This window comes from Pseudomonas sp. TUM25319, assembly GCF_056388475.1.
Genome location: NZ_CM150751.1, coordinates 6,844,863 through 6,899,404, shown reverse-complemented (window position 1 = coordinate 6,899,404; position 54,542 = coordinate 6,844,863). Strand labels below are relative to the sequence as shown.

At 63.9% G+C, this 54,542-nt stretch carries 55 protein-coding genes and 2 pseudogenes (1 of these 57 only partly in view); 33 read left to right on the top strand and 24 right to left on the bottom strand.

What is annotated here, in order from left to right; genetic code table 11:
- Together AC05QJ_RS31320 and AC05QJ_RS31315 are read right to left on the bottom strand one after the other, a co-directional pair.
- Positions 1–94, bottom strand: partial view of a helix-turn-helix domain-containing protein gene (locus AC05QJ_RS31320; protein WP_476745025.1) — the 5' end (the start) only. The gene continues 317 nt to the left of window position 1, outside the view; the window shows 94 of its 411 coding nt (coding positions 1–94); it begins with the start codon at positions 92–94; its stop codon lies beyond the left edge, outside the window.
- Positions 91–1,587, bottom strand: coding sequence for a YifB family Mg chelatase-like AAA ATPase (locus AC05QJ_RS31315; RefSeq protein WP_476745024.1), 1,497 nt, complete (start codon positions 1,585–1,587; stop codon positions 91–93). The genes AC05QJ_RS31320 and AC05QJ_RS31315 overlap by 4 nt, the downstream gene beginning before the upstream one ends.
- Before the next feature lie 184 nt (positions 1,588–1,771).
- On the opposite strand from AC05QJ_RS31315, the gene AC05QJ_RS31310 reads away from it, so the two are divergent.
- From AC05QJ_RS31310 to AC05QJ_RS31300, 3 genes are all read left to right on the top strand, one after another.
- Positions 1,772–2,281: a sigma-70 family RNA polymerase sigma factor gene (locus AC05QJ_RS31310; protein WP_476745023.1), complete on the top strand. Its 510-nt coding sequence runs from the start codon at positions 1,772–1,774 to the stop codon at positions 2,279–2,281.
- Positions 2,278–3,258 (top strand): DUF4880 domain-containing protein, encoded by a 981-nt coding sequence (locus tag AC05QJ_RS31305; RefSeq protein WP_476745022.1) that lies wholly within the window; start codon positions 2,278–2,280, stop codon positions 3,256–3,258. The genes AC05QJ_RS31310 and AC05QJ_RS31305 overlap by 4 nt, the downstream gene beginning before the upstream one ends.
- Positions 3,259–3,367: 109 nt before the next feature.
- Complete coding sequence (locus AC05QJ_RS31300; RefSeq protein WP_476745021.1) at positions 3,368–5,899, top strand: TonB-dependent siderophore receptor; 2,532 nt, start codon at positions 3,368–3,370, stop codon at positions 5,897–5,899.
- Here the strand turns inward: AC05QJ_RS31300 and dmeF are convergent, their stop codons facing one another.
- The 3 genes from dmeF to AC05QJ_RS31285 form a co-directional block, all read right to left on the bottom strand.
- A complete protein-coding gene (gene dmeF, locus AC05QJ_RS31295; RefSeq protein WP_476745020.1) occupies positions 5,900–6,811 on the bottom strand; it encodes a CDF family Co(II)/Ni(II) efflux transporter DmeF in 912 nt (303 codons plus the stop codon).
- A 16-nt stretch (positions 6,812–6,827) separates the two neighbouring features.
- A complete protein-coding gene (locus tag AC05QJ_RS31290; RefSeq protein ID WP_476745019.1) occupies positions 6,828–7,103 on the bottom strand; it encodes a metal/formaldehyde-sensitive transcriptional repressor in 276 nt (91 codons plus the stop codon).
- Between the two features lie 166 nt (positions 7,104–7,269).
- Positions 7,270–7,533, bottom strand: a complete 264-nt coding sequence (locus AC05QJ_RS31285; RefSeq protein ID WP_476745018.1) for an accessory factor UbiK family protein — start codon at positions 7,531–7,533, stop codon at positions 7,270–7,272.
- 411 nt (positions 7,534–7,944) lie between these two features.
- Between AC05QJ_RS31285 and glnK the strand changes: the two genes are divergently transcribed.
- From glnK to sutA, 3 genes are all read left to right on the top strand, one after another.
- Positions 7,945–8,283, top strand: a complete 339-nt coding sequence (glnK, locus tag AC05QJ_RS31280; protein WP_002555808.1) for a P-II family nitrogen regulator — start codon at positions 7,945–7,947, stop codon at positions 8,281–8,283.
- A 37-nt stretch (positions 8,284–8,320) separates the two neighbouring features.
- The gene (locus tag AC05QJ_RS31275; RefSeq protein WP_476745017.1) at positions 8,321–9,655 is read left to right on the top strand and encodes an ammonium transporter; all 1,335 of its coding nucleotides are present in this window, start codon (positions 8,321–8,323) and stop codon (positions 9,653–9,655) included.
- Between the two features lie 476 nt (positions 9,656–10,131).
- Complete coding sequence (gene sutA, locus AC05QJ_RS31270; protein ID WP_476745016.1) at positions 10,132–10,455, top strand: transcriptional regulator SutA; 324 nt, start codon at positions 10,132–10,134, stop codon at positions 10,453–10,455.
- Positions 10,456–10,506: 51 nt separating this feature from the next.
- On the opposite strand, the gene AC05QJ_RS31265 is transcribed toward sutA, so the two are convergent.
- Genes AC05QJ_RS31265 through lptM form a run of 6 tightly spaced genes read right to left on the bottom strand, consistent with a single transcriptional unit; the run spans position 10,507 to position 15,075 of the window.
- Positions 10,507–11,202: an HAD family hydrolase gene (locus tag AC05QJ_RS31265; RefSeq protein WP_476745015.1), complete on the bottom strand. Its 696-nt coding sequence runs from the start codon at positions 11,200–11,202 to the stop codon at positions 10,507–10,509.
- A complete protein-coding gene (gene xerC, locus AC05QJ_RS31260; protein ID WP_476745014.1) occupies positions 11,199–12,095 on the bottom strand; it encodes a tyrosine recombinase XerC in 897 nt (298 codons plus the stop codon). The genes AC05QJ_RS31265 and xerC overlap by 4 nt, the downstream gene beginning before the upstream one ends.
- The gene (locus AC05QJ_RS31255) at positions 12,095–12,832 is read right to left on the bottom strand and encodes a DUF484 family protein (RefSeq protein ID WP_476745013.1); all 738 of its coding nucleotides are present in this window, start codon (positions 12,830–12,832) and stop codon (positions 12,095–12,097) included. Before AC05QJ_RS31255 ends, xerC begins: the two co-directional genes overlap by 1 nt.
- 13 nt (positions 12,833–12,845) lie before the next feature.
- Positions 12,846–13,676, bottom strand: coding sequence for a diaminopimelate epimerase (gene dapF, locus AC05QJ_RS31250; RefSeq protein ID WP_476745012.1), 831 nt, complete (start codon positions 13,674–13,676; stop codon positions 12,846–12,848).
- Between the two features lie 4 nt (positions 13,677–13,680).
- On the bottom strand, positions 13,681–14,928 hold the full coding sequence (gene lysA, locus AC05QJ_RS31245; protein WP_476745011.1) for a diaminopimelate decarboxylase: 1,248 nt from the start codon (positions 14,926–14,928) through the stop codon (positions 13,681–13,683).
- A 9-nt stretch (positions 14,929–14,937) separates the two neighbouring features.
- Positions 14,938–15,075 (bottom strand): LPS translocon maturation chaperone LptM, encoded by a 138-nt coding sequence (lptM, locus tag AC05QJ_RS31240; protein ID WP_476745010.1) that lies wholly within the window; start codon positions 15,073–15,075, stop codon positions 14,938–14,940.
- A 185-nt stretch (positions 15,076–15,260) separates the two neighbouring features.
- Between lptM and cyaY the strand changes: the two genes are divergently transcribed.
- The 3 genes from cyaY (at position 15,261) to rnk (ending at position 16,461) form a co-directional block, all read left to right on the top strand.
- Positions 15,261–15,593: an iron donor protein CyaY gene (cyaY, locus tag AC05QJ_RS31235; protein WP_476745009.1), complete on the top strand. Its 333-nt coding sequence runs from the start codon at positions 15,261–15,263 to the stop codon at positions 15,591–15,593.
- A gap of 1 nt (position 15,594) precedes the next feature.
- Positions 15,595–15,816: a DUF1289 domain-containing protein gene (locus AC05QJ_RS31230; RefSeq protein ID WP_411016774.1), complete on the top strand. Its 222-nt coding sequence runs from the start codon at positions 15,595–15,597 to the stop codon at positions 15,814–15,816.
- Between the two features lie 234 nt (positions 15,817–16,050).
- On the top strand, positions 16,051–16,461 hold the full coding sequence (gene rnk / locus AC05QJ_RS31225; protein WP_476745008.1) for a nucleoside diphosphate kinase regulator: 411 nt from the start codon (positions 16,051–16,053) through the stop codon (positions 16,459–16,461).
- Here rnk and AC05QJ_RS31220 read toward each other — a convergent pair whose 3' ends face one another.
- From AC05QJ_RS31220 to AC05QJ_RS31210, 3 genes are all read right to left on the bottom strand, one after another.
- Positions 16,462–19,317 carry a class I adenylate cyclase gene (locus AC05QJ_RS31220; RefSeq protein WP_476745007.1) on the bottom strand — a complete coding sequence of 952 codons (2,856 nt, stop codon included), beginning with the start codon at positions 19,315–19,317 and terminating at the stop codon, positions 16,462–16,464.
- 173 nt (positions 19,318–19,490) lie between these two features.
- Complete coding sequence (locus AC05QJ_RS31215; protein ID WP_476745006.1) at positions 19,491–19,736, bottom strand: TIGR02647 family protein; 246 nt, start codon at positions 19,734–19,736, stop codon at positions 19,491–19,493.
- An 84-nt stretch (positions 19,737–19,820) separates the two neighbouring features.
- Positions 19,821–20,105: a hypothetical protein gene (locus AC05QJ_RS31210; RefSeq protein ID WP_476745005.1), complete on the bottom strand. Its 285-nt coding sequence runs from the start codon at positions 20,103–20,105 to the stop codon at positions 19,821–19,823.
- A 149-nt stretch (positions 20,106–20,254) separates the two neighbouring features.
- Between AC05QJ_RS31210 and AC05QJ_RS31205 the strand changes: the two genes are divergently transcribed.
- Entirely contained in the window at positions 20,255–20,917 is a 663-nt protein-coding gene (locus AC05QJ_RS31205; protein ID WP_476745004.1) for a glutathione S-transferase family protein, read from the top strand.
- Between the two features lie 179 nt (positions 20,918–21,096).
- On the opposite strand, the gene argH is transcribed toward AC05QJ_RS31205, so the two are convergent.
- On the bottom strand, positions 21,097–22,491 hold the full coding sequence (argH, locus tag AC05QJ_RS31200) for an argininosuccinate lyase (RefSeq protein WP_476745003.1): 1,395 nt from the start codon (positions 22,489–22,491) through the stop codon (positions 21,097–21,099).
- A gap of 221 nt (positions 22,492–22,712) precedes the next feature.
- On the opposite strand from argH, the pseudogene AC05QJ_RS31195 reads away from it, so the two are divergent.
- From AC05QJ_RS31195 to rsd, 8 genes and pseudogenes are all read left to right on the top strand, one after another.
- Positions 22,713–22,820: pseudogene (locus AC05QJ_RS31195) on the top strand (sensor histidine kinase); the annotation flags it as partial.
- Positions 22,817–23,563, top strand: coding sequence for a LytR/AlgR family response regulator transcription factor (locus AC05QJ_RS31190; protein WP_476745002.1), 747 nt, complete (start codon positions 22,817–22,819; stop codon positions 23,561–23,563). The pseudogene AC05QJ_RS31195 and the gene AC05QJ_RS31190, both read left to right, overlap by 4 nt.
- Positions 23,564–23,681: 118 nt before the next feature.
- Positions 23,682–24,623, top strand: a complete 942-nt coding sequence (gene hemC / locus AC05QJ_RS31185; RefSeq protein ID WP_476745001.1) for a hydroxymethylbilane synthase — start codon at positions 23,682–23,684, stop codon at positions 24,621–24,623.
- Entirely contained in the window at positions 24,620–25,387 is a 768-nt protein-coding gene (locus AC05QJ_RS31180) for a uroporphyrinogen-III synthase (RefSeq protein WP_476745000.1), read from the top strand. Before hemC ends, AC05QJ_RS31180 begins: the two co-directional genes overlap by 4 nt.
- A 44-nt stretch (positions 25,388–25,431) precedes the next feature.
- Positions 25,432–26,562: a uroporphyrinogen-III C-methyltransferase gene (locus AC05QJ_RS31175; RefSeq protein ID WP_476744999.1), complete on the top strand. Its 1,131-nt coding sequence runs from the start codon at positions 25,432–25,434 to the stop codon at positions 26,560–26,562.
- A complete protein-coding gene (locus tag AC05QJ_RS31170; RefSeq protein WP_476744998.1) occupies positions 26,559–27,797 on the top strand; it encodes a heme biosynthesis HemY N-terminal domain-containing protein in 1,239 nt (412 codons plus the stop codon). The genes AC05QJ_RS31175 and AC05QJ_RS31170 overlap by 4 nt, the downstream gene beginning before the upstream one ends.
- Positions 27,798–27,992: 195 nt before the next feature.
- Positions 27,993–28,505, top strand: coding sequence for a disulfide bond formation protein B (locus AC05QJ_RS31165; RefSeq protein WP_476744997.1), 513 nt, complete (start codon positions 27,993–27,995; stop codon positions 28,503–28,505).
- Between the two features lie 228 nt (positions 28,506–28,733).
- Positions 28,734–29,204, top strand: a complete 471-nt coding sequence (gene rsd, locus AC05QJ_RS31160; protein WP_476744996.1) for a sigma D regulator — start codon at positions 28,734–28,736, stop codon at positions 29,202–29,204.
- A gap of 27 nt (positions 29,205–29,231) precedes the next feature.
- On the opposite strand, the gene AC05QJ_RS31155 is transcribed toward rsd, so the two are convergent.
- Positions 29,232–29,897, bottom strand: a complete 666-nt coding sequence (locus AC05QJ_RS31155) for an FKBP-type peptidyl-prolyl cis-trans isomerase (protein ID WP_476744995.1) — start codon at positions 29,895–29,897, stop codon at positions 29,232–29,234.
- 240 nt (positions 29,898–30,137) lie between these two features.
- Here AC05QJ_RS31155 and AC05QJ_RS31150 point away from each other — a divergent pair, with 240 nt between their 5' ends.
- Positions 30,138–31,289: an AlgP family protein gene (locus AC05QJ_RS31150; protein ID WP_476744994.1), complete on the top strand. Its 1,152-nt coding sequence runs from the start codon at positions 30,138–30,140 to the stop codon at positions 31,287–31,289.
- Here the strand turns inward: AC05QJ_RS31150 and AC05QJ_RS31145 are convergent.
- Entirely contained in the window at positions 31,265–31,747 is a 483-nt protein-coding gene (locus AC05QJ_RS31145) for a TIGR02444 family protein (RefSeq protein ID WP_476744993.1), read from the bottom strand. The genes AC05QJ_RS31150 and AC05QJ_RS31145 overlap by 25 nt on opposite strands.
- A 50-nt stretch (positions 31,748–31,797) precedes the next feature.
- Between AC05QJ_RS31145 and AC05QJ_RS31140 the strand changes: the two genes are divergently transcribed.
- From AC05QJ_RS31140 to AC05QJ_RS31125, 4 genes are all read left to right on the top strand, one after another.
- The gene (locus AC05QJ_RS31140) at positions 31,798–33,708 is read left to right on the top strand and encodes an ATP-binding cassette domain-containing protein (protein WP_476744992.1); all 1,911 of its coding nucleotides are present in this window, start codon (positions 31,798–31,800) and stop codon (positions 33,706–33,708) included.
- Positions 33,708–34,295 carry a mechanosensitive ion channel domain-containing protein gene (locus AC05QJ_RS31135; RefSeq protein WP_476744991.1) on the top strand — a complete coding sequence of 196 codons (588 nt, stop codon included), beginning with the start codon at positions 33,708–33,710 and terminating at the stop codon, positions 34,293–34,295. Before AC05QJ_RS31140 ends, AC05QJ_RS31135 begins: the two co-directional genes overlap by 1 nt.
- 85 nt (positions 34,296–34,380) lie before the next feature.
- Positions 34,381–35,013 carry a LysE family transporter gene (locus AC05QJ_RS31130; RefSeq protein WP_476744990.1) on the top strand — a complete coding sequence of 211 codons (633 nt, stop codon included), beginning with the start codon at positions 34,381–34,383 and terminating at the stop codon, positions 35,011–35,013.
- 69 nt (positions 35,014–35,082) lie between these two features.
- Positions 35,083–35,415: a DUF2834 domain-containing protein gene (locus AC05QJ_RS31125; protein WP_476744989.1), complete on the top strand. Its 333-nt coding sequence runs from the start codon at positions 35,083–35,085 to the stop codon at positions 35,413–35,415.
- Between the two features lie 58 nt (positions 35,416–35,473).
- Here AC05QJ_RS31125 and AC05QJ_RS31120 read toward each other — a convergent pair whose 3' ends face one another.
- Genes AC05QJ_RS31120 through AC05QJ_RS31105 form a run of 4 tightly spaced genes read right to left on the bottom strand, consistent with a single transcriptional unit; the run spans position 35,474 to position 38,688 of the window.
- Positions 35,474–36,217, bottom strand: a complete 744-nt coding sequence (locus AC05QJ_RS31120; RefSeq protein WP_476744988.1) for a penicillin-binding protein activator LpoB — start codon at positions 36,215–36,217, stop codon at positions 35,474–35,476.
- Between the two features lie 3 nt (positions 36,218–36,220).
- Positions 36,221–36,811 (bottom strand): penicillin-binding protein activator LpoB, encoded by a 591-nt coding sequence (gene lpoB, locus AC05QJ_RS31115; protein WP_476744987.1) that lies wholly within the window; start codon positions 36,809–36,811, stop codon positions 36,221–36,223.
- A gap of 21 nt (positions 36,812–36,832) precedes the next feature.
- The gene (locus AC05QJ_RS31110) at positions 36,833–37,204 is read right to left on the bottom strand and encodes a YcfL family putative periplasmic lipoprotein (RefSeq protein WP_476744986.1); all 372 of its coding nucleotides are present in this window, start codon (positions 37,202–37,204) and stop codon (positions 36,833–36,835) included.
- A 14-nt stretch (positions 37,205–37,218) separates the two neighbouring features.
- The gene (locus AC05QJ_RS31105; protein ID WP_476744985.1) at positions 37,219–38,688 is read right to left on the bottom strand and encodes a COG3014 family protein; all 1,470 of its coding nucleotides are present in this window, start codon (positions 38,686–38,688) and stop codon (positions 37,219–37,221) included.
- Between the two features lie 317 nt (positions 38,689–39,005).
- On the opposite strand from AC05QJ_RS31105, the gene AC05QJ_RS31100 reads away from it, so the two are divergent.
- Positions 39,006–40,898: an FTR1 family protein gene (locus tag AC05QJ_RS31100; protein ID WP_476744984.1), complete on the top strand. Its 1,893-nt coding sequence runs from the start codon at positions 39,006–39,008 to the stop codon at positions 40,896–40,898.
- Between the two features lie 66 nt (positions 40,899–40,964).
- The gene (locus AC05QJ_RS31095; protein ID WP_476744983.1) at positions 40,965–41,426 is read left to right on the top strand and encodes a YaiI/YqxD family protein; all 462 of its coding nucleotides are present in this window, start codon (positions 40,965–40,967) and stop codon (positions 41,424–41,426) included.
- A 6-nt stretch (positions 41,427–41,432) separates the two neighbouring features.
- Here AC05QJ_RS31095 and elbB read toward each other — a convergent pair whose 3' ends face one another.
- Positions 41,433–42,098, bottom strand: a complete 666-nt coding sequence (gene elbB / locus AC05QJ_RS31090; protein WP_476744982.1) for an isoprenoid biosynthesis glyoxalase ElbB — start codon at positions 42,096–42,098, stop codon at positions 41,433–41,435.
- 113 nt (positions 42,099–42,211) lie between these two features.
- Here elbB and AC05QJ_RS31085 point away from each other — a divergent pair.
- Positions 42,212–43,420, top strand: a pseudogene (locus AC05QJ_RS31085) (sterol desaturase family protein); the annotation flags it as partial.
- Here the strand turns inward: AC05QJ_RS31085 and AC05QJ_RS31080 are convergent.
- Positions 43,340–43,984, bottom strand: a complete 645-nt coding sequence (locus AC05QJ_RS31080) for a DedA family protein (RefSeq protein WP_476744981.1) — start codon at positions 43,982–43,984, stop codon at positions 43,340–43,342. The pseudogene AC05QJ_RS31085 and the gene AC05QJ_RS31080 overlap by 81 nt on opposite strands.
- A gap of 208 nt (positions 43,985–44,192) precedes the next feature.
- Here AC05QJ_RS31080 and hemB point away from each other — a divergent pair, with 208 nt between their 5' ends.
- Together hemB and ppk1 are read left to right on the top strand one after the other, a co-directional pair.
- Positions 44,193–45,203 carry a porphobilinogen synthase gene (gene hemB, locus AC05QJ_RS31075; RefSeq protein ID WP_476744980.1) on the top strand — a complete coding sequence of 337 codons (1,011 nt, stop codon included), beginning with the start codon at positions 44,193–44,195 and terminating at the stop codon, positions 45,201–45,203.
- Between the two features lie 19 nt (positions 45,204–45,222).
- Entirely contained in the window at positions 45,223–47,448 is a 2,226-nt protein-coding gene (ppk1, locus tag AC05QJ_RS31070; RefSeq protein WP_476744979.1) for a polyphosphate kinase 1, read from the top strand.
- Here ppk1 and ppx read toward each other — a convergent pair.
- Complete coding sequence (ppx, locus tag AC05QJ_RS31065) at positions 47,435–48,937, bottom strand: exopolyphosphatase (RefSeq protein WP_476744978.1); 1,503 nt, start codon at positions 48,935–48,937, stop codon at positions 47,435–47,437. The genes ppk1 and ppx overlap by 14 nt on opposite strands.
- Positions 48,938–49,175: 238 nt before the next feature.
- On the opposite strand from ppx, the gene trxA reads away from it, so the two are divergent.
- From trxA to AC05QJ_RS31040, 5 genes are all read left to right on the top strand, one after another.
- Positions 49,176–49,499 carry a thioredoxin TrxA gene (gene trxA / locus AC05QJ_RS31060; RefSeq protein WP_476744977.1) on the top strand — a complete coding sequence of 108 codons (324 nt, stop codon included), beginning with the start codon at positions 49,176–49,178 and terminating at the stop codon, positions 49,497–49,499.
- Positions 49,500–49,727: 228 nt separating this feature from the next.
- Positions 49,728–50,987, top strand: a complete 1,260-nt coding sequence (gene rho, locus AC05QJ_RS31055) for a transcription termination factor Rho (protein WP_075802844.1) — start codon at positions 49,728–49,730, stop codon at positions 50,985–50,987.
- A gap of 127 nt (positions 50,988–51,114) precedes the next feature.
- Positions 51,115–52,581 (top strand): 4-hydroxy-3-polyprenylbenzoate decarboxylase, encoded by a 1,467-nt coding sequence (gene ubiD / locus AC05QJ_RS31050; protein ID WP_476744976.1) that lies wholly within the window; start codon positions 51,115–51,117, stop codon positions 52,579–52,581.
- Positions 52,581–53,549, top strand: a complete 969-nt coding sequence (locus AC05QJ_RS31045; RefSeq protein ID WP_476744975.1) for a CDP-6-deoxy-delta-3,4-glucoseen reductase — start codon at positions 52,581–52,583, stop codon at positions 53,547–53,549. Before ubiD ends, AC05QJ_RS31045 begins: the two co-directional genes overlap by 1 nt.
- Positions 53,550–53,836: 287 nt before the next feature.
- A complete protein-coding gene (locus AC05QJ_RS31040) occupies positions 53,837–54,487 on the top strand; it encodes a gamma-glutamylcyclotransferase (RefSeq protein ID WP_476744974.1) in 651 nt (216 codons plus the stop codon).
- Positions 54,488–54,542: the final 55 nt, after the last annotated feature.

Here is a 54,542-nt window from a genome sequence, read left to right as displayed (position 1 = left end):
CTAAACCATGGTTTAGTTTTCTGAGCGGCAATTCATGTGAACTATAAAAACTAAGGAATAACTTAGATTTTGTGGGCTGGGAGAGACCGTTCATTCCTGCCCCGCCGGCCGATACTGCAACGCCTCCGCCAGATGCTCCCGGCGAATGTCTTCAACCTCCTCCAGATCCGCCAGCGTCCTCGCCACCTTGAGCAGCCGATGTGCCGCCCGCAGCGAGAGCATCAACCGTTCGCAGGCGTTCTCCAGCCATTTCTCGTCCGCTGTGGATAACCCACAGTGCTGGCGCAAGCCGGGAAGGTCGAGGAAGGCATTGGCGCAGCCCTGGCGTTGTTGCTGGCGCTCGCGGGTGAGGGCGACCTGGCGGGCGACGGTGGCGCTGTCGGGGCCGTGGTCAGCGGTGGGAGAAAGGGCGGTGGCTTCGCGTGCGACGGTGAGGTGCAGGTCGATGCGGTCGAGCAACGGGCCGGAAAGTTTGTTGCGGTAGCGCTGGATCAGTTCACTGCTGCAGCGGCAGCGACCCGTGGGGTCGCCGAGATATCCACAGGGGCAGGGGTTCATCGCCGCCACCAACTGGAACCGCGCCGGAAAGCGCACCCGGTCCCGCGCTCGCGCCACCACGATCTCGCCGGATTCCAGGGGCTCGCGAAGCACCTCCAGCACGCGGCGCTCGAACTCGGGCAACTCGTCGAGAAACAGCACGCCGTGATGGGCCAGGGTGATTTCGCCGGGTGTCGGGCGTGAGCCACCGCCTACCAGCGCAGGCCCGGACGCCGAGTGGTGCGGATGACGAAAAGGTCTTTGCGGCCAGCAATCCAGCGGCTTCGGGCTCGCCACCGACTGGATCGCAGCCACTTCCAGCGCTTCGCGTTCGTCCAGCGGCGGCAGTAGTCCCGGCAGGCGGCTGGCGAGCAGGGTCTTGCCGGTGCCGGGCGGGCCGCTGAACAACAGGTTGTGCGCCCCGGCCGCCGCCACCAGCAGCGCACGCTTGGCGGCAAGCTGGCCCTGGACTTCGCTCAGGTCCGGATAAGGCCGGGGCTGCATCAGCAAGCCGTTGGCCTTGTACGGCTCCAGCGGCTGCTGCCCGCTGAAATGCCCCACCAGTTCCAGCAGGTGCTCCGCCGCGTAAACCTCCAGCCCGGAAGCCATGCACGCTTCTTCGGCATTCTCCCGGGGCACCACCAGCGCCCGCCCGGCATCGCGGGCGGCGAGGGCGGCGGGCAACACACCCTGCACCGGCCGCAGGGCGCCGGACAGCGCCAGTTCTCCCAGGCACTCCACCTTGTCCAGCGCACCCTTGGGAAACTGCCCGTTGGCCGCCAGCAGTCCCAGGGCGATCGCCAGGTCGAAGCGTCCGCCGTCCTTGGGCAGGTCGGCCGGCGCGAGGTTGAGGGTGATGCGCCGCTGCGGGAATTCCAGCTTGGAGTTGACCAGCGCGCTGCGCACCCGGTCCTTGCTTTCCTTGACGGTGGCTTCGGGCAGGCCGACCAGGGTCAGGGTCGGCAGGCCGTTGGCCAGATGCGCTTCGATGAGAACGGGCGGGGCCAGCACGCCCACCTGGGCGCGGCTGTGGACAACGGCGAGGGACATGAACACTCCATGATCATTGCAGGGCCGCGTCGTGCGGCCTTGCAAGGATAGTGGCGGGTTCGCGGGGTGCCGGGGCGAGAGTGAATCCGGGTATTACCGGCGCTGATCAGAATGTGCTCGAAAATCATTAATAAGAAGCATTACCATAAACGACCTTCAACCCGGTCGGTATGGAATCACCCGCATGCTGCCTTCTACCTCGCCCCACCACGCCGTCGGCGAACTCTATGTGGCCCATCACGGCTGGATCGTGCAGTTGCTGCGGCGCAAGCTGGGCAATCACCAGCAGGCCCAGGACCTGGCGCAAGACACCTTCATCCGCCTGATGCGTCAGGAGGTGCTGCCTTCGTTCCGCGAACCCCGTGCTTACCTCGCCACTGTCGCCAGCCGCCTGTGCCTGGAGTTCTTCCGTCGCCGGGCGCTGGAGACCGCTTACCTGGAATTGCTGGCGGCCATGGATCCGGCACTGGCGCCGTCGCCGGAAACCCGTCTGCTGGTGCTGGAGACCCTTGATGCGGTCGGTCGGGTGCTCGATGGGCTGGGGGCCAGGACGCGGGAGATCTTTCTGCTGTCGCAGCTCGATGGCATGACGTATCCACAGATCGCCTTGCAGGTCGGGGTCAGCGTCAACGTGGTGCAGAAGGCCATGCTCAAGGCGTACCGGATCTGTTACGCGGCGGTGTACGAAGAATGAGCCTGTTCCAGCCGCAAGACCGCCAGCCGCTCGATGAGCAGGTGCTGGAACAGGCGCTGCACTGGATGGTGCTGCTGCAGTCCGGGGTCAGCAGCGATGGCGACCGGCTGGCCTGCGAGGCGTGGCGCTCGCAGAGCAGCGAGCACGAACGCGCCTGGCAGCGGCTGGTGGGCATCAATCATGACGTGCGCGGCACCACCCAGGCGGTGCCGGCAAGCCGTGCCCGCACCCTGTTGCGCAGCCGCGCCGGCAGCTCGCGGCGCCTGCTGCTCAAGGGCTTTGCCGGGTTTGCCGTGCTGGCGGCGGCGGGTGTCAGCGTGCGTGAGCGCACGTTGTTGCCGGAACTGTTCAGCGACTACCGCACCGGCACCGGCCAGCGTCAGCGCGTGCAACTGGCCGCTGGCGTGCAGTCGCAACTGGACACCCGCACCGCGATGGACGTGCAACGGGGCGTGGCGGGTGTCGATCTGGCGCTGAGTCTCGGGCGGGTGCTGCTCACAGTGGGTGAGGGGGCGACGGTGCGTGTCCGTACCGCTGAAGGCTGGATTCGGCCGTCGGTGTCCAGCCGTCTGGTGATTTCCCGCGAACTGCCGGGGATGACGGGGAGCCAGGTACAGGTATTTGCTGGCAGCGCGGCGGTGGAGTTTCGCCAGGGCGACAGCTACGTGGTCAACGCCGGCCAGCAAGTGACCTTCGGCAACGGTGGTCTGAGTGCCCAGGACAAGGCCGGCGCCGCCGCCCTGGCCTGGACCGACGGCCTGCTGGTGGCCGAACGCATGCCGTTGGGCCTGCTGCTGGCGCACCTCGACCGTTATCGTCGCGGCGTGCTGCGTTGCGCGCCGGAGGTGGCGGGGCTGCAGGTGTCCGGCTCGTATTCGCTGGACCATCCCGACGCCAGCCTCGACCTGCTGGCGCGAATGCTGCCGGTCCGCGTGGAGCGTGTGCTCGGGCTGTGGGCGACTGTGACGGCGGCGTGAAAAATAATTTCGGCGGGGCGCGGCAGTTTTTCCGGACTCGCGCATCAAGACAGGGAGAACGCTGAGAAAACAGCGCCGTTTCCCACCTTCCAACACTCGGATCGTCTTCATGCACACGCGCCTCACTCCTCTGGCCAGCGCCCTGCGCCTGGCGCTGCTGGGCCTGGCCCTGACCGCCACCAGCCAACCGCTGCTCGCCGCCACCGGCGATAGCGCCACCCAGCAGCAGACCCGCAGCTACCGCATTCCCGCCGGTAGCCTGGACAGCGTCCTCGGCGCCTTCGGTCAGCAGGCCGGCGTGATGATTGGTGTGGACTCGACCCTCACCGCCGGGCAACACAGTGAGGGCCTGAACGGCGACTATTCGGTGCAGGACGGCCTGCAGCGCATTCTCGGCAAGACCCGCCTGGACGCTGTCAGCGATGGCGCAGGCTTCCGCCTGGTACCGCGTGCCGAGGGCGGCGTGCTGGAGCTGAGCGCCACCTCGATCAGCGGCCAGGGCACCGGCGAGATGACCGAGAACTCCGGGTCCTACACCACCGGTCTGGTCAGCATCGGCTCCAAGACGCCGGTGAGCCTCAAGGACACCCCGCAAAGCGTATCGGTCATCACCCAGCGGATGGTCGAAGACAAAAAGATGTTCACCTTGCCTGACGCGATGAAGATGGCGCCGGGCATCACCGTGCGTAACGGCAATTACAACACCGAGTCGTTCTATTCCCGCGGTTTTTCCATCGACAACCTGCAGATCGACGGCGCCGCGCCCATGGACATCGGCAATGGCATCGGCACCTTCTACAGCAACCGCAAGTACGACATGACACCCTACGACCATGTCGAGGTGCTGCGCGGTGCCAGTGGCCTGCTGGGTGGCACCGGCGATCCGGGCGGCATCATCAACCTGGTGCGCAAGCGTCCGCTGGATCACTACCAGCTCAAGCTGGAGACCTCCGCCGGCTCCTGGGACAACTACCGCAGCCAGGTCGATCTGACCGGCCCGCTGGCCTTCGACGGCAAGCTGCGCGGCCGCGTGGTGGCCGCCTACACCGACCGCCAATACTTCATGGACAACCGCGCCAGCGAGCGGCCGTTCCTGTACGGCATCATCGAGGCCGACCTGAGCGACGACACCCTGCTCACCCTCGGCGGCAGCTACGACAAACTCAAGGAAACCGGCACAGGTGACGGCCTGCCACGCTACAGCACCGGCGGCGACGTGCATCTGCCGCGGCACACCTGGTACACCACCAACGGCGCCTGGAGCGATAGCTACACCCGCGAGTGGTTCGCCAAGGTCGACCACTACCTCAACGACAACTGGAAGCTCAACACCAGCTTCACCTATTCGTACAACGGCTCCGACACCGAAGGCGTGATTCCCTACGGCTCGGTGGACGAGACCACCAACACCGGCCCGTACTGGTGGGGCAGCTACGTGTCGAGCTGGAGCCAGCAGTCGGTGTTCGACGTCAACCTGTCCGGCGGTTTCGATGCCTTCGGCCGCCGTCATGAGGTGCTGATGGGCGCGGACTATCAGAAAGTCACCAGCCGCTGGCGCGGCGCCCAGGGCATGATCGACAAAGGCGGCATGATCGACCTGTGGGACCCACACTCCACGCCGCTGCCGAGCGAAGCGTCCAACCATGCGTACTGGCGTGACTACTCGCCCAACACCCGCGAGCAGTACGGCGTCTATTCGACCCTGCGCCTGCAACTGACCGACCCGCTGAAGCTGGTGGTGGGCGCTCGCGCCCAGCGCTTCAAGTTCGAGCAGGCCTACAGCATGAAGGCCAACCAGTCTGCCACGGGCCCCTGGATCCCGCAGGACAGCGTGTTCGACCGCGAGCCGACCACGCTGGTCCCCTATGGCGGCCTGATCTACGCGCTGGACGATCAGTGGTCCACCTACGTCAGCTATTCCGAAGTGTTCAAACCGCAGGCGCAGAAGTGGAAAGGCCCGCAGACGTCGCCCAGCTCCCTCGAACCCATGACCGGCAAAACCTACGAAACCGGTATCAAGGGCGAACTGTTCGGCGGCGCGTTGAACCTGAGTGCGGCGTTGTTCTACACCACGCGCGAAAACCAGGCGGCGACCGATCCGGCCTACCCGACGCCATTCTTCAGCTACAGCGGCTCGTGCTGCTTCCTGGCCCAGGACAAGGTGACCAGCAAGGGGCTCGATCTGGAAGTCACCGGTGAGATCGCACCGGGCTGGGAGGTGCTGGCGGGGTACACCTACAACCGGGTCGAGAACAACACCGAGGAAACCCTCTACAGCTCTGTCACGCCCAAGCATCTGTTCAAGCTGTGGAGCGCCTACACCTTGCCTGGCGCGCTGTCGGACCTGCGCGTCGGCGGTGGCGTGACCGCGCAGAGCGCAACCTATGTGAAAGGCGAAGCCTACCGCTTCGACTCGTCAGGGAATGTCATCGACTCGCGCGACTACAATTTCGTCCAGTCCGGTTATGCGGTCTACGACGCAATGGTGGAGTACAAGGTCGACGACCACTGGACCGTGGCGCTCAACGGCAACAACCTGTTCGACCGGCGCTACTACTCCAGCGTCGGCACCTCCGAGTACGGCAACTACTACGGTGAGCCGCGCAACTTCACCCTCACGCTGCGCGGCACCTTCGACTGATCAGCCCGGCTGCACCTCGATGGTCAGGTGCCGCACCTCGTGCACCGGCAGCAAACGCTGCCGGATGCTCGCCAGGTCCACGCTGGCCGCACCCACCACACTGACGATGGCAGCGTGGGCCTGCGGGCCGACGCGCCAGACATGCAGGTCGGTAATGCGCGCATCGCCCGGTTGCTCCACCAGCTCGCGGATTTCCTCGGCAACGTGCTCGTCGGTCTGGTCCAGCAACACGCCGGCGGTGACCTTCATCAGGCTCCACGACCAGCGCGCAATCACCAGTGCACCGACGATGCCCATCACCGGGTCCAGCCATACCCAGCCCAGGTAGCGGCCCGCCAGCAGCGCGGCGATGGCCAGCACCGAGGTCAGGGCGTCGGCGATCACGTGCAGGTAGGCCGAGCGCAGGTTGTTGTCCTGGCCATGGTGGTGGCCGTGGTCGTGTTCATGATGATGGTCATGGTCGTGGCTGTGACCATGGCCCAGCAGCAGGGCGCTGACGATGTTGACGATCAGGCCGGCCACGGCGATCAGGGTGGCATTGGCAAAATCCACTTCGCCGGGCTGGAACAGGCGGATGGTCGATTCGACGCCAACGCTCAGGGCGACGATGCCGAGAATCAGCGCCGAGGCGAAGCCGCCCAGGTCGCCGACCTTGCCGGTACCGAAGCTGTAGCGGCGGCTGCCGGCGTGGCGGCGGGCGTAGGCGTAGGCTGCGGCGGCGATGCCGAGGGCGCCGGCATGGGTCGCCATGTGGAAGCCGTCGGCGAGCAGGGCCATGGAGCCGGTGATGTAGCCGGCGGCAATTTCCGCCACCATCATCACCACGGTGAGCAGCACCACCCACAAGGTGCGGCGGGCGTTCTGGTCGTGGGCGGAGCCGAGGAACTGATGATCGTGCGCAAGCGGGCTCATGTCGGTGCTCCAGGGATCACTTGGAATAGCGGCGGATGGCTTCGAGCAGTTCCTCCACGCCCTTGGCGCGTTCTTCATCGCTCAGTTCCGGATTGGCCACGTGCTCGCGGGCGTGGTCTTCGATGATCTCTTCCAGCAGGCCGTTCATGGCGCCGCGGGTGGCAGCGACCAGGTGCAGCGTCTTGCCGCAGTCGGCGCCTTCTTCCAGCGCTTTCTCCACCGCCTGGAGCTGGCCAGCGATGCGCTTTACCCGTTTGAGCAGTGCGTCTTTCTTCACATGGGTGTGTGACACCGGTATACCCCCCCTGCCTACCTGAGGGTGTCGAGCATTGCATACCCCCTCCCCCTATGCAAGCGCCGGGCGAGCGACAACCGATCCAGGGCGGACCACCGTGACAAGGACGTGGGAAATGTGCAGCGGGACCAGCGCAGGCGCGCTGGTCAGCGGCGGGGAGGCCTCACTCGGAGGCGATGGGGTTCAGGCGGGCTTCGAGTTCTTCGACTTTGGCCTCCAACGCTTCGAGGCGGGCGCGGGTGCGGGCCAGAACCACCATCTGGCTGTCGAATTCTTCCCGGCTCACCAGGTCGAGCTTGCTGAAGCCGCTTTGCAGCAGCGCCTTGAACTGGCTTTCCAGTTCGCTGCGCGGTTGCGCGGTATCGCTGCTGAACAGGCGCGAGGCCTGGTCGCTCAGGGCATCGAGAAAGGCTTTTGGCGCGAGCATGGTCGGCTGTCCTGTCTGGCAAAAAGGGTCGGCAGTGTAGCACGGGGCGGCGAGTGGCCATCGCTGCACACTTTTTGAACATCGCCCGGAACGAGTGCGCACCAATGTTGTGCGTCATTTGCCTGCTGGCGACTGGCCAAGATGGCGCATTGCCGCCAACTCCTTGTATTCCGGGGGTTTATCAGACATGGCAAGGTTTCTGCTAAGACCATCGTGACCCATGCACTGATGCAGTCCCCAGGACGATGCAGTGCTCAGGCGGAGCGAAGACGCGAGTTTTGTCAGGAGCGGTTTCTGGAGTCGGACCGGGGAATATGAAGCCGACGAAGCGTTACAAAGCCAGGCACTGCGCTTAGACTTGAGTCGGGTTTGTTTTCCTGGGGCAAGTCCACCAATTCGGGAGAGAGTTTCATGAAGCTAGTCACTGCCATCATCAAGCCGTTCAAACTGGACGATGTGCGCGAGTCGCTGTCCGAAATCGGCGTGCAGGGCATCACTGTCACTGAAGTCAAAGGCTTCGGTCGCCAAAAGGGTCACACCGAGCTGTATCGCGGCGCGGAATACGTGGTCGATTTCCTGCCCAAGGTCAAGATCGATGTCGCCATCGACGACAAGGATCTGGACCGGGTCATCGAAGCCATCACCAAGGCAGCCAACACCGGCAAGATCGGTGACGGCAAGATCTTCGTGGTGAACCTGGAACAGGCCATCCGCATCCGTACCGGCGAAACCGATACCGACGCGATCTAAAAGCCGCCCCAAACCCAACGCCCCAGGAGAAAACAACATGACTCTGCGTCGATTCGCAGGGCTAGGAGCCCTTTTGTCCCTCGCAATGCCTGGCCTGGCACTTGCCGAGGAAACCGCGGCGGCAGCCACCCCTGTGCTCAACTCCGGCGACACCGCCTGGATGCTTACCGCCACTGCCCTCGTTCTGTTCATGACCATCCCTGGCCTGGCGCTGTTCTATGGCGGCATGGTGCGTTCCAAGAACGTCCTCTCGGTGATGATGCAGTGCTTCGCCATCACCGGCCTGATCAGCGTGCTGTGGGTCGTCTACGGTTACAGCCTGGCGTTCGATACCACCGGTATGGAGCAGGGCGTCACCAACTTCAATTCCTTCGTCGGCGGACTGTCCAAGGCATTCCTGGCCGGCGTGACTCCGGAAAGCCTCACCGCTGCCTTCCCTGAGGCGGTCTTCGTGGTCTTCCAGATGACCTTCGCCATCATCACCCCGGCCCTGATCGTCGGTGCCTTCGCCGAGCGCATGAAGTTCTCCGCGATGCTGATCTTCATGGCCATCTGGTTCACCCTGGTCTACGCACCGATCGCACACATGGTCTGGTCCGGCAACGGCGGCCTGATGTGGGACTGGGGCGTGCTGGACTTCGCGGGCGGCACCGTGGTGCACATCAACGCCGGTATCGCCGGTCTGGTTGCCTGCCTGGTACTCGGCAAGCGCAAAGGCTACCCGACCACCCCGATGGCCCCGCACAACCTGGGCTACACCCTGATCGGCGCGGCCATGCTGTGGATCGGCTGGTTCGGCTTCAACGCCGGCTCCGCTGCTGCCGCCAACGGCACCGCCGGCATGGCCATGCTGGTGACCCAGGTCGCCACCGCTGCCGCCGCCCTGGGCTGGATGTTCGCCGAGTGGATCACCCACGGTAAACCAAGCGCACTGGGCATCGCCTCGGGCGTGGTCGCCGGCCTCGTCGCCATCACCCCGGCCGCCGGCACCGTCGGCCCGATGGGCGCTCTGGTGATCGGCCTGGTTTCCGGCGTGGTCTGCTTCTTCTGCGCCACCAGCCTGAAACGCAAGCTGGGCTACGACGACTCCCTGGACGCCTTCGGTGTACACGGTATCGGCGGTATCGTCGGCGCGATCCTCACCGGCGTGTTCGCAGCCCCTGCTCTGGGCGGCTTCGGCACTGTGACCGACATCGGCGCTCAAGTCTGGATTCAGGCCAAGGGCGTTGGTTTCACCGTGATCTACACCGCGATCGTCACCTACGTGATCCTCAAAGTGCTGGATGTGGTGATGGGCCTGCGTGTCAACGAAGAAACAGAATCGGTGGGCCTGGACCTTGCCGAACACAACGAGCGTGGCTACAACCTGTAATCACCCTCGAAAAAATTTGCCCGGTTCGCCGGGCATTTTTTCGTCTGGATTTTGCTCCGAAGACCGACGCAAACGGTTTTTCGCGGCAGGTTCATCGCTGGTGGAATGGATCCTGTGGGTGGGTCCCGATTGTCAGCGGAAAACTTACAGTCTTCAGGGCGTTTTAGGCGCTTTGCTTTTTCATCCGGCACGCTAGAATGCGCGCCGTGGGGTGATGATGGCGCGTCCACACACTTCATGGCCCTTTGCTAGTCTTGTCGATGAGCAAGCCGGATGGCGGGGAACAAACCGGTGTTTTTGAACCGGCCGCTCTTTATTTGGTCAGGCTCTGAAGAGCCTGCACGGCGTTCGCCAGGCAGTACGGCGAGCGCTGCCGGCCTCGGGTCACCCGAGGTCCGTTTTTTCTCCAGCGGTCGTAAACCTCTACGGTGGCTGGTCTATAACTAATCTGCTTTTCGCAAGTCATGAGGTAGAACATGAGCGACGACGATCTGGAAAATGATGACCTCGAAGTAGGCGACGAAGACGAAGGCGATGAAGGCCTCGAAGCGGCGGCTGACGATGTAGCGGACGACGCGGGTGACGACAGCCCGGCGCCTGCTGCAAAAGGCAAATCCAAGGCGGCGGTCTCGGTTGACGAGATGCCGAGCATGGAAGCCAAACAGAAGGAGCGCGATGCGCTCGCCCGGGCCATGGAAGAATTCCTGGCGCGTGGCGGCAAGGTGCAGGAAGTCGAAGCCAACGTGGTTGCCGACCCGCCCAAGAAGCCCGACAACAAATACGGCAGCCGTCCTATCTGACGCCGCTGTAATGAAAAAGCCCGCTATCGCGGGCTTTTTTGCGTCCGGGGTTCAGCGCCAGCGGGCCAGGACTTCCGGCAGTTGCGACAGGCGCTGGATCTCCGCGTCCGGGCGGTTGTCGGCGGCCCAGGCCTTGCCCTGCGGATTGAACCAGACCGCGCGCAGACCGGCCTGCTGTGCGCCGGCGATGTCATCGCCAGGGTGGTCGCCGATATGCACTGCCGCTCCCGCCTCGACGCCGCCCTGGCGCAGGGCCTCGCGAAACGGCGCCGGGTCGGGCTTGCCGATGCCCAGGTCTTCGGCGCACAGGGCGAACTTGAAGTAGTCGGCCAGGCCAAGGCGGCGCACATCGGCGTTGCCATTGGTGACCACCCCCAGCGTGTAGTGGTGGCGCAGGATCTCCAGTACCGGTTGTACCTCCGGGAAAATGTCGATCTGGTGACGGGCATGGAGGAACACCTCGAAACCTTCGTTGGCCAGCTCGCGGGCATGCGCCTCGCTGTAGCCGACCTCTTCCAGGGCGTGGAACAGTACCCGCCGACGCAGCGCGCTGATGCGATGCTTGAGGCCCGGCTCGGCCTGTACCAGGCGCTCGCGGATCGCGTACAGGTGCTCGACCGGCACGCCGCCAAGGGTCGGCGCGTTGGCCGCCAGCCAGTCGCGCAGGACGGCTTCGGCGCTGACGATCACCGGTGCGGTATCCCACAGGGTGTCGTCCAGGTCGAAGGTGATCAACTGGATACTCATGAGTCGCTGCCTTTGCGTTTGGCACGAGGGTGGGCGCTGTCGTAGACCGCTGCCAGGTGCTGGAAATCAAGGTGAGTGTAGATCTGGGTGGTGGCGATATCGGCGTGGCCGAGCATCTCTTGTACCGCCCTCAGATCCTGGGAAGACTCCAGCAGATGGCTGGCGAAGGAGTGCCGCAGCATGTGCGGGTGCAGCTTCTGGCCGAGCTCGCGCTCGCCGGCAGCCCGCACTCGCAACTGAATGGCCCGTGGCCCCAGGCGCCGGCCTTTCTGGCTGACGAACACGGCGTCGTCCGCCGGATTGCTCAGGGCCCGCAGCGCCAGCCATTGCTCCAGTGCTTCGCGCGCCTTGCGGCCTACCGGCAGGACGCGGGTCTTGCTGCCTTTGCCGTGCACCTGCACCAGGCCGGCGGGCAGATCCAGTTGCTCCAGGTTCAGGCCGGTCAGCTCCGAAAGGCGCAGGCCGGAGGAGTAGAACAGCTCGAGAATGGCCTGATCGCGGCGGGCGAGAAAATCATCCTCCACGCCGCCATCGAGCAGTTGCAGGGCGCGGTCGGTGTCCAGCACCCGCGGCAGGCGGCGTTCGCCCTTGGGCGCCGACAGGCCGTTGGCCGGATCGTGGTCGCACAGCCCTTCGCGGTTCAGGTAGCGGTAGAAACCGCGCACTGCCGAAAGCAGGCGAGCGAGGCTGCGGGACGACTGCCCCTGGTGATGACGGCGAGCGATGAACTGGCGCAGTTGCTGGATCTGCAGGGCGTGCCAATCGCCGATACCGTTGTTGCCACACCAGGTCATGACGCTGTCCAGGTCGCGGCGGTAGGCCAGTTGGGTGTGCTCGGACATCTGGCGTTCGTTGCGCAGGTGCGCGCAGAACGCTTCCAACTGGCGTTCCATCAGCGCACCGGGCGCAGCGGTTGGGTCACGCGCGGGATGACGCGGCCAAGCACTTCGGCGATGTAGCCCAGGAACAGCGTGCCGACAGTGCTCTTGTAGTGGTGCGGGTCGCGGCTGCCGATGGCCAGCACGCCATGCAGGCCCTGGTATTCCACTGCCGCGACAGCACTGGAACCGACTTCCTTGCGCTGCGCTTCGCCGAACAGGAAGTCCAGCTCATGGTCGCGCAGGTTGCCGCTGACGGTCTTGCCGCCGGCGAGCAACCCGCCGATGGCTTGCTGGGCTTCGCTGGTGGCGACCCAGCGGCCCACGGGTGCAGTGTTTTCGCCGAACAGGATCAGACTCACGAAGGGCACGCCGAAGTCCTGACGCAGCCGGTCTTCCACCGCCATGACCACGGCATCGAGGGTGTCGGCGTCGAGCAGGTCGAGAATCAGCCGGCGGGTTTTCTCGAACAGCCGGTCGTTGTCGCGAGCGACGTCCATCAGGTGGGAAAGGCGGTGGCGCATCTCGATGTTGCGATCGCGCAGCAGCTTGAGCTGGCGCTCTACCAGGGAGACGCTGTCGCCACGCTGGTGGGGGATCTGCATTTCCAGCAGCAGATCGTCGTGCTCGGCGAAAAAGGTCGGGTTGGCAAGCAGGTAGGCGGCCACGGCCTCAGCCCCGACGGTGGGCGCGGTGCCCTCCGCGAGCATGTCGCTGGGCTGTTCGGCTGGCACCTGGGGCTGATCGGTCATGGCTGGCACTCACTCATAGACGAACCTGTCCTTCGAATACACGCACCGCCGGGCCGGTCATCATCACCGGCTGCCCCGGACCGTTCCACTCGATGGACAGGCGTCCACCGGGCAGGTCGATCAGCAGCGGCGAATCCATCCAGCCCTGGCTGATGGCGGCGACCGCCGCAGCGCAGGCGCCGGTACCGCAGGCCTGGGTTTCCCCGGCGCCGCGCTCCCACACGCGCAACTGCGCGCGGTGACGGTCGATGACCTGGAGGAAGCCGACGTTCACCCGTTTCGGGAAGCGCGGGTGGTTTTCGATCTGCGGACCGAGGTCGTGGACGGGCGCGCTGTTGATGTCATCGACGCGCAGTACGGCGTGGGGGTTGCCCATCGACACGGCAGCCAGTTCCACGGTCTGCCCGGCGACGTCCAGCGGGTAGCTGAGGGCCTGGGCAGGCGCCTGGAACGGGATCTCGGCCGGGACGAAGCGCGGCGGGCCCATGTCGACGCAGATCTGGCCGTCGTTGCGTACGTCCAGTTCGATGATGCCGCTCTTGGTTTCGACGCGGATCTTCTTCTTCGCGGTCAGGCGCTTGTCCAGCACGAAGCGGGCGAAGCAGCGGGCACCGTTGCCGCACTGTTCCACTTCGGAGCCGTCGGCGTTGAAGATCCGGTAGCGGAAATCGACCTCAGGATTGCTGGGCGCCTCGACGATCAGCAACTGGTCGAAACCGATGCCGGTATGGCGGTCGCCCCACTGCTTGGCGTGCTTGGGCTGGATGTGCGCGTGCTGGCTGACCAGGTCGAGGACCATGAAGTCATTGCCCAGGCCGTGCATCTTGGTAAAACGCAAAAGCATCGTGTCACTCCGGCAGCAGGCTTTCGCCGGCGAACAGCTCGGCTACGGTCTCGCGGCGGCGCACTTCGAAGGCCTGGTCGCCATCGACCAGCACCTCGGCGCTGCGGCCACGGGTGTTGTAGTTGGAGCTCATGACGAAACCATAGGCGCCCGCCGAACGAACGGCCAGCAGATCGCCTTCGGCCAGGTTCAGAGCGCGTTCCTTGGCCAGGAAGTCGCCGGTCTCGCAGATCGGCCCGACCACGTCGTAGGTGCGTGGCTCGCCGGCGCGCGGCTGCACGGCGCTGACGTCCATCCAGGCCTGGTACAGGGCCGGACGGATCAGGTCGTTCATCGCCGCGTCGACGATGGCGAAATCCTTGTGCTCGGTGTGCTTGAGGTACTCGACCCGGGTCAACAGGACGCCGGCGTTGGCAACGATATGCCGGCCCGGCTCGAATACCAGTGCCAGGTCGCGATCGCCGAGGCGCTCGCGCACGGCCTTGATGTAGTCGCCGGCCAGTGGTGGCTGCTCATCGCGGTACCGCATGCCGAGACCGCCGCCCAGGTCCAGGTGACGCAGCAGGATGCCGCAGTCGCCGAGGCGATCGACCAGCATCAGTACGCGGTCGAGGGCATCGAGGAAGGGATCGAGGGACGTCAGTTGCGAACCGATGTGGCAGTCGACGCCGACCACGTCCAGGTTGGGCAACTGCGCGGCACGGATGTAGACCTCTTCGGCATCGGCGATGGAAATACCGAACTTGTTTTCTTTCAGGCCGGTCGAGATGTACGGGTGGGTGCCGGCGTCGACATCCGGGTTGACCCGCAGCGACACCGGGGCCCGCAGGTTCATTTCGGCGGCGACCTGTTGCAGGCGCTCCAGCTCGTCGGTGGATTCGACGTTGAAGCAGTGCACGCCGACTTCCAGGGCGCGGCGCATGTCTTCGCGGGTCTTGCCGACGCCGGAGAAGACCACGCGGTCGGCTCGGCCGCCGGCGGCCAGGACGCGTTCCAGCTCGCCGCCGGAGACGATGTCGAAGCCCGCCCCGAGGCGCGCCAGGACGTTCAGCACGCCCAGGTTGGAGTTGGCCTTGACGGCGAAGCAGACCAGGTGCGACATGCCTTGCAGGGCGTCGGCGTAGCTACGGTACTGGGCCTCGATGTGGGCGCGGGAGTAAACGTAGGTCGGAGTGCCGAAACGCTCGGCGATCGCCGACAGGGCTACGCCTTCCGCGAACAGCTCGCCGTCGCGGTAGTTGAAAGCGTCCATCGGGGCCCCTTACTGGTGCTGGTGCGATTGCGACTTCTTGCCGTCCTTGCCGTCTTCAGGCAGGTACAGGGGGCCTTTCTGACCACAGGCGGAGACAAGGCAGGCAACCGCGACGAGCGCCGCGATGGAGGAAATCAGGCGCTTCATGGCGAAATCCTTTGATTTAAGCAGTATTGCGCCGGAGTATACCGAGCGCCCGGCCCCTTGCCTATGAGCCCGGCCAGCCGTCGGGCGGCGGGGAGGTGGTCGCTGCGTTAGCCTTTGCATTCGTGGCTCGGCGCTCGTATCTTGCCCGGCTTGCGTGTTGAGCAGACATTTTCGAGGTTCTTGCAATGAGTTTGAGCGAAGCGCGTTTTCACGACCTGGTCGATGCGACCCAACAGGCACTGGAAGACCTGTTCGATGAAAGCGGAATGGACCTGGACATGGAAAACTCGGCCGGTGTGCTGACCGTCAAGTTCGACAATGGCAGCCAGCTGATCTTCAGCCGCCAGGAGCCACTGCGTCAGCTCTGGCTGGCGGACCGTTCCGGCGGTTTCCATTTCGACTACGACGAAGAAAGCGGCAAGTGGGTCTGCGAAAAGACCGAGGAGCTGCTGGGCGAGATGCTGGAACGCATCGTCTGGGAGCGCGCCGGGGAAAAACTCGATTTCGAAGAGATCTGAGATGACCACTGCCGTTCGGCCGCCCAAGCCGCTGTACAGCAATGTCAGCCCGGCGGTGAAATCCCCTTGCATCAGCACCTGCCGCCTGGATGAGGCGCGGGTGTGCATTGGCTGCTTCCGTCATGTCGAAGACATTCGCGAGTGGCGCTCGGCCGATGACCAGCGGCGGCGCGAGATCTGTGCCGAGGCGGGTGCGCGGCGGATGGCGGCTACCGGGGCCTGACGCTTTTGTTGGTCTTGCCGGCCTCATCGCCGGCAATGCCGGCTCCTACAGGGACCGGGTGCGCTGCAAACTTGTGGGAGCTGGCGTTGCCAGCGACAGGGCCTTGAAGGCTTGTGAAATTGCCCGGCTGTGGTAGTGTCAGTCTCACATCGGCCAAAGCCGAGCTTATTGAAAACCCCGCCCTTGGGCGGGGTTTTGCTTTATTCGATCTGCCAAAAGGAGTCGTACCGGATCATGAGCACCAAGCCTTCCCTCATCCTCACCCGATTGGACGTGCAGCGTCTCGAGCGCCTGATCGACAGCCTCGATGAAGACGTGCCGGGTGTGCTGGCCCTGCAAGGCGAGCTGGACCGTGCCGGGCAGGTGGTCGGTCACGAGGAAGTGCCCGCCGGCGTGGTGACCATGAACTCCCGCGTGCACTGCCGCGAAGAGGCTAGCGGCAAGGACTACCACCTGACCCTGGTCTACCCGAAGGACGCCGGCAAGGACGGCAATGTGTCGATCCTCGCGCCGATCGGCTGCGCGCTGCTGGGCCTTTCGGTGGGTGAGCAGATCGACTGGCCGGCACCCGGTGGCAAGACCCTCAAGCTCAAGCTGCTGGAAGTCGAATACCAGCCGGAAGCGGCCGGCGACTTCGACCTCTGATCACACCGCCGCCAGCGCCTGGTTCAGCACCTGCTCCAGCTCCTGCTTGTAGCGCAGGTAGAGCATGCTCGAACCCTGTCCGTCGGCGAGCAGGTCCGACAGGTCCAGGTCGGTGATGTAGCAGCGGTAGCGCTGGGCATCCCGGCGCTGTTCGATGATCTCGCGAGCGACCACGGTGTAGAGCTGGTCGCCATGGTCCAGCTCGGAAAACTCCTTCTGGTTGCAGTACAGCGTGACGTGCAGCGCACCGTCGAGACTGGCCTGGATGATGGCCTGGACCTCGTAGTAGGGCTGGTCCAGTGACAGTTCCGGTGCCTGCCACGGCTCTACCTGGCGAGCGCGGCCGGAGCCTGATGGCAGCAGCCGGTAATAGAGGATGTCCAGCGGTTGTGCTTGCTGTTCGTCCATCGGCAGACGGGCGTTGCGGCGGAACACCACCGATTGCAGGAAGCGCTGCAGCGGCAGCAGCAGGCTGCTTTCGTCATGGTATGGCAGGCGCTGCTGCCACAGGGCGTTGTACTCATCCAGTACGTAGACGTCGGCCCAGGCGTCCTGCACCCGGTAGAACACCTGCACGCACTGTGGCTGGCCATGGGGCAGCACCAGGGCCAGGTCGTGGTCTTCCAGCACATTGCCGTCCAGCGCCAGCGGGCTGTAGCTGCTGCGTTCCTGGCCGAGCCAGGCGAACAGGGCGGCCTGGCTGTCCAGCGACACCAGATTGACCCCGCCAGCGAGCATTTCCAGAACATGCGTGTGCTGTTGCACCTGGATCAGGTAGCGGTAGTCCAGATGCTGGTCGTGCAGGCGCTGGGCGGTGCCGAATACGTCTTCGACGCGCTGGGCGATGGCGATGGCGCGGTTGTGGCAGAAGCTGCGCACCCTCAGGGCTGGCCGGTGTGGCGCCTCCGTCGGCGTAGTGTCGAGGCTGTTGAGGTAGTCCCGCAGGCAGCGCAGCAGCGCGTGCTCGCCGTCGTAGCGCAGTACCTGCACCTCGTTCCAGCTGTTGAGGGTGATCTGGTCGAGGGTCAGGACCAGGTTTTCCCGTACCCCGGCGTAGCTCAGCGAGTCGGTGCGCTCGGTGGTCATCAGGATGTTCAGGTCACGGTGATGCCGCAGCGGATCGACGCCGACATTCACCAGCAACAGCACATCGTCCGCCACGCTGGGGCGCAGCAGGCGGGCATCGCTGACGGTGGTCAGCGGCAGAGCGACGCTCTGTTGCAGGCTGCCGATCAGGTTGAACAGTTCGTACTCGCTCAGGTCGCTGCTGCCCGGATGCAGGGCCAGGCGGGTAGCGCTGTCGATGATGCCGTTGCGGTGGGCCCAGGCCAGCAGTTCGAGCAGGTCGCGGCTGCGCTTGATCGGGGCGAAGTGTTCCCACTCGTGGGCATTCAGGTTGCCGTTGTACAGCCCCCAGTGGGTCTGGCCAGGCTCCTTGCGGTCGGGGGATTGCACCAGGGTCAGGGTGTCTTCGGCCAGGTCCGGGGCGACGCCGGGATTGACGAATTCCACCTTGCCGGCACGGCGTTCGAAGGCCGCGTAGAGGCGCCGGCCCAGAATGTTCAGGTCGCGCTGGTCGATGCGCGCGGTGGCGCCCAGGTTACGGGCGAACTGGTCGAGGAAGCGGTAGCTGTGGTTCAGCTCGGCCACCAGCACCCGGCGTTCGGCGGCGACCTGGCGCACTTTCCACTGGCTGCGGCTGTCCAGCAGCGCGAGCTGGCGTTCGTCCCAGCCCCATTCCCGGCTCAGGCGCTCCAGCAGTTCGGACTGCCAGTTGGCGCGTTGCCGGGCCATCTGGCTGATCTTGCGATTGACCTTCAGGTACAGGCTGCGTCGCACCAGCTCCAGGCGCTGGTGCTCGCCGCGACGCTGCAGATACTGCTCGATGCGCCGGTAGACCATCATGTACGGGTCCAGCTCATCCAGGTCCAGCACGTTGGCGAAAACCGCTTGTTTGAAGTGCAGGCTCAGGCAGCGCACGTCCGGATGCTCGCTGGCATAGACCTCGGTCAGCAGCAGCTTGAGCACCGACTTGTAGGGCGACTCGATGCCCTTGAACAGTTGCCACAACCCGGCACCGACGAACTCGCCGGGCGGTATGTGCGAGAGGTTGCCGAGGTCGAGCACCTCGTCGCAGCGCACGAAACGCTTGGACAGCAGTGTCTCGGTGTAACGCGCGTAATTGCCTTCCTCGTAGACCGGCACCAGCCACCACAGCGGCGTGCGTCCGGCCAGCCAGATCGCGGTGCGATAGAACTCGTCCAGCAACAGGTAGTGCTGGGTGGTGCCGCAGTCGTCCGAGCTGAGGCGGCTTTCGCGCTCGCCAGTGACGAACTGCCGCGGCTCGATCATGAACAGGTGCGCTTCAGCGCCCTGGCTGGCGGCCCAGGCTTCCAGCAATTGGCATTTCTTGCGCAGCTCGGCCACTGCTGCCTCGCCCAGGTCTGGCGCGTGGCAGACCCAGATGTCCATGTCGCTCTGCTCCGCCTGGGCCAGAGTGCCCAGGCTGCCCATCAGGAACAGGCCGTGGATCGGTAGCGTTTGCTCGCCGCGTTTGGCTTTGTAGGAAAAGGACCGGGTCAGGCGCTGGGCATCGGCCAGGGCCAGTGGCGTCGGCTCATAGGCAGATACGCCAGCGGGGGTATTGCCGGAAACATAGCCGGGCAGCAGCGGATGATTGACGTGGAAGAACAGCGGCAGCAGGGTCAGTACTTGCTGCTGGCGGCTGGACAGCCCTTCCATGGCCCGGGCCAGACGACCCTGGTTGAGATCCAGGAAGCGCTTGCGCAACTGGCTGAGGACCTTGCGGTCGATGCCCTGATCGAGGTCAGGACGAATTTCGTGAGGGTGATTCATCGCAAGCTAAAACCGGCCGTCAGGAAGGCATCGGCGAGTTTAGCTGTAGTCCCACTGTAGGAACGAGCGCTATTTGATTTTTGACGTCATTTTCCCAGCGCCGTCTGTCGGCGCCACCGATTCTGTCGTGACAAGCCCGCAGCGGGGGCGACGGGCTTGTACTCGGGAAGGGGTCAGGCGGGCTCGGCGACGTTCAGAATGGTCAGCAGTTGCTGGGCGGCTTCCGCAGCATCGTGGCCCAGTTGCGTGAGGTAGCCGCCATCGGGCTGGTCGATCAGTTTCTTTTCATAGAGGCGTTTGGCCGCCGCGATGACCTTGGGAGCGGCAGTAGCGTGGACTTTAAGACCTTCCTGAGTGCTGTCGAGATTGAACAGCGCGAGAATTTCCAGTTCGGCAACCAACTCGGGTGTGAACGACATAGATACTCCGGACTTCAAGATAAGGAGGGTGGCACCTCTGCGGATGCCTGGTCTTGCAGTGTAGTCAGCCTCGCTATGTTTGCCTCAGTCTTTCTCGGGTGGCAACTCGGGCAGGGCGCGCAGTGCGGTCTCGTACCACTCGGTGTTGAACGGGCGGTCGTCTTCGAGCATCGCGTCGATCTCGACGGCCAGGACATGCGCCATCAGGTTGAGGATGTCTTCGCGCTCGTAGCCCACCAGGGTCAGCTTGTTGAAGGCTGCCTTGGCCGCCGGTGGCTCGCCGCTTTCGATCTGGTTTTCGATGGCCTGGGTCAGGGTCGACTCGGCGAAGGCTTCTTCATCGTCGTGGTCGATATCGTGGTCGCTCATGGGCGCGCTCCTGTGGGACAAGGCAGCCAGTGTGCCACGGCCTTGCCGACAATGCCGTGCTATCTGCCGTGCGCATGATGCTGGTCAGCTTCGGTCGATTGCCGCTATAACTGCCCGGCCAACCCCTTACGGCCTGGAGGCTGTCTTTCATGCTCAAGCTTCATGGATTCGCGGTCAGCAACTACTACAACATGGTCAAGCTGGCATTGCTGGAGAAAGGCCTGCCGTTCGAGGAAGTGCTGTTTTTCGGCGGCCAGGTCCCCGACTCGCTGAAGATCAGCCCGCGTGGCAAGGTGCCGGTGCTGGAGACCGAACACGGTTACCTCAGCGAAACCGACATCATCCTCGACTACATCGAACAGACCCAGGGCGGCAAGCCGCTGCTGCCGGCCGATCCGTTCGCCCGGGCGAAGGTCTGGGAGCTGGTCAAGGAAATCGAGCTGTACATCGAGCTGACCGCCCGGGTGTTCTACCCGCAGTCGTTCTTCGGAGCCGAAGTACCGGAGGCGCTCAAGGCCAAGGCCTGGCCGGAGCTGCTGGCGGGGCTGGCGACGCTCAAGCGCAACGGCGTGTTCGCGCCTTATGTCGCCGGCGACAGCTTTACCGTGGCGGACCTGTACTTCTTCTTCAGCGTCGATCTGGCCCGTGCCGTGGGCAAGAAGATCCATGGCGTGGATGTGCTGGAAGACTTCCCGCAGGCTCAGGCGCTGCTCGAACTGATCGGGCAGAACCCGCATGTGGCGGCGATCAACGACGCCAAGGCGGCGCAGTTCCCGACCTTCCTGGAGAAGGTGGTCAAGGCGCGTAGCTGAGGGAGGTATTGATTGGCTCAAAACCTCGTAGGAGCGGCTTCAGCCGCGATTGGCCGCGCAGCGGCCACAAAACCTGCATCCCCGGTACATCAGGCTTATCGGGGACTCAGGTTTTACGACGGCTGCGCCGCCGTTCGCGGCTGAAGCCGCTCCTACAGGGGCGCGCCAGCTTCAAGGGCTCAGCGGCTGGCCAGAAGGGCCTTGCCGCGGGTCACGGCAGCGCGGACCTGTGCCGGCGCGGTACCACCGATATGGTCACGGGCGTTGACCGAACCTTCCAGGGTCAGCACGGCGAACACGTCCTGCTCGATCTGGTCGCTGAACTGGCGCAGTTCGTCCAGGCTCATCTCGGCCAGGTCCTTGCCGGTGTCCACGCCGTATTTCACCGCATGGCCAACGATTTCGTGGCAATCGCGGAACGGCAGACCGCGGCGTACCAGGTAGTCGGCGAGGTCGGTGGCGGTGGAGAAACCGCGCAGGGCCGCTTCGCGCATCACCGCGTGACGCGGCTTGATCGCCGGGATCATGTCGGCGAAGGCGCGCAGCGAATCGCGCAGGGTGTCGGCGGCGTCGAACAGCGGTTCCTTGTCTTCCTGGTTGTCCTTGTTGTAAGCCAGCGGCTGGCCTTTCATCAGGGTCAGCAGGCCGGTCAGGGCGCCGAACACGCGGCCGGTCTTGCCGCGAACCAGTTCCGGCACGTCGGGGTTCTTCTTCTGCGGCATGATCGAGCTGCCGGTGCAGAACCGGTCAGGCAGATCGATGAACTGGAACTGGGCGCTGGTCCACAGCACCAGCTCTTCCGAGAAGCGCGACAGGTGCATCATCGCCACGCTGGCAGCGGCGCAGAATTCGATGGCGAAGTCGCGATCCGAAACGCCGTCCAGGGAGTTGCCGGCCACGGCTTCGAAGCCCAGCAACTGGCAGGTCAGCTCGCGGTCGATCGGGTAGGTGGTGCCAGCCAGGGCCGCGCTGCCCAGCGGCATGCGGTTGGTGCGCTTGCGGCAGTCCACCAGGCGCTCGTAGTCACGGCTGAGCATCTCGAACCAGGCCAGCAGGTGGTGGCCGAAGGTCACGGGCTGTGCGGTTTGCAGGTGGGTGAAACCGGGCATCACGGCTTCCGCTTCGCGCTCTGCCTGCTCCAGCAGGCCCTGCTGCAGGCGAGTGATCTCGCCCAGGATCAGGTCGATCTCGTCGCGCAGCCACAGGCGGATGTCGGTGGCCACCTGATCGTTGCGGCTGCGGCCGGTGTGCAACTTCTTGCCGGTGATGCCGATGCGGTCGGTCAGGCGCGCCTCGATGTTCATGTGCACGTCTTCGAGGTCGACACGCCAGTCGAAGTTGCCGGCCTCGATCTCGCCCTGGATGGTCTTCAGGCCGTCGATGATGCTGTCGCGCTCGGCGTCGGTGAGCACGCCGACCTTCGCCAGCATGGTGGCGTGGGCGATCGAACCCATGATGTCGTGGCGGTACAGGCGCTGGTCGAAGGTGACGGAGGCGGTGAAGCGGGCGACGAAGGCGTCGACGGGCTCACTGAAGCGGCCGCCCCAGGACTGGTTGGTCTTGTCAGTGCTCATGGATTCGCTCGTTGAAGGCGTGAACGGGAAAAAAGTGCGGCAGATGATAACAGGGTTGCCGGTCGCCATGAGGCCCGGAAGTCGGCGCAAATGCGGGTTTGTGCGGTCCGCAGGGGCCGGAACGGTTATCGCGCGAAGCGATATTGCAGGATTGAACGGCAGTGTTGCGGCAACCGTCTACAGTTGGACAGAGGATCGGCATGTTTGCCGTCGACCAGTGAATCTTTAGCCATCGTGCGAGTCTGAGCGTGGATCGCAGTGACGGTCGTCACCTCACCTGTCTACGTTACCCTTGTGCGAGACTCACGCAGGAATCCAGCGCAATATGAATGTCCTGATCGTTGATGACGAACCCCAAGCCCGCGAACGCCTGAGCCGGCTGCTCGGCGACCTGGAGGGCTATACCGTGCTGGAGCCCAGCGCCACCAATGGCGAGGAAGCCCTGGCCCTGATCGACAGCCTCAAGCCCGACGTGGTCCTGCTCGACATCCGCATGCCTGGCATGGACGGTCTGCAGGTTGCCGCCCGCTTGTGCGAGCGCGAGGCGCCGCCGGCGGTGGTGTTCTGCACCACCGATGACGAATTCACCGCGCAGGCCTTCAAGGACAGCGCCCTGGGCCATGTGCTCAAGCCGGTGCAGGCCGAGGAACTGCACAGCGCGCTGCGCAAGGCCGACCGGCCCAACCGCTCGCAACTGGCGGCACTGACCCGGCCCGCCGCGGAAAGCGGCAGCGGCCCGCGCAGCCACATCAGCGCCCGCACCCGCAAAGGCATCGAACTGGTGCCGCTGGACCAGGTGATCTACTTCATCGCCGACCACAAGTACGTGACCCTGCGCCACGAGAGCGGCGAGGTCCTGCTGGATGAACCGCTCAAGGCCCTGGAAGACGAATTCGGCGAGCGCTTCGTGCGTATCCACCGCAACGCACTGGTGGCCCGCGACCGCATCGAGCGCCTGCAGCGCACGCCGCTTGGGCACTTTCAATTATTCCTCAAGGGACTCAACGGCGACGCCTTGATCGTCAGCCGGCGGCATGTGGCCGGCGTTCGGAAAATGATGCAGCAGCTTTAGGGCGGGGCAGGAACGCAGCACGACCAGGGATGGTCATTTCCCCCTCATGACATAGATCTGCAAGAGGCTTTTGCGGAACTGTTATGATCCGGCCAATCTTTCTGGTACGGATCGATCCATGTCCACTCGCGAAATCCGCATTGCCACCCGCAAAAGCGCCCTTGCCCTGTGGCAGGCCGAATATGTCAAAGCCCGCCTGGAACAGGCCCACCCGGGGCTGATCGTAACCTTGGTGCCGATGGTCAGCCGTGGCGACAAGCTGCTCGACTCGCCGCTGTCGAAAATCGGCGGCAAGGGCCTGTTCGTCAAGGAACTGGAAACCGCGCTGCTCGAACAGGAAGCCGATATCGCCGTGCATTCGATGAAGGATGTGCCGATGGACTTCCCCGAAGGCCTGGGGCTGTTCTGCATCTGCGAGCGTGAAGATCCGCGCGATGCTTTCGTTTCCAATACCTTCGCCAGCCTCGATGCGCTGCCGCAGGGCAGCATCGTCGGCACTTCCAGCCTGCGCCGCCAGGCCCAGTTGCTGGCGCGTCGTCCTGACCTGGAAATCCGCTTCCTGCGCGGTAACGTCAACACGCGCCTGGCCAAGCTCGATGCCGGCGAGTACGACGCCATCATTCTCGCCGCCGCCGGCCTGATCCGCCTTGGCTTCGAAGACCGCATCACCGACACCATCAGCGTCGATGACAGTCTGCCGGCAGGTGGCCAGGGCGCGGTGGGCATCGAATGTCGCACCGCCGACCACGAGATCCATGCCTTGCTGGCGCCGCTGCACCACGCCGACACCGCCGATCGCGTCAGCGCCGAACGTGCCCTGAACAAACACCTCAACGGCGGCTGCCAGGTACCGATCGCCTGCTATGCGGTGCTGGAAGGCGATCAGTTGTGGCTGCGCGGCCTGGTGGGCGAGCCTGCCGGCGGTGCGCTGCTCAACGCCGAGGCCCGCGCACCGCGGGCGCAAGCCGAAACCCTGGGCGTGCAGGTCGCTGAAGCGCTGCTGGCCCAAGGGGCGGGAGACATTCTCAAGGCAGTCTACGGCGAGGCCGGCCACCCGTGACCTCGTGGCGACTGCTGCTGACCCGTCCGGCCGAGGACTGTGCGGCGCTTGCCGCCACCCTCGCGGCTGCAGGCGTGCATGGCAGTTGCATGCCATTGCTGGATATCGAGCCCTTGGCGGTTTCGGAGCAGCATCGGGCGCTGGTGCGCAATCTCGACCCTTACTGTGCGGTTATCGTGGTCAGCAAGCCGGCGGCGAAGCTTGGCCTTGCGCTGCTGGATGAAACGGGCGGGCAACTCGCCGGCCCGGACTGGTTCAGCGTCGGCGCCGCGACGGCTGGCGTGCTGCAAGGCCATGGCCTGAGGGTACATTTTCCCGACGGTGGCGATGACAGCGAAGCGCTGCTGCGCCTGCCGCAACTGCAGGCGGCGCTGGCCCAGGCGCAACCGCGGGTGTTGATCCTGCGGGGCGAGGAGGGGCGCGAGCTGCTGGCCGGACAGTTGACCGCGCTGGGGGCGAAGGTCGACTACCTGCCACTGTACCGTCGGGTACTGCCCGACTACCCTGCCGGTACCCTGGTGCAGCGGGTCTCGGCGGAACGCTTGAATGGCCTGGTGGTCAGCAGTGGGCAGGGATTCGAACACCTGCGCAGCCTGGCTGCCCGCGATTGGCCGAGCCTGGCGCGCTTGCCCTTGTTCGTACCAAGCCCGCGGGTGGCCGAGATGGCCCGCCTGGCCGGTGCGCAGAACGTGGTGGATTGCCGTGGCGCCAGTGCCGCGGCTTTGCTGGCGGCGTTGCAGGAAACCCCTGCACCCGCTTCCTAAGGCGCTAAGCTGATGCGACGCGCCTCAATGCAAAGGATGGATACGTGAGCGAAACAGCCTTGCCCAACGATGATCTTCAAACGACGTCCGAGGCCTCGACCCCAGCGTCGCCCGAGCCTTCCGGGCGCTCTGGCAATGGCCTGGCGATCCTCGCCCTGTTGCTCGGCGCCGCTGGCGTCGCAGCGGGTGGCTGGGGCTTGTGGCAGGTCCGTCACCTGCAGCAGGTCAACCAGGTCCAGGTCGATCAGGTTCGCCAACTGAACGAACAGACTGAAGCCCTGCAGGCCCGTGAACAGCAACTCAGCGCGCAACTGGGCAGCTTGCCGCCCGCCGGTGAACTGGAAGACCGCCGCCGTCTCGTGGCGCAATTGCAGGGTGACCAGCAGCGCCTGAACCAGCGCCTGGAAACCGTGCTCGGTGCCAGCCGCAAGGACTGGCGCCTTGCCGAGGCCGAGCACCTGCTGCGCCTGGCCAGCCTGCGACTGTCGGCCTTGCAGGACATCGCCAGTGCCCGTGCCCTGGTCGAAGGCGCGGACCAGATCCTGCGTGAGCAGAGCGATCCCGCCGCGTTCGCCGCCCGCGAGCAGTTGGCTCGCAGCCTCGCTGCCCTCAACAGCATTGAGCAGCCGGACCGTACGGGCCTGTTCCTCAAGCTCGCCGCGCTGCGCGAGCAGGTGGTGCAGCTCAACGTGCTGGCGCCGGAGTTCCAGGCGCAAGGCGAATCGCTGCTCGGCTTTACCGCCGATGGCGATGGCGCCAGTCGCTGGTCGCAATGGTGGGAACAGATTTCCCGCTACTTCCGCATCGACTTCAACGCCGACAAGAACATCAAGCCACTGCTCGCCGGGCAGGCGCTGAGCCAGGTGCGACTGGCCCTCAGCCTCGCGCTGGAGCAGGCCCAGTGGGCCGCGCTCAATGGCGAGGCCAAGGTCTATGGCCAGGCACTGGATGAAGCGCGCGGCGTGCTGCTCGCCAACTTCAACCGTGACAACGAACAGGGCCGGCTGATGCTCGATCAGCTCAACGCCCTGGTCAAGGCGCCGGTCACCGTGAATACGCCAGAGCTGACCGACAGCCTTGCCGCCGTGCAGGCTTACATCGAGCGCCGTCACCTGCCCGCCGAGGAAGTGCTGCGTCAACCGTCCACCGGGAAAGCCCAGGAGGTCACGCCATGAAGCGCGTCTACCTGCTGGCGGTGGTGGCGATTGTCGTTGCCGCTGCGCTGGGGATCGCCGTGGCCCGACACAGCGGCTATGTGCTGATCGCCTACGACAGCTTCCGCTACGAATCGAGCCTGTGGGCGACCCTGGCATTGCTGGTGGGTGTGGTGCTGTTGCTGTGGCTGGTAAAGCTGCTGGTCGGTCTGGTGTTCACTTCCACCGGGCTGGTCAACCCGTGGTCGCGCCATAACCGCAGCCGTCGCACCCGGATTGCCATCGAGCAGGGCCAGATGGACCTCGCCGAGGGCCGATGGGCCAGCGCGCAAAAGCACCTGCATCGTGCCGCCGAGGCGGAGCGCCAGCCACTGCTGTACTACCTCGGCGCGGCGCGGGCGGCCAACGAGCTGGGGCGCACCGAGGACAGCGACAACCTGCTGGAGCGCGCGCTGGAGCGCCAGCCCCAGGCGGAGCTGGCCATTGCGCTGACCCATGCGCAACTGCAAGTGGACCGCGGCGACACCGATGCTGCGCTGGTGACCTTGCAGGCCATGCACGAGCGTCATCCGCACAACCCGCAGGTACTTCGCCAATTGCATCGCCTGTACCAGCAGCGTGGTGACTGGCCCGCGCTGATTCGCCTGATGCCGGAGCTGCGCAAGGACAAGGTACTGTCGGCCAAGGAGCTGGCCGAACTCGAGCGCCGTGCCTGGGGCGAGAACCTGGGGCTGGCGGCGCAGCGCGAGGAAGACGGCCAGGCCGCCCGGCAGTCGCTCGAGCGTGCCTGGCAGCAACTGACCAACGCCCAGCGCCAGGAGCCGCAGTTGGTGTTGGCCTACGCCGAGCAACTACGTCAGTTGGGGGCCGAGAGCGCCGCGGAAGAGGTGCTGCGTGCGGCCATCAAGCGCGAGTACGAAAGCCATCTGGCACGGCTTTATGGCCTGGTGCGTGGCAGCGACCCGGCGCGGCAGTTGCAGACGGCCGAGGGCTGGCTCAAGGCGCACCCGGATGATCCAGGCTTGTTGTTGACTCTGGGTCGGCTGAGCCTGCAGAACCGTCTGTGGGGCAAGGCGCGGGATTACCTGGAAGGCAGCCTGCGCCTGCAGCGCAACCCCGAAGCGTGCGCCGAACTGGCCCGTCTGCTCGCCGGTCTGGGCGACAACGAACGCAGCAACGCGCTGTTTCAGGAAGGGCTCGGTCTGCTGGACGAGCGCCTGTTGGCCCTGCCGCTTCCCGACCAGGTCAGGGCTTGAGCTGTCGCCGTGAAATAAGCCTTTTGGATATTTCACGGCGCCTCTCGGAATCGCCTGATGGGCATTACGGAATTTTCCTATGTTTTTCGGCGAAATTTCCATTGGTAATCAGGGAGTTGTCTGCTCGGTTGCTTCTTGAAACAAAGGGGGTATTTCCTCTACCGTTGCGCTGTCTCCGTTTTCCCTGGTTCCGCCATGCAATTGGCTTGCTTTCGCTCATTCTTCTTCCCGGCTCTCCTGGCCTCCGTGCTCGTGCTCTGTGCTGCGTTCTATCTTGAGTACGGTCTGGGCCAGGTCGCGTGCCAGCTGTGCCAGGGGCAGCGGATTCTGCTGGGCGCATTCGCGCTGGTTTGTGTCAGCGCACTCATCCATGGTTCGGCCCGTACCCGCTTCCATCTCTGGGCCTGCCTGAGCCTCGCTTTCGCCGGCGCGACGCTCGCGGCCCGGCATGTCTGGTTGCAGGGTGCTGTAGCCAGCGGCGTTTCCTGCGCACACGCCAACCCTGCGGTGGCCGGGCAGGCATCAGCGGGCGACTGGCTGCACGGGATGCTGTCGGGTTGGGCGGAGTGTGCGCCGATCACCTGGAGCTTTCTGGACATGAGTGCGCCGGAGTGGAGTCTGCTGACATTCTTCGGGCTGGGCGTCCTGGTCCTTTCTCGGCTGATCGCTCGGCATCGCTTGAACCCCGATGATTCAGCGCGGTCATGAAAGAGTGCCACCGGTCTTCGATTGACGAGTGGCGATGCGTCGCAGGCTCAAACACTTGTATGAAACTAGTCACCTGCGTACCTTGAAGCCAAGGGCGTGCGGGAATAATCTCCCCTGCACGCATACCGAAAACACTGCTGCTCAATGCCGTCTGCCGATATTCCTGTTTGTATCTCAGGCTTGAGATACGGGGGCGCAGAGGCAAGACCCACTAGGGATGAGACCGCCATGTTAGATAGTTGTCAGAATGCTCAGGAACGCTGGGGTGGGGTTCACAAGCTCATTGACCGCTGGCTGCAGGAGCGCAAGGAGCTGGTCACTGCTTTTCGAGCGTTGCGTGATGCCAAGCCTGTCTTTGCCGACAAACACTCCAACGATCCGTTCTGCCAGATCCTCGTTGACTACGTGTCAGCCTGGCACTTCGAAATCCGCGAGCAACTGGTGAGTGAAGCCAAGGCATTTGGCGATAACCGCGGGTTGGAGCTGATGGAGCAGATCGGCGAGCGCGTGGATGCGATCACGGAAAATGCTCTGGCCTTCAACGACCACTGCACCGAGGGCAAGTGCACTGACGCCGAGCGTTTCGCTGAAGAGCTGAACAAGCTGGGTGCCCAGTTGCGCGAGCGCTTCGAACTGGAAGATTGCCTGATCGAAGTCCTGCATAACGCGCACAAGGAAGAGGCTCCGGCCGAAGCCTGAGCCTTGCCCCGGGACGTTGCCGGCGCTTCAGTCGGCAACGCCGAGCAATTCGATCTCGAATACCAGCGGCGTATAGGGCGCGATCAGGTCGCCTGCGCCATCTGCGCCATAGGCCAGCGCCGAGGGGATCACCAGGCGATATTTCGATCCTGTCGCCATCTCCGGCAATGCCGCTTGCCAGCCTTCGATCACACTGTTCAGGTTGAACCACTGGGGTTGATCGTTCTGGTCGAACACCGTGCCGTCCGGCAACTTGCCCACGTAGCGTACCTGAACCTTGCCGCCCGCTTTGGGTTGGCTGCCGCTGCCAGCTTGCAACTGGGTCATCAGCACACCATCGCTCAATTCCCGTACCCCGGCACGACCACGCTCGTTGGCGATGAAGCGTTTTTCCGCTGCCAGTGCCTGTTCCACCTGCGACTGGGCCGCTGCCGCGTTCGCCTGCTGGTCATGCTGGGCGAGCACGGCATCGATGCGTGCCTGGCTCAACGCCAGTGGCTTGTTCTGGTAAGCCTGTTGCAGCCCCTCGATCAGTGCCTGGAGCTGCAGGCCCGGTACTTCCTGGCGCAGGCGCTCACCCAGGCTTGCGCCGAGGCTGTAGGCGAGGTCGTGATCGTGGGTCGTGGTCTCGGCTTGCTGGGCGAAGACTGGCGGCAGCATGAAGAATAAAGACAGCAGGAAGTAGCGCGGCACGGGCGGGCTCCGAAGTCGGCAACAAGTGTTGCGGCGCTCAGGATTATGCCTGTATGCACGCGCCAAGTTAGTTAATTGTCAGCGGCTGCTAATTCAGCATCTACACTTGTTTCGAGCTGCAGTGATAACAACTTTGCCCAGGCATGCAACGCGGCGTGTTCTTTACGGTCAACATGCCCTAGCGGCGATAGCAGCACAGGTCTAGTATGAGCCGCAATTTCGTCAGCCAGGAGGTAAGCCATGTCGGCCAACAAGAAGCCAGTCAATACGCCTTTGCACCTGCTACAACAACTCTCGGGCAGCCTGCTCGAGCATTTGGAAAATGCCTGCTCTCAAGCGCTGGCTGATGCGGAAAAACTCTTGGCCAAGTTGGAAAAACAACGTGGCAAGGCGCAGGAGAAACTGCACAAGTCCCGTCTGAAACTTCAGGACGCTGCTGCCGCGGGTAAAGCCAAGGCTCAGGACAAGGCAAAAAATGCCGTCGGTGAATTGGAAAAAGTGCTCAATTCGCTGAAAGATCACCAGACCGAAACTCGCGCATATATTGCGCAACTCAAGCGTGATGCTCAGGAAAGTCTGAAACTGGCTCAGGGCGTAGGTAAAGTTCGCGAGGCTGCGGCCAAGGCACTGTCTACCCGTGTACCGGCCAAGGCTGCCACGAAAGCTGCGGCCAAACCCGCGAAACCAGCCGCCAAGGCTGCGGCTGCCAAGGCACCAGCCAAACCTGCAGCGAAGCCGGCTGCGGCCAAGCCTGCCGCGACCAAGGCAGCGGCCAAGCCCGCTGCCAAAGCCGCTGCTGCCAAGGCTCCAGCCAAAGCCGCCGCCAAGCCTGTAGCGGCCAAGGCTCCGGCCAAGGCGGTTGCCAAACCTGCAGCAGCCAAGGCCGCGGCTAAACCGGCCGCCAAGCCTGTAGCGGCCAAGGCTCCTGCCAAGCCAGCCGCCAAAGCTGCCGCTGCCAAGGCTCCAGCCAAACCCGCTGCCAAGCCGGTAGCTGCCAAGGCTGCGGCTACACCGGCCGCGAAGCCCGCTGCTGCCAAGGCTTCGGCCAAGCCAGCCGCCAAGCCTGCAGCCGCTGCCAAAGCCCCCGCCAAACCGGCCGCCAAGCCTGCAGCCGCTGCCAAAGCCCCAGCCAAGCCAGCCGCCAAACCTGCGACCGCCAAGGCTCCGGCCAAACCAGCAGCCAAGCCAGCTGTTGCCAAAGCCCCGGCCAAACCTGCGGCGACGAAGGCACCTGCCAAGCCAGCCGCCGCCAAACCGGCTGCTGCCAAGCCCGCAACGCCTGCTGCAACTCCAGCGCCGTCGGCTACCCCGGCACCGGCCGCCTCTTCTGCTTCCAGCGCACCAGCCGCCGCACCCGCGGCAACCCCTCAGTCGCCGTCTTCGGCGTCCTGAGTCGTCGGTATCGCGGCGCGCAGCACCTGCAGCGCGTCGTGGTGCCGGGTGGCTGCCGGTGCCAGCCGGACCAGCCAGCTATCCAACGGGGCTTCGTCCCCGTTCGGCCAGCCCTCGCAAACCCTCTCGAGCCGATCCAGTTGCCGGCGCTCGGCATCCAGTTCCAGCGCTTTCACCCGCTCCCGTAGCAGTGCCAGTTCCGCATCGTGCGCGGCTTCTGCGCGCCACTGTTGTCGGAGCGTGCGCAGCGGCTGCACTACTTCCCGTTGCCAGGGGCCGGCCAGCTTGCGCAGCTGTGCGGCTCGGTTGCCATTCGGCATGACGCCACGCCGATCCAGCCAGGCACCACACAGCAGCAGGCAGACATCCGCACCCTGGGCCTGCAATTCCAGGCAGGCGGCTTCCACGCCGGGGCGGGCGTAGAGCCCAAGAGCAAAATTCCACAGGTCGGTGTGCATGGTCCCACTCGCGCCAGTTGCCATCGAAGCTGGTAGACTCCGCGGCCATTATGATCAGACTCTCGAACCTCACTTTACAGCGTGGTCCGCAACGCCTGCTAGAAGGCGCGGAGCTCACCCTGCACGCCGGCCAGAAAGCCGGTTTGATCGGTGCCAACGGCGCCGGCAAGTCCAGCCTGTTCGCGCTGCTGCGTGGCGAGCTCACCCCGGACTCGGGTGACTGCCAACTGCCTGGCGACTGGCGTATCGCCCATATGCGCCAGGAGGTCGATACCCTCGATCGGCTGGCCGTGGATTACGTGCTCGACGGCGATATCCGTCTGCGCCAGGTCCAGGACGCCCTTGCCGCCGCCGAAGCCGCCCATGACAACGCTGCCCTGGCGCGACTGCATGTCGAACTCGACAGTGCCGACGGCTATACCGCCGACGCCCGGGCGCGCAAGTTGCTGGCCGGCCTCGGTTTCAGCAACGAGCAGATGGACCGCCGTGTCGGCGACTTTTCCGGTGGCTGGCGGATGCGTCTGAACCTGGCGCAGGCGTTGATGTGTCCGTCCGACTTGCTGCTGCTCGACGAACCGACCAACCACCTGGACCTCGATGCCATCCTCTGGCTGGAAGACTGGCTCAAGAGCTACCCCGGCACGCTGCTGCTGATCTCCCACGACCGCGATTTCCTCGATGCCGTGGTCGATCACGTCGCCCATGTCGAGCAGTGCAAGCTGACGCTCTATCGCGGTGGCTACACCGCCTTCGAGCGGGCCCGTGCCGAGCGCCTGGCGCAGCAGCAGCAGGCCTACGAGAAGCAGCAGGCGCAGCGCGCGCACATGGAAAAGTACATTGCCCGGTTCAAGGCCCAGGCCACCAAGGCCCGCCAGGCACAGAGCCGGATCAAGGCCCTGGAGCGCATGGAGGAACTGTCGGCGGCGCATGTCGATTCGCCGTTCGACTTCGTGTTCCGTGAGTCGCAGAAGATTTCCAGCCCGTTGCTCGATCTGTCCGAGGCCCGTCTCGGCTACGGCGACAAGACCGTGCTGGAGAAGATCAAGCTGCAACTGGCGCCGGGCGCCCGTATCGGCCTGCTCGGCCCCAACGGTGCGGGCAAGTCGACCCTGATCAAGAACCTCGCCGGCGAGCTTGAGCCGTTGGCCGGTCGTCTGGTGCGGGGTGAGAACACCTCGGTAGGCTACTTCGCCCAGCATCAGCTCGACTCGCTGGATAGCAAGGCCAGCCCGTTGCTGCACCTGCAGCGCCTGGCGCCGACCGAGCGCGAACAGACGCTGCGCGACTTCCTGGGCGGCTTCGACTTCCGTGGCAACCGCTGCGACGAGCCGGTGCTGAATTTCTCTGGTGGTGAAAAGGCCCGCCTGGCCCTGGCGTTGATCGCCTGGGAACGGCCGAACCTGCTGCTGCTCGATGAGCCGACCAACCACCTGGACCTGGAAATGCGCCTGGCGCTGACCATGGCATTGCAGGAGTTCAGCGGTGCGGTCGTCGTGGTTTCCCACGATCGTCACCTGCTCAAGAGCACCACCGACGAGTTCCTGCTGGTCGCGGACGGCAAGATGGAAGCCTTCGACGGTGACCTCGACGACTACGCCCGCTGGCTGGTGGAATATCGCCAACGTACTGCACCGGTGAGTAACGCGCCGGTCAACCCGGACAAGACCGACAAGAAGGCCCAGCGCCAGGCTGCTGCGGCCCTGCGCCAGCAACTGGCACCGCACAAGCGCCAGGCCGAGAAGCTCGAAGCCGACCTGGGCAAGGTCCATACCGAGCTGGCCAAGGTCGAGGCGAGCCTCGGTGACAGCGGTGTCTACGAGGCGGCGCGCAAGGATGAGTTGCGCGACCTGCTGGCCCGTCAGGCCCAGCTCAAGGGGCGAGAGGCAGAACTGGAAGAGGCCTGGATGGAGGCGCTGGAAGTGCTGGAGACCATGCAGGCGGAGCTGGAGGCGTTGTCCTGATGGAGTCGTTGCGGCAGATGTTGCCAGTGGAGTGGATCGGACCTTTCTGGATGGGCCTGCAGATCCTGCTGATCCTGGTGGTGGCCTTCATCCTGCAAAGGCTGGTGGCCCGCTGCCTGAAGCGCCTGAGCGAGCGCTATCCGTTGCCGCCACAATTGATGGTGCCGCTGCGCGGTGGCCTGCGCTGGCTGATCATGGGCAGCGCACTGTTGTTCGTGCTGGAGCGCCTCGGCGTGTCCGCGACGGTGTTGTGGACCGCGTTGTCGGGCTTCGTCGCGGTAGCGGCGGTGGCCTTCTTCGCGATCTGGAGCGTGCTGTCCAACTTGCTCTGTGCAGTGCTGATCTTCACCGTCGGGCCGTTCCGCATCGGTGATGTGGTCGAACTGGTGGACACCACCGACAAGCCGGGTATCAAGGGCCGGGTCACCGCCATCAACCTGCTGTTCACCACCCTGGTGGAGTTGCCTGAAACCGGCGGAGCGCTGGTGCAGGTACCCAACAGCCAGTTCTTCCAGAAGTCCGTACGCCGCTGGCGCGGTAGCGACGTGCTGCCGTTGGTGGTCGAGGACAGGTCGTCCAGCAACTGATGGTTTCCCGAAAACTTTTGTGGTGATTTTCCCTCAGGCGGATTAGCGTTGAGCCCTTGAACCGTTTTTTTGGCCGAGGTGTGAGATGTCGCTGGAAACGTGGTTGGCTTTTTTTGCCGCCTGTTGGGTTATCAGTCTGTCGCCGGGTGCGGGGGCCATCGCCTCCATGTCCTGCGGTCTGCAATATGGTTTCTGGCGCGGTTACTGGAACGCCCTGGGCCTGCAGCTGGGCCTGATCCTGCAGATCGCGATCATTGCCGCCGGCGTTGGCGCCATCCTTGCGGCGTCGGCCACGGCGTTCCAGATCATCAAGTGGTTCGGCGTTGCCTACCTGATCTACCTGGCGGTGAAGCAATGGCGGGCATTGCCGGCGGACCTTTCCGACGAGTCCGCAGTACGGCCGATCGGCAAACCGTTGAGCCTGGTATTCCGTGGCTTCCTGGTCAACGTCAGCAACCCCAAGGCGCTGGTGTTCATGCTCGCGGTGCTGCCGCAGTTCATCAACCCCCACGAGCCGCTGCTGCCGCAGTACGTGGCGATCACCGTGACCATGATCAGCGTGGACCTGCTGGTGATGGCCGGCTACACCGGTCTTGCCGCCAAGGTGCTGCGTCTGCTGCGCACGCCCAAGCAGCAACGGCGGATGAACCGTACTTTTGCCGGTCTGTTCCTTGGCGCGGCGACCCTGCTGGCGACCATTCGCCGGGCGCCGGTCTGACGCCTACGGCAATGAAAAAGGCGACCGGGAGGGTCGCCTTCGTTTCAGGTTGGTCTTACAGGAGTTCACATGCAGGTCATCTACCTTCTTTTCTGCCTTGCCGGCGCGGCGTTGCCCCTCTCACAGTTCATCCCGTGGCTTTCTGCCCACAGTCTCGACATTCCGTTGCTGATACAGCAGGCAACCGCTGAACGTATCGCCGCATTCGCCTGGGCGGATGTGCTGATTTCAGGGCTGGTGGTGATGGTGTTCGTGATCGCCGAAGGCCGCAGGCTCGCGATTCCCCGGCTGTGGCTGCCGCTGGCCAGTCTGGCCGTCGGGCCGTCGCTGGCATTGCCACTCTTTCTCTGGCTGCGGGAGCGTCATCTGGCAACTGCCAGGCTTGAGACGGCCGTGGGCTGATTGCTGCTGCGGTCTTCAAGCCCCCTCACATTGCGTGCAAGGGGCTTGAAGCGCGCCTTTAGCGCAGGATCTGCGCCGGCTCGTCCGGTGGCAGGTTGTTGCCACCCTGATAGCTGCGTGGCTGCCCCGGGACCGGGCCGCCCAATTGCTCGGCCAGTTGCCGGGCTACATCGATGCCCAGTTCCTTCGACACTTCGCGTACCACTCGCGGCCGGTTCAGGCTGACCTTGATATCCCGGCCGTTGACCAGCTTGGTGTCCTGTCCTTCACCAGTGGCGGTGAACGCCGAGGTGATCTCGTAGGTGCGGGTGTTGATCAGGCTGAAATCCGCCACCAGGCTCAGGCCCAGCACCGCCGAGTAGCTGTCGGTGTGGTCGAGGGCGTTGATATCGCGCTGGAAGTCGATGTCCGACAGGGTGCCGAACAGCACGTAGTCGGCGCCCTTGAAGTTGCCGGCCTTGATGCGCTTGATGATGTCGTAGACGTCACCCTTGGCATCGGCGGTGTAGGGCGTGCCCTGCACCAGCTGGAACATGCCGGTCTTGAGGATTTCGCCCTTAATGTCGCCGCTGAACTTGCGCAGCTCGGTCTGCTCGATGTAGCTGTCACGGCTTTCGAACTCGGCATAGCTCGACGAGCTGTTGGCGTGGTATCGGCTCGCCTGGGCGTTGCTCTGTGCCGCGACGATGTGGATGTACTGCTCCACGCGCTCCTGATACGCCAGGTCAGTGACTGCAACCTTGGGGGCCGCCTGCACGCCGAAGGCGCAGGCCAGGCCCAGAATTCCCATCCATGCGCGCATGACTTATCGCTCCGTGGTCTTGCGGATTTCTTTTTCGTCCATCCACTCGGCCAAGCCGCTTTCGACGTCGATCAGTTGCAGGCTGAACTTGTAGAACACGTCCTTGTAGTCGCTGCTGCGCTTGACGATGGAGCTGATCGAGCCTTCCAGGCGATATTTGGCGGCGATCATGTTGCCGGTCTTGGCGACGGTGTTCTTCTTGTACAGGCCGCTCTGGTTCTGCAGCTTGAGCTGGTCGACCTGGCTCTGCATCTCGGTGTTGTCGCTGGCGAAGCGGGCGGTGCCGGACTTCATCAGCTGGGTCTTGATCGAAGTGGTGATCTCGCGGGTATCGATGTACTCGCTGGTCTTGTTCTTCACGTCGTAGACCTGTACCACCGGACGCCCATGCAGTACGCCGGACTGGGCCAGCGAACGGGTCATGCTTTCGGCGATCATCTGCAGGTCGGTGGAGCCGAATTCGTTGGTCACCAGCTCAACGGCCTTGCTGTCGCCGTAGCTGATGTTCTTGCCACCCAGTACCGGGGAAGGCGAGGAGCAGCCAGTGGCCAGGACGACAACGGCGGCGAGAGCGGAAAGACGGGCGTATTTCATCGGTAAAACTCCTGTAAAAACTTACTGGGACTGGACTTCGAGGCGGAAATCGGTGGCCTGTGGAACCGGCGCAATGGCCGGCAGCACGCTGGATTGCGAGCCGTACAGGGTCAGGGTTTTCCAGCTCTCCTCGTCGGCGACCGGGAAGCCGTCGTTACCCAGCCAGGCGAAGCGGTAGAAGAGGGTCTTGTTGCTGCTGCTGGTGTTGTTCAGCGCCACCTTGACGGTGAGGAAGCCGTTCTCGCGGGCGACCCGCATCGGGCCGGTCTCGATGTTCTTCAGCTTGCCCATCACCACGACTTTGCTGGCGGCGCTGCCGGGCGCCGGTGGGGGTGGGGTGGCGCAACCGGCCAGCAGGGCGGTGGCGAGGGCAATGGCGAGTTTGAAACGCATGACGAGTCCTTCGTTTACTTGAGGGCGACGGCGGTAGCCGACGCAGGAGGCGTGACAAGCGTGGCGGAACCGGCGGCGAAGACCTGGTTGCCGACCACGCGCAGGGCGACGACCTGATAAGGACGATCGACCTTTACCGTGATTTTGCTGCCGCCCAGGCCAGACGGCAGGCTCAGCTGGTGTTCGCCGGGGGCCAGGCGCACGCGGGCGACCAGGGTTTCGTTGGGCAGGGTGCGCCAGGTGCGGGTGTCTGCGCCTTCGGTGATGGCCGAGGCCAGGCCCACGGCGAGACCGGCCAGCGGGTTCACGTCGTTGATCTGCTTCTGCGCGACGCCACGGGTGATGGCGCGCACGCTGGTACGCAGGATGACGCCCGGCATGTCATCGCGCAGGGCGCGGCGGGACATGGCCGAGGTGCTGTTGAGCGCAGTCAGGCCGATGCTGCGGTTGTCGAGCTGGATCTGGCCGACGTGAGCGGTGGAGGTGTCTTCGCGGATGATCGGGAACGACAGCGGAGTGATCACCAGGTTACCGCTGATCAGCAGCGGCAGCGGAATGCGCATGGAGTCGCGGGCCGGAGCCAGGCCGCTTTGCACCACGATCAGGACATCACTGCCTGGAGCCTTTTCCTCGACCTTGGCGGTGTCGCCGGCCTTCTCTTTCTTGCTCTTCTTGCCCTTGCCCTTGGTGGCGGGCTCGGGAGCGGGCTTGGCCTCTGCATCCAGTTCCAGCAGCGCCTGTTCCAGCAGTGGCGTGTTGGGCAGCAGTTCGGCGGCCTTGCGGTAGCCCGGTGCAGCCAGGCCTTTCTCGCCCAGCGCTTCGTACACATAGCCCGACAGGTAGTGGCTGAAGGCGCTCTGATAGCTGTTTTTCAGGCTCACGACTTCCGGGGCGTCCAGGGCGGCGACCGGGTAACCCTTCAGGTCCTTGTACTCGGTCTTGACGCCTTCTTTTTCGGCCTCTTCCTCGCGCTTGAGGTATTCCTTGTCGCGCAGTTCGGCGATCAACGCCTCGCGTTCGTGGGTCTTCTTGATCTCGGTGCGGGCGCCGTCGAAATCGTTCTGTGCCAGCAGATTGAGTGCCATCTGCGTGGTCAGCATGACTTTTTCGTAGTCGTAGCCTTCGTAGCGACGGACTTTGTCGTTGACCAGGTAGCTGCCGAACTGGCTCAGGTATTTCTCGGTATCGAGCTTGACCGACTCCTCCCACTTGAAGACCAGCCCGTCGGCCTCGCGCCAGGCGAGCTGGCTGCCGGCCAGGTCACCCTTGGAGCGCAGCAGCTCGCCCTTTTCGAAGTAGTAGAGAAGATCCTTGTCTTCGCCCTTGTTGTTCTTTTCCAGCACTGCCAGCGCGGCGTCGATGTTGCCGCTGGTGAGGTGCTGGTTGGTTTCCTTCAACTCGTTGTCGTAGCTGCGGAATACCGAGCAGCCAGTGAGTTGGGCCGCCACGAACAGTGTGGCGACAGTAAGCACACGGGACTTCATTGTCTCTTCCCTGATTGTGAGAGGATTCCTTTCGGTATGTCCGAAAAGGTATTTTTGGTTGTTTTTAATTCCGAATGGATATATCGAAAGGCGTGCATTATAAGCGCGAACTTCCGGTGTTCCCGGCGCGTTGTTTGTTACCAAGGGTGAGTGCCAGTACGGGTGCCATTATCCCCGAAGTGCCCGATGAACGGTAACTTTCAGGCGGCGGAAAGTGCACTTAATGAAATTGTTGCGAATTTTTACGATTCGTCTTGAGCCCGCATGGGCGCCGGTAAACAATATTGGCCTTACTGCTACCGTCCGAGACCGGCCTCATGATTTCCCGCACCCGTTTACTTGCCTGGCTGCTGTGGCCAGTGCTGGCCCTGGGCAGTGCCACGGCACTGGCCGAACCTGTCGAGGGGGCGGCGAAGGCCCTGCACCTGCTGGATTACATCGGCGCGGACTACCCGGCCACGGTGGACGCCGGCAAGGTGGTGGACGATTCCGAATACCGCGAGCAACTGGAATTCGCCGGCACGGTGCAGGGGCTGTTGGCGGCGTTGCCCGATCGGCCCCAGCGCAAGGCGTTGCAGGATGGCGTGAGCGGCCTGCACAAGGCCATCGACGAGCGTCAGGACGGCGCCGTGGTGGCTCGTCAGGCGCGGCAACTGGGTGCCGAACTGGCGCTGGCCTACGAGGTTGCCCTGGCACCGCTGATCACACCCGATCCGACCCGTGGCGCGCCGCTGTACGCCCTGCATTGCTCGGTCTGCCACGGCGATACCGGCCTCGGCGACGGCCCCGCGGGTGTCGGTCTGGAGCCGGCACCGGCCAATCTGCGCGACGCGGCACGACTCGACCGCCTGAGCCTCTACGACCTGTACAACACCCTCGGCCTGGGTATCGAAGGCACCGACATGCCGTCCTTCGCCGACCAGCTCGACGAGCGTCAGCGTTGGGACCTGGCCACTTACATCGCCAGCTTCACCGCCGATCCGGCCAAGGCGACCGGTGACAAGGCCTTCAGCCTCGGTGACCTGGCCCGCCAGACACCGGCCGAGGTCGAAGCCGCCCGGGGGCCGGAAGCCGTGCAGACCTTCCGTGCCCAGCGGGCCAAGCCGCCACAGGTCCAGCGGGGCCCCGGCCAGTTGCTCGACTACACCGCCAATACCCTCGACCAGAGCCTTGCCGCCTACCAGAACGGTGACCACGAGCAGGCCTACGACCTGTCGGTGGCGGCTTATCTGGAAGGCTTCGAGCTGGTGGAAAGCTCGCTGGACAACGTCGACAGCAACGTGCGCAAGGACACCGAAAAGGCCCTGATGGCCTACCGGCAATCGCTGCAGGACGGCCTGCCGCTGGAGCAGGTGAAAGAGAAGCTGGAGCTGGCCAAGGCCAAGCTGAAAACCTGTGCCGACCTGCTGGGCGGTGATGGCCTGAGCTGGTCGCTGAGCTACCTCTCGGGCTTGCTGATCCTGCTGCGCGAAGGTCTGGAAGCGATTCTGGTACTGGCGGCGATCCTCGCCTTCCTGCGCAACACCGGCCAGCAGGCGGCGGTGCGCAGTGTCAACGTCGGTTGGGGCCTGGCGCTGGTGGCCGGTTTCGCCACCTGGGCGCTGGCGGCCTACGTGATTGACGTCGGCGGCGCCCAGCGTGAGCTGCTGGAAGGCTGCACGGCGCTGTTCGCCTGCGTGATGGTGCTCTGGCTCGGCGTCTGGATGCATGACCGCCGCCATGCCGCAGCCTGGCAGGACTACATCAAGAGCAGCCTGGTGGGCGGCGGCGGTCGTTTCGGCTTTGCCGTGCTGGCGTTCTTCTCGGTTTACCGCGAGCTGTTCGAAGTCATCCTGTTCTACGAAACCCTCTGGCTGCAGGCCGGCCCGGCCGGTCACCAGGCGGTGCTGGCCGGTGGCGCCACGGCGCTGGTGCTGCTGGTGGGCCTGGCCTGGGTGATCCTGCGCGGTTCGGCCAGGCTGCCGCTGTCGCTGTTCTTCAGTATCAACGCGGCGCTGTTGTGTGCGCTGTCGGTGGTCTTCGCCGGCCACGGGGTCAAGGCGCTGCAGGAAGCCGGGGTGTTCGGCACCCATCCAGTGGCGTTCTTCGACTTCGAATGGCTGGGTATCCACGCCGACGCCTATTCGCTGGCGGCCCAGTGTGCCGCGTTGCTGGCGATCGCCGTGCTCTACGGGCGCAGTTGGCTGGCGTCGCGCCGCGTGGCAGCCTGATTTGAAGCGGGGCGGGCGAGCGGCGATACTGCCCGCCCGTTTCAAGTCGTTGTGGATAACTCAAGCATGCGTGTCTGGATCGACGCCGATGCCTGCCCGAAGCTGGCCAGGGATCAAGTCGTCAAATTCGCTTTAAAGCGTCAGTTCGAAGTGGTGATGGTCGCAGGCGGGCCTCAGGCCAAACCGCCGTTCGCCTGCGTCAAGCTGATCGTGGTGCCCAGCGGGCCGGATGCCGCCGACGATTACCTGGTGGAGCATGCCGTTCCCGGCGAGCTGGTGATCTGCAGCGATGTGCCGCTGGCCGATCGACTGGTGAAGAACGGCGTTGCCGCCCTCGATCCGCGAGGCCGCGAGTTCGACGAGCGCAACATGGGCGAGCGTCTGGCAGTGCGTAACCTGTTCACCGACCTGCGTGAGCAGGGGCAGGTCGGTGGCGGCCAGGCGCCGTATGGCGATCGCGAGAAACAGGCGTTCGCCAATGCCCTGGACCGCATCCTGACGCGCCTGGCCCGGGATTTTCCCGGCTGAGGCGACTCAGTCGTTCTCGTGGGTCAGTTCCAGCACCCGGTCGACCAGCTTGTAGATGCCACCGGCAGCGTCGCTGATGGACTGGGCGAGCATGTAGGCCGGGGTGGTCACCAGCTTGCGGGCGGTGTCTTCGACGATGTCATGCACATCGCATTCTTCATGGGTGCCGCCCATCTTGACGATGGCGGCGGCGGTGTCGGCATCGTTGCCGATGGTGCAGACCACGCCCGGACCATAGATCTTCGCCGCCAGGGCTGGCGAGATGCAGATCAGGCCGACCGGTTTGCCGGCTTCGGCGAAGGCTTCGGCCAGGGCCAGGACGTCCGGATGGACGCTGCAGCCAGGGCCGTCGATGGCGAAGCTGGACAGGTTTTTCGCCGCGCCGAAACCGCCAGGCACGATCAGCGCATCGAAGTCGTTGACGTCGGCTTCGCCCAGGTCCTTGACGTTGCCGCGGGCAATCCGCGCCGACTCCACCAGGACATTGCGCGACTCGGGCATTTCTTCGCCGGTCAGGTGGTTGATGACGTGCAACTGCGCGATGTTCGGTGCGAAGCATTGCACCTGGGCGCCGCGCTGGTCGAGACGCAGCAGGGTGATGACGCTTTCGTGGATTTCCGCGCCGTCGTAGACGCCGCAGCCCGACAGAATCACAGCAACTTTTTTGGTCATGCTTCCTACTCCCGTTTCAAGGCGCTAAATGTCGTCTAATTTGGCAATTGTCGCCATAGGGATTCCAGCAACGTAGGCCTAATCTTGATCCATTGCCAGAAAATGGACTCGCCATGGACTTCATCCTGCTTGCCGTGCCGTTTTTCTTTGTGCTGATCGCCGTGGAGCTGCTGGCTGACCGCTGGCGGGGCATGCGCAACTACCGGCTGGCCGACGCCGTCAACAGCCTCAGTGCCGGGGTGCTGTCCACCACCTTCGGCCTGCTGACCAAGGGCGTGGGCCTGGTGACCTATGCCCTTGCCGTGGATCACCTGGCGTTGTTCTCGCTGCCGGCAGACGCCTGGTGGGTGTGGGTGCTGGCGTTCGTCGCCTACGACTTCTGCTACTACTGGCTGCACCGCTTCGGCCATGAGCGCAACATTCTCTGGGCTGCGCACTCGGTGCACCATCAGAGCGAGGACTACAACCTGTCCACCGCGCTGCGCCAGACCAGTACCGGCTTTCTGCTGTCGTGGATCTTCTACCTGCCGCTGGCGGTGCTCGGCGTGCCGCTGCTGGTGTTCGTCAGCGTCGGTGCGCTGAACCTGCTGTACCAGTTCTGGGTGCATACCCGGCACATTCCCAAGTTGGGCTGGTATGAATGGTTTTTCGTCACGCCATCCAATCATCGTGTCCACCATGCGCAGAACCCTCTCTACATAGATCGCAACTACGGAGGCGTGTTCATTCTCTGGGACCGGCTGTTTGGCACCTTCCAGCCCGAGGACGACGCCGAGCCGGTGATTTTCGGCGTGACCACGCCGCTGGCGAGCTGGAATCCGATGTGGGCCAATGTGCAGTTCTACGCCCAGTTGTGGAGCGATGCGCGCCGCGCCGAGCGCTGGCAGGATAAGTTGCGGATCTGGTTCATGCCCACGGGCTGGCGCCCCGACGATGTGGCGCGACGTTATCCACAGGCCAAGCAGGACCTGGCGAATTTCCGCAAGTTCGAGGTGCCACTGGCGTGGCCACGGCAGTTGTATGTGCTGGTGCAGTTCGCCGTCTACGTGGCGCTCGGGAGTTATCTGATGGGCGCGGGAGGACGCTTGCCGCTGGCGGCGTTGTTGCTGGGGGCGGGGGTGATGGCGTTCGGCTTGTTCGTGCTGGGGGCGGCGCTGGAGAACCGCCCCTGGGCCATGCGCCTGGAAGTGTTGCGTCTGGGGCTGAACCTGCCGGCGTTCGCGCTTGCCGGCTGGACCGGCTTAGGGCCGGTCACCGCCCTGGGTTGGGTCGCGCTGTTGAGCTACAGCCTGCTCAGCCTGATCGGCCTGTACCTCAGCCGCTTCCTGTCGGGCCAGGCGCGCGGCCTTGAAGCGGCGACGGAGCCACAGGCAGCCGCCGAGCACCAGCAGGGCGCCGAGCACCCATAGCTCGTATTTCTTCACGTTGCCCAGCAGGCCTTCGAGGATGGCGCCGAAGTGATAGGCCGCAGCACCCAGGGCCAGGGCCCAGATCGCCGCGCCAATACCGTTGAGCAGCAGGTAGCGGCGTGGCGGATAGCCGGACAGGCCGATGGCCACCGGCATCACCGTGCGCAAGCCGTAGACGAAGCGGAAACTCAGGACCCAGATGTCTGGATGGCGGCGGATATGCTCCAGCGCCCGGTCGCCCATCATCTGCCAGCGCGGCTTGCGCGCCAGCAACTTGCGTCCGTGGCGGCGACCCATGAAGTACCAGAGCTGGTCGCCGGCGTAGCTGCCGAAGAACGCCACCACGACCACCAGGTTGATGTCCATGTATCCGCGGAACGCAAGAAATCCGGCCAGCACCAGAATGGTCTCGCCTTCGAAGAACGTACCTAGAAAAAGGGCAAAGTAGCCAAAATCTTGCAGGAATTGTTGAAGCATTTTCTGGATGCTGGCGAAATGAACGCGCAGCCTACCCCTTCGAGCGCTTTGGGGAAAGTGTCCAAATGTGTCTCGACGTGAACAATTCCTACAAGGGACAATGCCTGCGTCTGTAGGTCGCAGGGTTATCCCCGCCTGTCACACAAGCGTCATAATGGCCGCTTATAACTGTCGCGCCCGCCTGTCCGCGCGGGCTCAGGAGTCTGCCGTGAGCTTTACCCCTGCCAATCGTCTGTTTCCCGCTACCCGCCTGCGTCGCAACCGTCGCGACGACTTTTCCCGTCGCCTGGTTCGCGAGAACGTTCTGACCGTCGATGACCTGATCCTGCCGGTATTCGTGCTGGACGGCGAAAACCGTCGCGAGGAAGTGGCCTCCATGCCGGGTGTCGAGCGCCTGAGCATCGACCTGCTGCTGGAAGCGGCGGCGGAGTGGGTCGACCTGGGTATTCCGGCCCTGGCCCTGTTCCCGGTGACCCCGGCGGAAAAGAAATCCCTCGATGGCGCCGAAGCCTGGAACCCGGAGGGCATCGCCCAGCGCGCCACCCGTGCGCTGCGTGCGCGTTTCCCGGAACTGGGCGTGATCACCGACGTCGCCCTCGACCCGTTCACCACCCATGGTCAGGACGGCATTCTTGATGAAGAAGGCTATGTGCAGAACGACATCACCGTCGATGCACTGGTTCGCCAGGCGCTGTCCCATGCCGAGGCCGGCGCCCAGGTGGTGGCACCTTCGGACATGATGGACGGTCGTATCCAGGCCATCCGCGAAGCCCTGGAAGTGGCCGGCCACGTCAACGTGCGCATCATGGCCTACTCCGCCAAGTACGCCAGCGCCTATTATGGTCCCTTCCGCGATGCGGTCGGTTCGGCGCTCAATCTGGGCAAGGCCAACAAGGCCTCCTACCAGATGGATCCGGCCAATACCAACGAGGCGCTGCATGAAGTGGCGGCCGACCTCTCCGAAGGCGCCGATATGGTCATGGTCAAGCCAGGCATGCCGTATCTGGATATCCTTCAGCGGGTCAAGGACGAGTTCAAGGTGCCGACCTTCGTTTATCAGGTCAGTGGCGAATACGCGATGCACATGGCAGCGATCCAGAATGGCTGGCTCTCCGAGGGCGTCATTCTCGAATCGCTCACCGCTTTCAAACGGGCGGGCGCCGACGGCATTCTCACGTATTTCGCTGTACGCGCCGCACAATTGATGAGAGGGCAGTAACGCCCTTCAGGAACGCAAGATGAATAACGAAGTACAGATCGAAGTCGCAGTCAAGGATGCACCCGCCGCTCCCGAGCAACTGGTGGAAACCCCGCCCGAGCCCGAAGTGGTTCCGGCTCCCGCGGCGGAAGCGCCAGCGGCAGCCCCGGCGCCGGCCGTCGCGGTACCGGGCCTGGATGACAGCAGCCTCTACATCCACCGTGAACTGTCGCAACTGCAGTTCAACATCCGCGTGCTGGAACAGGCGCTGGATGAGTCCTACCCCTTGCTGGAGCGGCTGAAGTTTCTGCTGATCTTCTCCAGCAACCTGGATGAGTTCTTCGAAATTCGTGTTGCGGGCCTGAAGAAGCAGATCACCTTTGCCCGTGAGCAGGCCGGTGCCGACGGCCTGCAGCCGCACCAGGCGCTGGCGCGTATCAGCGACCTGGTGCACCACGAAGTCCAGCGCCAGTACGCCATCCTCAACGAGGTGCTGCTGCCGGAACTGGAAAAACACCAGATTCGCTTCATCCGCCGCCGGCACTGGACCACCAAGCTCAAGACCTGGGTGCGTCGGTTCTTCCGCGACGAGATCGCACCGATCATCACCCCGATCGGCCTCGACCCGACTCACCCGTTCCCGTTGCTGGTGAACAAGAGCCTGAACTTCATCGTCGAGCTGGAAGGCGTCGATGCCTTCGGCCGCGATTCGGGGCTGGCGATCATCCCGGCGCCGCGCCTGCTGCCGCGGGTCATCCGTGTACCGGAAGAGGTCGGTGGCCCTGGCGACAACTATGTCTTCCTGTCGTCGATGATCCACGCCCACGCCGATGACCTGTTCCAGGGCATGAAGGTCAAGGGCTGCTATCAGTTCCGCCTGACCCGTAACGCCGACCTGGCGCTGGATTCCGAAGACGTCGAAGACCTGGCCCGCGCCCTGCGTGGCGAACTGTTCTCCCGTCGCTACGGTGACGCGGTGCGTCTGGAAGTTGCCGATACCTGCCCGAAACACCTCTCCGACTACCTGCTCAAGCAATTCAGCCTGAGCGAGAGCGAGCTGTATCAGGTCAATGGCCCGGTCAACCTGACCCGGCTGTTCAGCATCACCGGCCTGGACAGCCATCCGGAGCTGCAATACACACCGTTCACTCCGGCGATCCCCAAGCTGTTGCAGAACAGCGAGAACATTTTCAGCGTGGTGAGCAAGCAGGACATCCTGCTGATGCACCCGTTCGAGTCCTTCACTCCGGTGGTGGACATGCTGCGCCAGGCGGCCAAGGACCCGCATGTCCTCGCCGTGCGCCAGACCCTCTACCGCAGTGGTGCCAACTCGGAAATCGTCGATGCCCTGGTGGACGCGGCGCGTAACGGCAAGGAGGTCACCGCGGTGATCGAATTGCGCGCCCGGTTCGACGAAGAGTCCAACCTGCAGATGGCCAGCCGCCTGCAAGCGGCAGGTGCCGTGGTCATCTATGGCGTGGTCGGCTTCAAGACCCACGCCAAGATGATGCTGATCCTGCGTCGCGAGGCCGGCGAGATCGTCCGCTACGCGCACCTCGGGACCGGCAACTACCACGCCGGCAACGCCCGCCTGTACACCGACTACAGTCTGCTGACTTCCGACGACGCGCTGTGCGAAGACGTCGGCAAGCTGTTCAGTCAGCTGATCGGCATGGGCAAGACCCTGCGCATGAAAAAGCTGCTGCACGCGCCTTTCACCCTGAAGAAAGGCATGCTCGACATGATCGCCCGGGAAACCCAGTTCGCCCTCGAAGGCAAGCCGGCGCACATCATCGCCAAGTTCAACTCGCTGACCGATCCGAAGATCATCCGCGCGCTGTACAAGGCCAGCCAGTCCGGCGTGCGCATCGATCTGGTGGTGCGGGGCATGTGCTGCCTGCGTCCGGGCATCGCCGGGGTGTCGCATAACATCCAGGTGCGTTCGATCATTGGCCGCTTCCTGGAGCACACCCGGGTGTTCTACTTCCTCAATGGCGGGGAAGAGCAGATCTTCCTGTCCAGTGCCGACTGGATGGAGCGCAACCTCGACAAGCGGGTCGAGACCTGCTTCCCGGTGGAAGGCAAGAAATTGCTGCTGCGGGTCAAGAAAGAGCTGGAAGGGTACCTGACCGACAACACCCACGCCTGGACCCTGCAACCGGACGGCCGCTACATCCGCAGCACGCCGACCGGCAACCAGAACCCGCGCAGTGCCCAGGCGACCCTGCTGGAGCGCCTGAGCAACCCGGTGCTTATCGTACGCTGAGGACGAAGCCGACCCGGGTCAACCACTCGGCTTCCTGTTCGAAGTCGGCCTGGGTCAACTGGTTTTCCTGCAGCCAGCCATCGGGGAAGGCGACAGCCAGGCTGTCGCCGCTGGCGTAGAGTTCCACTTTCGGCATCTGCTGGGTACCACGGATGTGGTGGAACAGAATGGCGAAGCGCAGCAGTACGCACAGGCGGATCAGTTTCACGCCTTCGTCGCCGAACTCGGCGAACTTGTCCCGGGGAATGTTGCGACGGTGGCCGCGCACCATCAGGGCCAGCATCTGCTGGTCTTCGCGGGAGAAACCGGCCAGGTCGGAGTGTTCGATCAGGTAGGCGCCGTGCTTGTGGTAGTGGTAGTGGGCGATATCCAGGCCCACTTCATGCACCTTGGCGGCCCAGCCCAGCAGTTCCCGCCAGATACCCTCTTCCAGATCCCATGCCGCCGCCACCTGGTCGAAGGCGTGCAGTGCCTTGCGCTCGACCCGCGCCGCCTGGCCCTGATCGACGTGATAACGCTCCATCAGCGAGGTCAGGGTACGTTCGCGCACGTCCTCGTGGTGATGGCGGCCCAGCAGGTCGTAGAGCACGCCTTCGCGCAGGGCACCATCGCAGTGGTCCATGCGTTGCAGTTCGAGGGCATCGAAGATGGCTTCGAGAATCGCCAGGCCCGCAGGGAAGATCGCGCGGCGATCGGGTTTGACGCCGTCGAAATCGATCTTGTCGATCTCGCCCAGCTTGAACAGCTTGCGCTTGAGCCAGGCCAGCCCTTCGGCGTTGACCTCGCCGCTGCCCAGTCCACCGGCCTTGATGGCCGAGCCGATGGCACGGATGGTGCCGGACGAGCCGATGGCCTCATCCCAGCCCAGGCGGTGCAGGGCGGTCTCGATGCTCATCAGTTCCAGGCGCGCTGCCGTGTAGGCCTGGGCGTAACGCGCCGGGGTGATCTTGCCGTCGCGGAAATAACGCTGGGTGAAGCTGACGCAGCCCATCTGCAGGCTTTCGCGCAGCAGTGGCTCGAAACGCTGACCGATGATGAATTCGGTACTGCCGCCGCCGATATCGGCCACCAGGCGTTTGCCCGGCGTGTCGGCGAGGGTGTGGGAAACCCCGAGATAAATGAGGCGGGCCTCTTCACGGCCGGAGATGACTTCAACCGGATGGCCCAGAATCTCTTCGGCGCGGCGGATGAACTCGCCACGGTTGCGGGCTTCGCGCAGGGCGTTGGTGCCGACGATGCGCACAGAGCCCTGGGGCATACCGTTGATCAGTTGGGCGAAGCGCTTCAGGCAGTCGAGGCCGCGCTGCATCGATTCTTCATTGAGCTGGCGCTCTTCATTGATACCGGCCGCCAGTTGGACCTTTTCGCCCAGCCGCTCCAGGATGCGGATTTCGCTGTGATGGGCCTTGGCCACAACCATATGGAAGCTGTTGGAGCCAAGGTCGATGGCGGCGATCAGGGAGAGGTTCTTGGCGGTGGAGTGGGGCATGTGATGGCTTCTCGGTCGTTAACCCGGCAATCCTGCCACGATAGTTGGTTTACGCCAACGCGCAGGGGAGCAAGGCTTGATATGGCGCAGTTTCGCGTAGGAATTGTGACTTTCGTGTGACAGTCGATACGCTGAAACATCATCTACCATAGATAGACTCAATCACTCGCGGCTTCCTGTGAGCACTGATGGTCGCTATGATGAGCGACGTTTTTTACTTCCGAACCTGGAGATTTCCATGAGCCATATTGTTCACGTCACCGACGCCTCCTTCGAGTCTGACGTGCTGAAGGCCGACATCCCTGTGCTGGTCGACTACTGGGCCGAGTGGTGCGGTCCTTGCAAAATGATCGCGCCAGTGCTGGACGATATCGCTGAGGAGTACGCCGACAGGCTGCTCGTCGCCAAGCTCAACATCGACCAGAACGAGCAGACTCCGGCCAAGCACGGTGTTCGCGGCATCCCTACCCTGATGCTGTTCAAGAACGGCAATGTGGAAGCTACCAAGGTTGGCGCACTGTCGAAGTCCCAGCTCAAGGCCTTCATTGACGCCAGTCTCTGAACCCCGAAAAAGCCCCGCATTTGTCGGGGCTTTTCTGTTTCTGGTGACTAGACGCCAGAAAAAGCAGGTGTTACATTCGGCCTCGCACTGTTTCTCCAGTGCCCCCTGCACGCCCGTCGCCGCCTTCCAATTCGAATTTAGTACGCGATCCTGTCGCCTTCTCCGCGGCGCGGCCTCATTAAGCCAGATGCTTAATCTCCCTTCTTACATGATTACCTCAATCCCCTTATGAACCTGACTGAACTCAAGCAAAAGCCGATTACCGATCTGCTCGAAATGGCCGAACAGATGGGCATAGAAAATATGGCCCGTTCGCGCAAGCAAGATGTGATTTTCTCCCTGTTGAAGAAGCACGCGAAAAGCGGCGAGGAAATTTCCGGTGACGGCGTGCTGGAGATTCTCCAGGACGGTTTCGGCTTCCTGCGTTCGGCGGACTCTTCCTACCTGGCCGGCCCTGACGACATCTATGTCTCGCCAAGCCAGATCCGTCGCTTCAACCTGCGCACCGGCGACACCATCGTCGGCAAGATCCGGCCGCCGAAAGAGGGCGAGCGTTACTTCGCACTGCTGAAGGTCGATACCATCAACTTCGACCGTCCGGAAAACGCGAAGAACAAGATCCTGTTCGAAAACCTGACGCCGCTGTTCCCGAACGTGCGCCTGAAGATGGAAGCCGGCAACGGTTCCACCGAAGACCTCACCGGTCGCGTCATCGATCTCTGCGCCCCGATCGGCAAAGGCCAGCGTGGCCTGATCGTCGCCCCGCCGAAAGCGGGCAAGACCATCATGCTGCAGAACATCGCCGCGAACATCACCCGTAACAATCCCGAGTGCCACCTGATCGTCCTGCTGATCGACGAGCGCCCGGAAGAAGTGACCGAAATGCAGCGCACCGTGCGCGGCGAAGTGGTTGCCTCCACCTTCGACGAGCCGCCAACCCGTCACGTGCAAGTGGCCGAAATGGTCATCGAAAAGGCCAAGCGCCTGGTCGAGCACAAGAAAGACGTGGTCATCCTGCTCGACTCCATCACTCGTCTGGCCCGTGCCTACAACACCGTCATCCCGAGCTCCGGCAAGGTCCTGACCGGTGGTGTCGATGCCCACGCGCTGGAAAAACCGAAGCGCTTCTTCGGTGCCGCCCGTAACATCGAGGAAGGCGGCTCGCTGACCATCATCGCCACCGCGCTGGTCGAAACCGGCTCGAAGATGGACGAAGTGATCTACGAAGAGTTCAAGGGTACCGGCAACATGGAGCTGCCGCTGGACCGTCGCATCGCCGAGAAGCGCGTGTTCCCCGCCATCAACATCAACCGTTCGGGTACCCGCCGCGAAGAGCTGCTGACCGCCGACGACGAACTGCAGCGCATGTGGATCCTGCGCAAGCTGCTGCACCCGATGGACGAGATCGCCGCCATCGAATTCCTGGTCGACAAGCTCAAGCAGACCAAGACCAACGACGAGTTCTTCCTGTCGATGAAGCGCAAGTAAGCACTCGCTGTACGCAAGAGCCGGGGAAACCCGGCTTTTTGCTATCTACCCTACGGACTATTCTGACTGGCCCGGTTCGGCGCTACACTGCCTGTCCCGACCGATACGGCCAACACGAGGCTCACGCATGCAGTATCGCGATTTGCGCGACTTTATCCGTGGCCTGGAGCAGCGCTCAGAACTCAAGCGCATCCAGGTCCCCATTTCGCCGGTCCTGGAAATGACTGAAGTCTGCGACCGCACACTGCGGGCCAAGGGGCCGGCACTGTTGTTCGAGCGCCCCACCGGTTACGACATTCCCGTCCTGGGCAACCTGTTCGGCACCCCTGAGCGGGTGGCCATGGGCATGGGCGCCGAGTCGGTGAGCGAGCTGCGGGAAATCGGCAAGCTGCTGGCCTTCCTCAAGGAGCCCGAGCCGCCGAAGGGTCTGAAGGACGCCTGGTCGAAGCTGCCGATCTTCAAGAAGGTCGTGTCCATGGCGCCGAAAGTGGTCAAGGACGCGCCATGCCACGAGGTGGTCATCGAGGGCGAGGATGTCGACCTGGGCATGCTGCCGATCCAGCATTGCTGGCCCGGCGATGTCGCGCCGCTGATCACCTGGGGCCTGACCGTGACCCGCGGTCCGAACAAGGAGCGGCAGAACCTTGGTATCTATCGCCAGCAGGTGATCGGTCGCAACAAGGTCATCATGCGCTGGCTGAGCCATCGCGGCGGCGCCCTGGACTACCGCGAGTGGTGCGAGAAGAACCCCGGCAAGCCGTTCCCGGTAGCCGTGGCCCTCGGCGCAGACCCCGCGACCATTCTCGGTGCCGTCACGCCGGTGCCGGACACCCTCTCCGAATACGCCTTCGCCGGCCTGTTGCGGGGCAACCGCACCGAGCTGGTGAAATGCCGTGGCAGCGACCTGCAGGTGCCGGCCACTGCCGAGATCATTCTCGAAGGCGTCATCCATCCGGGCGAAACCGCGCCGGAAGGGCCCTACGGTGACCACACCGGTTACTACAACGAAGTGGACAGCTTCCCGGTGTTCACCATCGAGCGCATCACCCACCGCACCAAGCCGATCTACCACAGCACCTACACCGGCCGTCCGCCGGATGAGCCGGCGATTCTCGGCGTGGCGCTGAATGAAGTGTTCGTGCCGATCCTGCAGAAGCAGTTCCCGGAGATCACCGACTTCTACCTGCCGCCGGAAGGCTGCTCGTACCGCATGGCGGTGGTGACCATGAAGAAGCAGTACCCCGGTCACGCCAAGCGCGTGATGCTGGGTGTCTGGTCGTTTTTGCGACAGTTCATGTACACCAAGTTCGTTATCGTCACCGACGACGATGTCAATGCGCGGGACTGGAACGACGTGATCTGGGCCATCACCACGCGCATGGACCCCAAACGCGACACGGTGATGATCGAGAACACGCCGATCGACTACCTCGACTTCGCCTCTCCGGTCTCGGGCCTCGGCTCCAAGATGGGCCTGGATGCCACCAACAAGTGGCCGGGCGAAACCACGCGTGAGTGGGGCCGGGTCATCGTCAAGGACGAAGCCGTCACCAAGCGGATCGATGAGCTGTGGAACCAGTTGGGAATAGAGTGATGCAGGTGACCTTGCAGCCGTCCGGGGCGGTACTGACGCTCAACCCCGGCGAGCGGATTCTGGAAGCGGCGCAGCGTCTGGGCTACGACTGCCCGCAAAGCTGCCGCAATGGCAACTGTCACGTCTGTGCCGCGTTGCTGGTGGACGGTCGGGTGCGTCAGGACGGTGAGGTGCGCGACCACGGTGAGCTGTTCACCTGCATCGCCGAGCCGATCGAGGACTGCACCCTGCTGTGGGACGGCGTGCTGGCCCTCGGCGAGCTGCCGGTGCGCAAGCTGGCCTGCCAGTTGAGCGAGTGTACCGAGGTGGGGGGCGATGTCTGGCGCGTGCGTCTGCGTGCCCCCGCTGGCAAACCGCCGCGCTACCACGCCGGGCAGTACCTGATGATCGAGCGGGAGGGCGGTGACAAGGCGGCCTTTTCCCTCGCATCGGCGCCGCACCGCGGCCGTGATCTGGAACTGCATGTGCTGGCGCGGGAAAAGAGCGCGCTGGACCTGATCGCGCAACTGCAGCGCAATGGCATGGCGCGGGTCGAGCTGCCTTTCGGCGATACTCACCTGGCGGAGCTGCCGGACGGCCCGTTGGTGCTCATCGCTGCCGGTACCGGCATGGCGCAGATGCACAGCCTGATCGAGCATTGTCGGGTACGTGGCTTCCAGCACCCGGTTCACCTGTATTGGGGCGTGCGCCGTCCGGAAGATTTCTACACCCTTGATGAGTGGGCCGAGTGGCAGCAACTGCCGAACCTGTTCCTGCACAAGGTGGTCAGCGATCTGTGTGGCTGGGACGGACGTTGTGGCCTGCTGCACGAGGCCGTGTGCGAGGATATCGATGATCTTTCGGCCATCCATGTCTATGCCAGCGGCTCGCCGGCCATGGTCTACGCCACGCTCGATGCGCTGGTAAATGCGGGCATGGACGCGCACCAGATGCGTGCCGATGTCTTCGCTTATGCACCCCGGTCGTAACTTCGGTAATAAGGCGCGTTGCAACGACGCGCCGGTTTATAACCGAGTGTGTAAGTAAGGCTTATAAGAATCTGCCGCCTTTTTTATTATTGCCAGCACCGCGAAAAAGTATCGCTACACTTGTAACAGTGGCCTCCGAATTTTCTGAAACTCCTGTAGTTCGCGGCGCTTGGGCGACCAGGGGGCTTGTTTCCCTACCGTTATCTGCCGTACGGTAACTGTGCATCGAATGCATTGGCTTTATAGTGAAGTACTTCGGTATTTCGCGAGGAACTTTGGCGGCGGCTATGTCGGTAATCGAACCCGCACCTTTTCCCCTGGCTTATCCCCCGGTACTCGATTTCGGTCAGCAATTGTCCCGGGAGCAACTTCTCGAATCGGTTGAACAAACCATGTCCTTGCATCGTGGCGGACCTGTGTGGCTGTTCGCCTATGGTTCGTTGATCTGGCGGCCGGAGTGCCAGTCCACCGAGCGGCGGCGTGGACGGGTTCATGGCTATCACCGCGGGCTCTATCTCTGGTCCCATGAGCACCGTGGCACGCCGGAGTGCCCGGGACTGGTCTTCGGGCTTGATCGCGGCGGGTCGTGCAGCGGCTTCGCCTACCGTCTGCCGGAAGAGAAGCTGCAGGATTCACTGCTGGCGCTGTGGCAGCGGGAGATGCCGTATCCGGCATACCGCCCGCACTGGCTCAATTGCCGGCTGGATGATGGCAGCAAGGTGCAGGCCCTGGGCTTCGTGCTGGAGCGGCATCTGCCGTGCTATGCCGGCAACCTGCCGGACAGCCTGCTCAGCCACATTCTCGCCAGCGCCAAGGGGCGTTATGGCACGACCCGCGAGTATGTGGAGCAGACACTGGAGGCGCTGCGCAGCCATGCGATGCCGGACCGCAATCTGGAGGCGCGGTATCGGCGTTGTCATTCGCAGCGGGAGGCTTGAAGCCGCTCCCACGAGGGAGAGTGAAACCATTCAGATTGTGAGCAAGACAGTTCAC

Excerpts from the sequence above, each read along its gene's own strand:
- AC05QJ_RS31315 (WP_476745024.1), bottom strand. The coding sequence starts at position 1,587 with ATGTCCCTCGCCGTTGTCCACAGCCGCGCCCAGGTGGGCGTGCTGGCC.
- AC05QJ_RS31310 (WP_476745023.1), top strand. The coding sequence starts at position 1,772 with ATGCTGCCTTCTACCTCGCCCCACCACGCCGTCGGCGAACTCTATGTG.
- AC05QJ_RS31305 (WP_476745022.1), top strand. The coding sequence starts at position 2,278 with ATGAGCCTGTTCCAGCCGCAAGACCGCCAGCCGCTCGATGAGCAGGTG.
- AC05QJ_RS31300 (WP_476745021.1), top strand. The coding sequence starts at position 3,368 with ATGCACACGCGCCTCACTCCTCTGGCCAGCGCCCTGCGCCTGGCGCTG.
- dmeF (WP_476745020.1), bottom strand. The coding sequence starts at position 6,811 with ATGAGCCCGCTTGCGCACGATCATCAGTTCCTCGGCTCCGCCCACGAC.
- AC05QJ_RS31285 (WP_476745018.1), bottom strand. The coding sequence starts at position 7,533 with ATGCTCGCGCCAAAAGCCTTTCTCGATGCCCTGAGCGACCAGGCCTCG.
- glnK (WP_002555808.1), top strand. The coding sequence starts at position 7,945 with ATGAAGCTAGTCACTGCCATCATCAAGCCGTTCAAACTGGACGATGTG.
- AC05QJ_RS31275 (WP_476745017.1), top strand. The coding sequence starts at position 8,321 with ATGACTCTGCGTCGATTCGCAGGGCTAGGAGCCCTTTTGTCCCTCGCA.
- sutA (WP_476745016.1), top strand. The coding sequence starts at position 10,132 with ATGAGCGACGACGATCTGGAAAATGATGACCTCGAAGTAGGCGACGAA.
- AC05QJ_RS31265 (WP_476745015.1), bottom strand. The coding sequence starts at position 11,202 with ATGAGTATCCAGTTGATCACCTTCGACCTGGACGACACCCTGTGGGAT.
- xerC (WP_476745014.1), bottom strand. The coding sequence starts at position 12,095 with ATGGAACGCCAGTTGGAAGCGTTCTGCGCGCACCTGCGCAACGAACGC.
- AC05QJ_RS31255 (WP_476745013.1), bottom strand. The coding sequence starts at position 12,832 with ATGACCGATCAGCCCCAGGTGCCAGCCGAACAGCCCAGCGACATGCTC.
- dapF (WP_476745012.1), bottom strand. The coding sequence starts at position 13,676 with ATGCTTTTGCGTTTTACCAAGATGCACGGCCTGGGCAATGACTTCATG.
- lysA (WP_476745011.1), bottom strand. The coding sequence starts at position 14,928 with ATGGACGCTTTCAACTACCGCGACGGCGAGCTGTTCGCGGAAGGCGTA.
- lptM (WP_476745010.1), bottom strand. The coding sequence starts at position 15,075 with ATGAAGCGCCTGATTTCCTCCATCGCGGCGCTCGTCGCGGTTGCCTGC.
- cyaY (WP_476745009.1), top strand. The coding sequence starts at position 15,261 with ATGAGTTTGAGCGAAGCGCGTTTTCACGACCTGGTCGATGCGACCCAA.
- AC05QJ_RS31230 (WP_411016774.1), top strand. The coding sequence starts at position 15,595 with ATGACCACTGCCGTTCGGCCGCCCAAGCCGCTGTACAGCAATGTCAGC.
- rnk (WP_476745008.1), top strand. The coding sequence starts at position 16,051 with ATGAGCACCAAGCCTTCCCTCATCCTCACCCGATTGGACGTGCAGCGT.
- AC05QJ_RS31220 (WP_476745007.1), bottom strand. The coding sequence starts at position 19,317 with ATGAATCACCCTCACGAAATTCGTCCTGACCTCGATCAGGGCATCGAC.
- AC05QJ_RS31215 (WP_476745006.1), bottom strand. The coding sequence starts at position 19,736 with ATGTCGTTCACACCCGAGTTGGTTGCCGAACTGGAAATTCTCGCGCTG.
- AC05QJ_RS31210 (WP_476745005.1), bottom strand. The coding sequence starts at position 20,105 with ATGAGCGACCACGATATCGACCACGACGATGAAGAAGCCTTCGCCGAG.
- AC05QJ_RS31205 (WP_476745004.1), top strand. The coding sequence starts at position 20,255 with ATGCTCAAGCTTCATGGATTCGCGGTCAGCAACTACTACAACATGGTC.
- argH (WP_476745003.1), bottom strand. The coding sequence starts at position 22,491 with ATGAGCACTGACAAGACCAACCAGTCCTGGGGCGGCCGCTTCAGTGAG.
- AC05QJ_RS31190 (WP_476745002.1), top strand. The coding sequence starts at position 22,817 with ATGAATGTCCTGATCGTTGATGACGAACCCCAAGCCCGCGAACGCCTG.
- hemC (WP_476745001.1), top strand. The coding sequence starts at position 23,682 with ATGTCCACTCGCGAAATCCGCATTGCCACCCGCAAAAGCGCCCTTGCC.
- AC05QJ_RS31170 (WP_476744998.1), top strand. The coding sequence starts at position 26,559 with ATGAAGCGCGTCTACCTGCTGGCGGTGGTGGCGATTGTCGTTGCCGCT.
- AC05QJ_RS31165 (WP_476744997.1), top strand. The coding sequence starts at position 27,993 with ATGCAATTGGCTTGCTTTCGCTCATTCTTCTTCCCGGCTCTCCTGGCC.
- rsd (WP_476744996.1), top strand. The coding sequence starts at position 28,734 with ATGTTAGATAGTTGTCAGAATGCTCAGGAACGCTGGGGTGGGGTTCAC.
- AC05QJ_RS31150 (WP_476744994.1), top strand. The coding sequence starts at position 30,138 with ATGTCGGCCAACAAGAAGCCAGTCAATACGCCTTTGCACCTGCTACAA.
- AC05QJ_RS31145 (WP_476744993.1), bottom strand. The coding sequence starts at position 31,747 with ATGCACACCGACCTGTGGAATTTTGCTCTTGGGCTCTACGCCCGCCCC.
- AC05QJ_RS31140 (WP_476744992.1), top strand. The coding sequence starts at position 31,798 with ATGATCAGACTCTCGAACCTCACTTTACAGCGTGGTCCGCAACGCCTG.
- AC05QJ_RS31135 (WP_476744991.1), top strand. The coding sequence starts at position 33,708 with ATGGAGTCGTTGCGGCAGATGTTGCCAGTGGAGTGGATCGGACCTTTC.
- AC05QJ_RS31130 (WP_476744990.1), top strand. The coding sequence starts at position 34,381 with ATGTCGCTGGAAACGTGGTTGGCTTTTTTTGCCGCCTGTTGGGTTATC.
- AC05QJ_RS31125 (WP_476744989.1), top strand. The coding sequence starts at position 35,083 with ATGCAGGTCATCTACCTTCTTTTCTGCCTTGCCGGCGCGGCGTTGCCC.
- AC05QJ_RS31120 (WP_476744988.1), bottom strand. The coding sequence starts at position 36,217 with ATGCGCGCATGGATGGGAATTCTGGGCCTGGCCTGCGCCTTCGGCGTG.
- lpoB (WP_476744987.1), bottom strand. The coding sequence starts at position 36,811 with ATGAAATACGCCCGTCTTTCCGCTCTCGCCGCCGTTGTCGTCCTGGCC.
- AC05QJ_RS31110 (WP_476744986.1), bottom strand. The coding sequence starts at position 37,204 with ATGCGTTTCAAACTCGCCATTGCCCTCGCCACCGCCCTGCTGGCCGGT.
- AC05QJ_RS31105 (WP_476744985.1), bottom strand. The coding sequence starts at position 38,688 with ATGAAGTCCCGTGTGCTTACTGTCGCCACACTGTTCGTGGCGGCCCAA.
- AC05QJ_RS31100 (WP_476744984.1), top strand. The coding sequence starts at position 39,006 with ATGATTTCCCGCACCCGTTTACTTGCCTGGCTGCTGTGGCCAGTGCTG.
- AC05QJ_RS31095 (WP_476744983.1), top strand. The coding sequence starts at position 40,965 with ATGCGTGTCTGGATCGACGCCGATGCCTGCCCGAAGCTGGCCAGGGAT.
- elbB (WP_476744982.1), bottom strand. The coding sequence starts at position 42,098 with ATGACCAAAAAAGTTGCTGTGATTCTGTCGGGCTGCGGCGTCTACGAC.
- AC05QJ_RS31080 (WP_476744981.1), bottom strand. The coding sequence starts at position 43,984 with ATGCTTCAACAATTCCTGCAAGATTTTGGCTACTTTGCCCTTTTTCTA.
- ppk1 (WP_476744979.1), top strand. The coding sequence starts at position 45,223 with ATGAATAACGAAGTACAGATCGAAGTCGCAGTCAAGGATGCACCCGCC.
- ppx (WP_476744978.1), bottom strand. The coding sequence starts at position 48,937 with ATGCCCCACTCCACCGCCAAGAACCTCTCCCTGATCGCCGCCATCGAC.
- trxA (WP_476744977.1), top strand. The coding sequence starts at position 49,176 with ATGAGCCATATTGTTCACGTCACCGACGCCTCCTTCGAGTCTGACGTG.
- rho (WP_075802844.1), top strand. The coding sequence starts at position 49,728 with ATGAACCTGACTGAACTCAAGCAAAAGCCGATTACCGATCTGCTCGAA.
- ubiD (WP_476744976.1), top strand. The coding sequence starts at position 51,115 with ATGCAGTATCGCGATTTGCGCGACTTTATCCGTGGCCTGGAGCAGCGC.
- AC05QJ_RS31045 (WP_476744975.1), top strand. The coding sequence starts at position 52,581 with ATGCAGGTGACCTTGCAGCCGTCCGGGGCGGTACTGACGCTCAACCCC.
- AC05QJ_RS31040 (WP_476744974.1), top strand. The coding sequence starts at position 53,837 with ATGTCGGTAATCGAACCCGCACCTTTTCCCCTGGCTTATCCCCCGGTA.